The organism is Algoriphagus sp. oki45, from assembly GCF_036245605.1.
Classification (GTDB): domain Bacteria; phylum Bacteroidota; class Bacteroidia; order Cytophagales; family Cyclobacteriaceae; genus Algoriphagus.
Map to the genome: position 1 here is coordinate 864,342 of NZ_BTPC01000001.1, position 57,671 is coordinate 922,012.

Below are 57,671 nucleotides of genomic sequence, written 5' to 3' on the forward strand. Positions count from 1 at the left end.
CTGAATTTAAGAAACTGCTCTTTCTCCATCCCCTTCCACATCATTGCAAAGGAGCTGATCAAATGATCAAAATACATCAAAATCCGCTCTAGTCGCGTCTTGAAAAACTCCTCCGTATCCGACTCTTCTTCAGCTATTTGCTCCATTTCAGATATGATCAGCTTGAAATACAGCTCAGTAATCTGATGATAGATGATAAAGATTTTCTCGTCTTTAAAACTGGTCTTAGGCTGCTGCAGGGAGAGTAAGACATCCAGATTGATGTATTCCCAGTAGGTAAGGTAATCAGCATAAAGAAGGCCCTCAAGATATGAAAGCATATCCTGCCCGGAGGCACGGAATTTCTCCTGGAGCTGCTCGATTTTTTCCAGGATTTTAGGATCAAATTGGGAATAGTGCATGGGGATTTTTTTAGTCAAAAAGGTAAAGAATCAGGGGCTTTCTCCTTAATTTCGAAACAGAATTGGGGTTAGGCCCGGTAAAATTGACAGATTCTGATTAATTAACCAAAATAACATGGAAGCAGTAGCGCAAAGGAAATCACTGAAGCAGGATACCTTCGAAGGGGTGGATTTTTTGGACTTGGATGATTTGCTCACCGAAGAGCAGAAATTGATCCGCTCCTCAATCAGGGATTTTGTGAAAAAAGAAATTTCCCCATACATCGAAGATTGGGCACAAAACGCTCATTTCCCTTATGAAATCGTGAGAAAATTCGGGGAAGTCGGTGCCTTTGGTCCTCAGCTTCCGGAGGAATACGGCGGAGGCGGTTTGGATTACATTTCCTATGGGCTGATCATGCAGGAAATCGAGCGAGGTGATTCCGGTATGAGATCCACCGCTTCTGTTCAAGGTTCGCTGGTGATGTATCCGATATACAAATTTGGATCGGAAGAGCAGAGAAGAAAATACCTTCCCAAACTGGCTTCTGGTGAGTACTTGGGCTGCTTTGGTTTGACAGAACCTGACCATGGTTCAAACCCCAGCGGAATGGTCACCAACTTCAAAGATATGGGTGACCACTACTTGCTCAATGGAGCCAAAATGTGGATTTCCAACTCTCCAAAAGCCGATATCGCAGTCGTTTGGGCTAAAAATGAAGAAGGCCGTATTCACGGATTGATCGTAGAGCGGGGAATGGAAGGCTTTTCTACACCGGAAACCCACAGCAAATGGTCCCTTCGTGCTTCCTGCACAGGCGAGTTGGTTTTTGACAATGTGAAAGTACCAAAAGAGAACCTTCTTCCCGGCAAGTCCGGTTTGGGTGCACCGATGATGTGCCTGGATTCTGCCCGATTTGGGATTGCATGGGGTGCCATTGGAGCGGCTATGGATTGCTACGAGTCGGCCAGAAAATATGCAGCTGAGCGGATTCAGTTTGGCAAGCCTATCGGAGGTTTTCAGCTGACGCAAAAGAAACTGGCTGAGATGCTCACTGAGATCACCAAGGCCCAGCTATTAGCTTGGAAAGTAGGCAAAATGATGAATGAAGGCACAGCGAAGACCGTTCATATCTCCATGGCTAAACGAAACAATGTAGAAATGGCCCTGAACATTGCCCGGGAAGCGAGACAAATCCACGGAGGCATGGGAATCACCGGAGAATATCCCATCATGCGCCATATGATGAATCTGGAATCCGTCATCACTTACGAAGGCACCCACGATATCCACCTGTTGATTTTGGGTAACGAGATTACAGGAATACCGGCTTTTAAGGGGTAAAGATTGGAAGATTTAAAATTTCAATGATTTCTTTCTTCAAATCACAATCTAAACGTAGCAATAAGACTAAAACCCAACCGAAGGTGAGATAGCCTATTTCTACTTCGGTTGGAAATTTCAAAGAAGCTGAAAAGGCTTCCGATTCGGGCAAATCCTCAATTTTTAAAAATCCGAATGATGAAAAAATGGATTTTTATCTTAATTACCCTCACTTTTTTGGGCTGTTTTTCGGAGGAAGAACCAAAGCCAACAATTCCTCTGGAAATAGAACAAAGAAATACGGTTGCTCAATTTGAAGGTTTAGCGGCATATTTGGATGTTGAAGTAATGGAAAAAGAGGGCGAGTTCCTATACTTTTTCTCTTTTGAACCCCAGAAAAATCCAAATGATGAAAGACTTGTCCCTGGCAAAGATGAACTCATTTGCAGCTTTTTGAATGAGCAGTTGAAGTTTGGAATGGACATTCCGAATGATTGCGAATGGAAGGGCTATTATTCTCGGTATTTACGTTCTGGAACTGTTCCGAGCAACTTTAGACTCCATGTAATTCTAAGTGGTGAGGAAAAAGAAAGGCATCCGGATGACTTATTCTTTGGAAAACGAATCCAGTTGAATTCCATTCAAAAAATCGAAAGCTGTCCAATAGATTTCGAAGAAATTTCCACTCCTATTCCTTTGGAAAGCAAATTTTGGAGATTGGTCGGATTCACAGATACCTCGGGCAATATCATCTCCTCCCCCACCTGCGAGGACCCGGAGATTGGGGTAGTATTTCATGATCAACTCCTACTGGGTTCTCCAATTGAGGACCCGGATGCCAAATCCTTTACCATAGAACGTGCAGTATGGAGTAGACCCGGTCCACTTGTTTTGGTTTATCGGATTTCAGGAGAAAACACCCTTTCCATCACCCGGGCTGTGGATCCATCCTATACTCCGCCACGACCAGCTACCGCGGTTACCGATAATTTTCCAAACCTGACCAATGCAATTTTCAACAAATACGACAGCCTTTCTTCCATTTTCAGGTTCAACGAATCGGTTGAATTTAGCCTTTCAGGAAATACCCTAAGGTTGAAAAATTCATCGAATGAAATCGGTGCTTTGCTAGTGTATGAAGGAAACTAAGCAAATTGGAAAAACACCAACTATTGAACATTTTTTGAAAATCCAAATTCATTCATTCTGGAATAGGATTTTCAAATTTTCCAACTAACAACCCCTGCAACAATACCCCTTAGGCAGTATTTAATTTCCCTTTTTTTCTAAAGAGCTTTCATGAAAAACAAAAATCCATGAAAAAACTTAACATTATTTCGACAATGCTCTTGATCCTGATCAGCATGGGCATTCAAGCACAGGGGAATTTTAAAGTAAACCCAAATGGGGAAAAAGACCTAGCCGTAGTGAAAGAATACGAGCAAGCTATTTACTCCAGAGATTCCAAAAAGATAGAAAACATCCACGCCTCTGATGTGGTGGGATATGGTCCTCGTTGGGATTCTCCTCGCAATCGCGATCAAATAGTTCAGGCATTTAAGAATATCTGGGAATTCGCAAGTGATTTGAGATACGATCGTCCTCGTATGTTAGCCGTTACGGTTTCAGGAGACGAAATCCCAGAGTATAACGGAAATTGGGTTATGGTATGGGCAGTTTATGTAGTGAAAGAAAGAACTTCAGGGAAGGAAATACAACTCGATGTCCACGAGGCCTTAAAAATCGACAACGGAAAAATTATCGGGAAACTCACCTATTACAACGAATTAGATCAAATGATCCAAATGGGGCTGTATCCGGGGGATTGAAATTAAGAATGATCCAAGAAAGCCGCAGAAATTGCGGCTTTTTTTATGGATGAACTTCTACCCCCACCGGCACCCAAACACTCACCCTCGTGCCCAAGCCACTACTTTGGATATCCAGTCGTCCATTCAAAAAATTCACCCGGCTTTTCAGGTTGGAAAGTCACATCCCGGTTACTTTACCATCTAAGATTTCTTTGGGGATTCCTTTTCCATTATCCTCGACCACCAATTTCAACTCTTTGGATGATTCATCTAATTCAATCTTGATTTTGGCTTGGGTGGCTTGAGAATGCTTCAGGATATTGTTGGTCAGTTCCTTGATGATTCGGAAAAGGTTGATCTTGACATCCATGTCCAAGGAAGGAAAATCCCCTGTCACATAGCTGAACCGCAGTTTTTTCTGCGCATTAATTTTTTCCACCAACTCCTCGATCATTGTCCGCAATACTTTCGAGGAAAAGTCCGAAGGCATCAATTCGTAGGAGATGTATCGCAAATCCTTGCAGGAGTCCTCCATCATACTGACCAGGTCACCGAACTCGGCCTTATCCGCATTTCCTAGATGCTTATCCGCAAAGAGTTCCATTTTCAGTTTGATCAGGGCGAGGTTTCCACCCAAATCATCGTGCAGGTCCTTGGCAATCCTGTGCCGCTCAGTCTCTTGGGCTTGGATAGAATGCTTCAAAATCTCCCGCTCGGTATTGATTTGCTCTTGGGCTATCTTATCTTTTTCCTTTTGGGTTCGATGATATTGATGCACCATTCCTACGACAAGAATGGCTGCATTCAAAAGGCCCCCATAGCCCTGAAAAAAAATTTCTAATGGATGGACTTCAAACCAACCTAGAATGGAACAATAGTAAAATAACATACCAAATGATAGAAAAAAGTGCGCACCAAAGGCGAAAAGAGCTTCATTCTTTTTGCCATCATACTGGTCCAAACAAAGCCAAAGCACAATCAACTATGTAATCATCGTGGCAAGAACCGCAGCTTGAAATACAAAAATCTTCACACTATGCCATTCAGCGTATGCTAGCGTGGTCAAAACTAGGGTTAACAATCCGAAAATAAATTTTCTCCATACCCTAAATAACCCGTTGGCCCTGCTATTTTGAAGTTTTAACGAGAAAAAATCCAAATTAAAATCAATAAAAAATAAAGCCATCACAAGGCTAAAGAACGGTAGAATGATTGGACCCAATAGTAAATAAACATCTCCTTCGTATCGGAAAAAATATAATTGTCGATATCCAGAAGGATCACCAAATAAGCTGTCAGATACAAGGCAAAATTGAGATAAAGCTTTTTCTTGAAATAAAACAATAGAATAATACCCAAGAATATAATCAAGGAGGTTCGTCCAGCAATTTCTCCATAGGCAAAACCCCGATCTACTTCATTCCACCAATAGTCCCAATCCAAATCCAGGTAAAAAGTAGTGAAGGTTGGCCTGCCTCGAGTATCCACACGCAGGAGAAAATCCCGGCTTTCACCTTTTGGAACATACAATTCAAAATTGACCACCCAATATTTGATGGGCCTATCTTTTTGCAGAACCCGGTGACCTGATTTTGACGCCTCCAGTAATTCTCCTGATTCATCAAACACGAATAGGTCCGAAGAAGTGTGGCTGGAAGAATAAGGATTGAAAATAAATGTGATATCCGAGTCGAGTGGATTTTCCAATCGAAAAGCAAACCACCAAACGGATTCGGTAAAACCCTTATTAAAAACCCTTCCCTTCAGCAATTCAAATTCACCGGAATGGAACTTTGCTTTCGCTTCTTGCCAGTCCAGGGGCTTCTTTTCTTCTAAAAAATAGACCATATCCTCCATCCAAAAATTGAAATAGGGCCAGGATTTCAAAAAACCAGGCTGTTGTTCGGTGTCTGGCGTAAAAATCTTGTGACTTTTGATAGTCTGGCCAAAAGCCTTTCCTCCCAGACCGACTAGGCAAAAAGCAAACACCAAAAAAGAAACTAGCCAGATTTTCACATCAATTATTGTTTTATAAAAACCAATCCGTTTATCCTCTTTAAGTTAGTCAACCTTTTTGATAAAAAGGCCATCCCAAAACGGAATGGCCTTAGTTGCTAATCACCCTTTATCGTACTGAAAAAAATCAAGTTTTTGGAACTGAGTCCAAATACGGCCTGACATCCATTCCCATTTGCAACATCCCTTCTGCAAAGGTTTCGGTGTCCATTTTCCCGTTTTCAATCCATTGCTCATCGTTCATCGAGAATCTATAGGCCAAAAGCGGTTCGGCATCGGGTCCTACTACATTGGAAAAAGTGCTGGATTTACCAGAAATGATATCCAGTATTTTCTCCGCCACCACGATAGGATGCGCATTGGTCAGAGCCACGGATGCCTTGCCTAAGGCGTTCAATTGCTCCCGGTTGGGATAGATGGACTGGAAGATGTCATCGTATTTATATAGGATAGGCGTGTCTATAAATCCCGGTTCGACGATCGCCACCCGGATTCCAAACCGTCCGATTTCACCCGCCAAACTCATGCTGATCGTATTAAGGGCGGACTTGGTAGCGGCATAGGCTGCCATACTTGGAGATTGGGTTTTTCCCGCGATGGAGGAAACATTGATGATCAATCCCTCTCCACTCTTCCGCATCGGGGTGATGACCTCCTTCATGCAACGAACTGCTCCAAATACATTGGTCTGAAAAACCTGCTGAAATACCTCCATGGAAGTTTCTTCCAAGGGTAAGTCGGAGGCAATCCCGGCATTATTGACCAAAACATCGATGGGACCAAAACGATCCACTGCTTCTTCAAAAGCATTTCGGACAGAATAATCGATATCCACATCCATGGTGAGGATGGTAATGGGCAGGCCTTCTTTCTTGGCCAGTTCGCCGAGTTCGGGACTTCGGGCGGGATTTCTCATAGTGGCAATGACCTGATAGCCTTTTCTAGCCAAGTGGGCAGCCGTCTCAAATCCAATTCCGGTACTACAGCCGGTAATCAATACATTTTTCATAATCGGTTGTGTTAAGTAATATCAAACAAGGACTTTATTTTTCTTACCATACTTCTCCAAAAGCTCATGAATCGCCTGGTCCACCAAAGCGACCGAATCGTAGGACTCGATTTCCTTTTTGAGACGAAGGGTGTTTTGCTTGTATTTGGGATTGGTGAAGACTTCATGGATAGCGGCTTTTAGCTTCTCCGGCTTGGGCTTCATGGTTTTCATATCGATACCTGTTCCCGAGACCGTCACCCGTTGGGCAACTTCCATCTTATCCTCCGTCGCGCCGCCAATCACCACTGGAATACCAAAACCCAAAGCCATATTGGTTCCACCATAGCCTCCATTGGTGACGAGTAGGTCCACATGCGGCAAGAGATGGGCAAAGGGGATAAAAGGTGCTACACGGGCATTGGCCGGGAGGTTGGGGATTTCCTCTTTGACAGGAACTGCCACGACCAAGGTATCCGGTTCGTCTTTCAAGGCGATCAAAGTGGGCATGATCAGGTCTTGGATATCATTGGCAATCGTTCCCTGATTCACGAGTACCACTTTTTTGGCCTTTTTCAAATCCCCCCACCAATCCGGCACTTCCCAATTGGGGTCAGGCTTCGGCAAGGGTGGGCCGATAAAGTGATGGTTGTCCGGCATATCGGACCGCTCATAGTCAAATCCAGGAACCGAAAAGATCAGTACACGATCGACGTACTTGTTGAAATCACCAAAAAAGCCTTGATAAAGAGGAAGCCCGCGTTTTTCCCTAAGCTTATTTCCATAAGCTGTTATATCCTTGAATAGTACCCGATCGATGAGATAGTTTAAAAATCGATTTCTTATCCGCATCAGTGGGGTCCTGCCCGGTAATAGACCCGAACCAAAAGGTGCGGTATCCTGACTGAGTATCAACGGAGGAATTACATGGAGATTGATCGTGGGTATTCCCAATTTTTCTCCCAAAAACAAGGGACTGAAGCTCACAGGATCACCTATGAAAATATCGGGCTGAACATCATTTGTTAAAGATCGGAAGCTATCATGTGCCCCTTCCTCTTCATCAAAAAACCATCTCAAATACTCTTTGATTTGATCCAATCCTTTCTTTTTGACCAATGCGGGACGCTGCTGGTACGTAGTCAATCCTTTGGATGGATAATCCAGACTCTCGGGATAAGGATGGAATAGCGCACCTGTTTTTTCGATTTTCTCCTTAAAAACCTTTGTCCCTACCCAATGAACTTCGTGCCCTAATTGGACCAATCCTTTGGCCAGGGGAAGTACGGGAAAAGTATGCCCTTCGACAATACCCACTGAGAGAAGAATTTTTGCCATATCAGAAAGTGGAAAAATTGACTTTGATTTAGAAAAGTAAGTTTGCCCAAATACCAAGATTCTGAAATACTCCTCAGGGGGTATTATGAACTAAAATTAATTGCAGACTTTAACCATCGAGCTTTTGGTATTCTCCAAATATCATAGCACAAAAAAGCCCCCAAGAAAATGATTCCTTGGGGCCAATCCATGTCATTCAGCTTACAATTCCTTCACCAACTTGCCGGTAAATACTTTATTATCCACTTGCACGACGACATGGTACAATCCTGAGCTCCATAGCCTTACATCAAGATTTCTGACAAACGTCTCAGCATACTCCCCTTCCTCTTGATATACGGTTCTTCCGGCTGCATCAAAGACTCGGATTTTCACCTGCGCTTGACCTGCTAGCTCGACCAGAATATTGGATTCGTTCTGGGCAGGATTAGGATATACCAAAATTCCACTTGGATCTACTTCTCTGAACAGCGTAATCTCTCTGCTTATCGTCTGTCCGGCTCGGTCAGTGCTGTAAACGTTCACCGTTATTTTGGAATCTGGAGGATTATTTCCTTTCCACAAGAGGCTGTTATTCTCCAAATACACATCAGGATGCGGATCCATGGTGTAAGTGTGTATGTGGTCAGTAGGATCTATTGTGATTAAACTTGACAAAGAATCACCAAACTTTAATTTATTCGGGAATCTATTTTCAATAACAAGAATATCCTGGGGGTAAGGCTTATCACCTATTATTATTGGAAGTTCAAACAGAGAGTTCGATATTCCTTTATTACCACCTTCAATCGAAAGTGTCCCTTGAATTTGATAGAAACCTGGCTGAAGTGGATCGTAGCTGTTTTTAATCCAATCAATAGATTCAAAAAATTCTTTATCACTTTCATTTTCAAGCATAAAGTATTCTGATATTATAGAATTTAATGGAGTATTCCACGGCACCTCAATTATGTCATTATTTGAAGTTTCACTTGTTCTATTGAGGAAATTACTCACTCGACCAAATATTCTCAAAGTGAAAGTGGATTTTGTCGAATTTCCACTTAAATCCTTAGCAACTAGAGTGATATTATAATTTCCGGGTTTCTCAATTATTGTTCCTGGCATTGGATCCTGAGTATAACTCTCCAAAATGCAATTTTCAACTACCCGAATACTATTGGTAAAGTCTGGCACAACATATGGCCTATTTGTGATTCTGGTAAAAATTGGTGTTCTGGGAATTAAAATTCTTGGTTTTATTTCATCTATAACGGTAACAGAAAAGATTGTTTGACCCTCTGCACCATCAAGACCTCGAACTTTAAGAGACACTTGATTTAGGCCTAAGTCATCACAGGAAAACACGGACTTTGTCAATTGAAATTGGAGACGGTCGTCCAAACAATCTGAAGTTGAACCGTCATCCACATCTGACGGGTTCAGAACCCCTAAACCGTTTTCATCAAGTTTCACAACGACATTCTTAGCCCTTGCAATAACATTACATTGAATTATACCACAAGTGTCATTATATAATCTTGCTATCCCTCTCTTAAATGTACCCGATGAAGAAAATGAGCTACCTGAAACCAAAATCTTTCCGTCTGATTGAACTGCCAAAGACTGAGCTCCAAAAGCAAAAGGCGGGGAAAACCTTTCATCCAAAGAACCATCTACATTTAATCTGGCAATCCCAAAAACTCTGGTGTTATTTATTCTACTAAACTCACCAGCAATAATAATTTTGCCATCTTTTTGAACTGTGACAGCATTTACACCAGCGCTACCCTGAATTCTTCCTGAATTAAAGCTTGGATCCTTTATGCCAAATTGGGTATCTATTCTGATAGCAAAACCAGATGATTGATTTATTCCAAAATTCCTTGGATTTACGCCAACCACTATGAGTTTCCCATCTTGTTGTAAAATCATACTTCTTATTTCCGACCCTAATTCTCCTGTTATGCTTGACAAATCGATGCTTAGATCAGGCCTTCCCTCTTCATTCAATCGAATCAAGGTTCTCCCTCCCGCGAATACCTTATTATCCATAGTTTTTATCAAGGAAGTGAAATCACCCAAATTGGGAGGAAATATGAATGAATTATCAAGAGAACCATCTTGATTTAATCTAGCAAGTCCAGAAGTTGTTCTTCCATTCAGTCGACGGAATCTACCTGCAATTAAAATTTGCCCATTAGGTAGAGGTTGAATAGCCCTTACCGATAGTCCTTCAAAATTTAATCGATTAACTCCGAAATTAAAGGACTCATCAAGACTTCCATCGGAATTAAGTCTAACTATATTTTCAACTGGAGCACCTTGGAAAGAAGAGAAATTTCCCCCAACGAGTATTTTACCATCCCCAAGAATAGCGATTGAAAAAATTCTTCCATTTGAACCACTTCCAATATTAAAACCTTCATCCAATGTGCCATCAGAATTTAGCCTAGCCAAATTCCCTCTAAGAATAGTCCTGCTATTCAAAATGGCAAAAGTACCCCCAATTAGAATTTTTCCGTCTGACTGAATTTTAGTTGTGAAAACATTTCCTGTTGACCCAAAATTCAATCCTATTTCTACCTTAGGAAAATCAAAATCCAAACTACCCGAGATAACATTTTCAGTCAAATCTTCTACTATTTCAATTTGTTGCACAAGAGATGAAGAAACATTACCTGTTTCATCTGTTGCCTCCCAAATTATTGAAGTCAATCCAACCGGGTAAGGATCATTGAGTGCCAAACCATCACTTCTTATCCCATTCACAATAGCAGACGAACAATTGTCTGTGGCTGAAGGTGTTATAATATCAACAACTGAGCTACAAACACCTCTTGGAGTTATTAGCGAAATATTTTCTATAAATTCAACTACAGGCGCATCGCTATCCACCACATTCACCTCAAAAGAGCAAGTCGCCGAATTGCCTGAAGGATCGGAAGCCGTATAAGTCACCACCGTAGTCCCCACAGGGAAAGAACTTCCGGGTTCGAAGTTGCTCGTGAGCGTCACCGATCCGCTGTTGTCGGTTCCTGTTGGAGGAGTCCAGTTGACCACGGCTCCGCAACTTCCTGAATCATTGGATACAGTAATGTTAGTCGGGCAGTCGTTGATTACCGGGGCTTCGGTGTCCCCTTCCGCAGTTACAGTCACCGTAAAGCTGCAGTTTTGGGTGTTTCCTGCTGCATCAGCAGCTTGATAGGTCACGGTTGTCGTGCCGATTGGGAAAAGAGAACCGCTTGCCAGCCCATCGGTAAGCTGAAGGACCGGAACTCCGCAGTTGTCTGTAGCTGTAGGCAAGTCAAAAGTCACCACTGCACCAGTTTGCCCAAAAGCAACCGAAGTAGCGATGTTTTCAGGGCAGCTGATTACCGGCGCTTCACTATCCACCACATTCACTTCAAAACTGCAAGTCGCCGAATTGTCCGAAAGATCTGTGGCGGTATAAGTCACCAACGTGGTCCCCACAGGGAAAGAGCTTCCGGGTTCGAAGTTGCTCGTGAGCGTCACCGATCCGCTGTTGTCGGTTCCTGTTGGAGGAGTCCAGTTGACCACGGCTCCGCAACTTCCTGAATCATTGGATACAGTAATGTTAGTCGGGCAGTCGTTGATTACCGGAGCTTCGGTATCACCTTCTGCTGTGACAGTCACCGAAAAGCTGCAATTTTGCGTGTTTCCTGCTGCATCAGCAGCTTGATAGCTCACGGTGGTAATGCCGATTGGGAAAAGAGAACCGCTTGCCAGCCCATCGATAAGCTGAAGGACCGGAACTCCACAATTGTCTGTGGCTGTAGGCAAGTCAAAAGTCACCACTGCTCGGGTTTCCCCAAAAGCAACAGTCGTAATTATATCGGCTGGACAGGTGATAGCGGGCGCTTCAGTATCCACCACATTCACTTCAAAAGAGCAAGTTGCCGAATTGCCCGAAAGATCGGTAGCGGTGTAAGTCACCACCGTAGTACCCACAGGGAAAGAACTTCCGGGTTCGAAGTTGCTTGTAAGCGTCACCGAACCGCTGTTGTCGGTTCCTGTTGGAGGAGTCCAGTTGACAATCGCCACACAACTTCCGGAATCATTGGATACGGTAATGTTAGTCGGGCAGTCGTTGATTACCGGGGCTTCGGTATCACCTTCTGCTGTGACAGTCACGGTAAAGCTGCAACTTGCTGAATTTCCAGCCGCCTCAATGGCGGAGTAGATCACCGAGGTGGTTCCTATTGGGAATACTGACCCGCTTTCCAAGCCTGAGAAAAAGACCACATTAGCCGTTCCACAATTGTCTGTGGCAGTCGGCAAGTCAAAAGTCACCACAGCTCCGGTTTCCCCGAAAGCAACAGTCGTGGTAATATCGGCTGGACAGGTGATAGCGGGCGCTTCACTATCCACCACATTGACCTCAAAACTGCAAGTCGCCGAATTGCCCGAAGGATCGGTAGCGGTATAAGTCACCACGGTGGTCCCCACAGGGAAAGAACTTCCGGGTTCGAAGTTGCTCGTGAGCGTCACCGAACCGCTGTTGTCGGTTCCTGTTGGAGGAGTCCAGTTGACTATCGCCCCGCAACTTCCGGAATCATTGGATACAGTAATGTTGGTCGGGCAGTCGTTGATTACCGGAGCTTCGGTGTCAATTGCAACCCCTACAGTATTCAATACCCGGTTGACCCTTTCTCGATTGACTCCATCGTAGGTTGTGAAATCGCCCCCAATAAGAACTTTTCCATCCGGTTGTATTACTAAGGCTAGAACTGTATTATTAATTCCCTCTCCTGTATCAAACCCAGTATCTGTACTCCCATCTGGATTTAAACGAGCTAGAAGGCCATTTCCGCCACAGATCAAGATCTTTCCGTCGGGCTGAAGGACGAGTTTTAAAAGAATACTCGCAATTAATGGACCACGATCGAAAGAGGCATCCAAACTTCCATCTGAGTTCAACCGAGCGACCTCGATCCTTTGTACCTCGTTATAGGCAGAAAAAAAGCCACCGATAAGAATTTTATTATCAGGTTGAATTACCAGTGTCGTAACACCAGCGTCTGGACCAATACCAGGATCAAATGAAGCGTCAAGGCTTCCGTCAGAATTTATTCGGGCTATATGATTTCTGGATACACCATTATATTCAGTGAATTGCCCCCCTATCATAATCTTACCATCAGATTGCAAGGCAATTGTCCGGAGGCCACCAAGTACTCCTGTACCAGTATTAAAGGAATCGTCTATGCTACCGTCAAGGTTCAACCTGGCAATTCCGTTAGTTTGAAACCCATTAAATTCAACAAAGTCCCCTCCGATCAATATTTTACCATCAGATTGTATAGCTAAAGCAAAAATGAAACTGCTTGCCCCTGTGCCAGGATTAAAGGATGTATCCAAACTTCCATCCGCATTCAATCGAGCAATATAGTTTCTACCCACCCCATTGAAGGAAGTGAAAACTCCTCCTACGAGTATCTTACCGTCTGGTTGAAGAATAATAGTCCTGATACTAGCGGCAAACCCTTCTGCCCCTGTGCCAGGATCAAAAGATGGATCCAAACTTCCATCCGGATTTAGTCTAGCGATTCGGTTGACTTCAGCCCCATTATAAGAAGTGAAGTCTCCTGCGATCAATATTTTTCCATCGGGTTGGATGGCAATAGTGTAAACAGAGCTGTTTGCTCCTTCGCCAAAATTGACGCTACCGAAATTGAAACTCAAGTCATTGGTGCCATCCTGAGCTCGTAACAAAGGAATATGGAAGGCCAATAATACCAGGAGCAGTAAAAGTTTTTTCATGAGGTTGAGGGTCCTTGATTTGTAAAAGAATTATGGATTACCCATAGAATTCCGACTTTAACTTTAATCACCTAAAGTTCCTCAACTCAACCACCAAAAAAAATACTCCTTAGGAGGTATTATCAACTAGGAGCTTGCAGTCCAAATACCCCCTTGGGGGTATTTCCCTACCGACATCAGATGAGTATTTTCCCAAGTACCTAAAACCTAGCCTATGAATATCTTAATCGTTGGATCCACAGGCCAGTTGGGATATACCATTGTCCGCAAGCTTTCAGAAAGTAAAAACAGCCATTCCATTTTTGCCGGACATCGCGAGAAATCCAATACCAATCCCTTGGAAAAGCTTCCCAATGTGGATTTTCGCCTGCTTGACCTACTGGACCACAATACATTTCGGGCTGCCCTCAAAGGGATGGATATTCTTATCTGTACAGCCACAACCGCTACTCCCACCCAAAAAGGAGATGATTTAAAAAGAACCGATGAGGAAGGAATAAAGGCCTTGATTGATGCCTCCAAGGAAGCAGGAGTGAAACAATTTATTTACGTTTCGGCCCTTCCCTTTTCCCAATTGGAAGAAACCGTACCCCTGAGCCGGGCAAAAAGACAGGTGGAAAACCATCTCAAAGCTTCCGGCCTGACCTACACGATCCTTCAGCCGACGGCCTTTATGGAAGTTTATTTTGCCTTCTTTGGGACCACCCTCCCACTCCGGGGTACTGAGGTGAATACCGTTTCCAGACCCTTCAAATTCTCTAACGACTTTTTTGCAGGAATAAAAAACGACATCGAACAAAAAGGAACCTTCAACATCATCGGAAAAGGTGATCGGAAAAATGCATTTATCAGTGTGGAGAATGTGGCTGACTTTTGCATTGCTTCCATTGGTAATCCCAAAGCTTTTGACCGAACTCTGGAAATCGGAGGACCGGAAGGTCTTTCACCTTTGGAGGTAAAAGGAATTTTTGAAAAGCTTTACAACAAGCCAATCAAGGTAAAATCAACACCTCCTTTTGTGATTCGAATGATGTCAAAAATCCTCCCATTGTTCAATCCTGCGGCAGGAAATATCATGGCCTTAAACTATGCTGTCGCAAACAATGATGCTCTTCCCAAAGCCATGCAACAGACCGCAGAAGAGTTTGGAGTCAGCCTGATCCATCCTGAGGAATTTTTGAGGAAAAAATTCGAAATTAGATCATGAAGTCCATTTACACTTTTTCGATGTCCATCCTTTCACTTAGCCTTTGGTAAAACTGCATTTGAACGAAATTCAACAAATCGAGCAAGCGATTCAATCCCTTGAAGCTCAGCGAAAAATCTTGGGGGATGCTGTGGTGGATATTGCCCTCGAGCCATTGAAGCAAAAGTTAGCCTCCCTCAAAGATCAACCTCAGGAATCAAAAAATCTGGACGAACGAAAGCTCGTCACAGTCATGTTTGCTGACCTTTCCGGCTTCACAGCGCTTTCTGAGAAATTGGATCCAGAACGAGTCCGGGAGATAATGAACGGCTGCTTCAATGTATTGGTACCTATTGTTGAACGATATGGAGGAACGATCGACAAATTTATAGGAGATGAAATCATGGCTCTTTTTGGGGCACCCATCGCCCGGGAAAATGACGCTGAGATGGCCCTGCGAGCAGCTTTGGAGATGATGGATGCCTTAATGCTGTTTAACGAAGAGCATGGCCTTCGCCTAGGAATGCATTTTGGCATCAATTCGGGCATAGTAGTCGCCGGTGGATTGGGTTCTGAGGCTAGGCAGCAATATTCGGTCATGGGTGATGCAGTAAATCTTGCCGCAAGATTGGAAGATGCGTCTGAAGCAGGGCAGATTTTTGTCGGTCCCAGCACCTTCAAACTGACTGAGCCTTATTTTGAATTTGATGCTTTGCCCCCGATATCCTTGAAAGGAAAATCAAAACCAGTCCCAATCTATTTGCTCAAAGGACTCAAAAAGCAAGTCACGCAGGAAAGGGGAATCGAAGGCTTATTTTCTCCCTTAATTGGACGCGACAACGAGATAAATACTATAGCAAAAAACCTAAAGAGCCTGGAAAATGGAAATGGAGGGGCGCTTTTGCTCATTGGAGAAGCAGGGATGGGAAAAAGCAGGCTTATTGCGGAATTGAGAAATAAATATTCCGATCAGGTGCAATGGCACGAAGGAAGAGCCTTCTCCCATACTTCCTCAGTTAGCTATTCCCTGATCAATTCTCTTTTGGATCAAATTCTCAAAACAGAAAAGGACTCCTCTCCTGAAATCTATGCAACGGCCTTGGATGAATTTCTTGTAAAAACATTCCCGGAAAATTCTTCTTCACTGAAAGCTTATCTATCCAGACTTCGCGGACTTCCGGCAAAATCGGAATTTGAAGAGATTTTCAAAGATGTTTTGCCCTCAGCTATCCAAGCAAGAATGCACCAGGCATTTACCGAGGTGATTGCCCAACTTGCGCATTTACAACCTCTTGTCTTGGTATTCGAAGATTTGCATTGGGCTGATGAGACTTCTTTTCTCCTACTCAACCAACTCCTATCCCTCACGAAGAAGCTCCCTATCTTCTTTTTGCTGATTAGTAGAAATCAGGAAAATGTAGAGGCATGGTTTGAAGGTCTGACTCTTCAGTCCACCAATTTGGAAAAGTTGGAGCTAAGTCCTTTGACCTCAGACCAAAGCACCGAGCTTTTGGAAAACCTCCTCAAAACAGACCATCTTCCTCGGCAAACATTATCCATGATTCTCTCCAAATCGGAAGGAAACCCCTTCTTTTTGGAAGAATTGCTTCGATCGCTGATAGAAACAGAGATGGTCATTTTAGAAGCCAATAAAATAAGGGTGAGTGAGCATATAAAAGATCTCCAAGTACCTGACACCTTGCAGGGAGTAATCGCCGCACGTATAGATCGGCTTCCCTCCTCAAGCAAGCAAACCTTACAGAATGCATCGGTCATTGGGCGGATTTTTCAGGATATTGTGTTGAAACATATCGCTATTCAAGAAGAGCGGAAATTGGATATAGATCAATCACTTAATGAATTGGAAAGGAAAACCCTCATCAGAAACAGGGACAGTGCTGAGTATATTTTCAAACATGCGATCACACACGATGTCACTTATCAAAGCCTTTTGATTTCAAAAAGGAAAGCCCTACATCTTCTTACCGCCAGATCTTTGGAAGAAATATTCCCCAAACGCTTAGATGAGCTATCACCTGAATTGGCATTTCACTATTCCCTTGCCGGAGAACCTTCCAAATCAACGAATTACTTCAAAAAGGCTGCTGAGCGGGCCGAGCAAAACTATGCAAATCAGGAGGCCTTAAATCTTTACCTGAAAGCAGTCGAAGAAATCGAAAAAACCGCAAATGGTACCTACTCCAAGGAGTGGTGTGGCTTTCTTCAAAAAGCAGGATCAATCTACAGCCTGCTGGGAAAAACCGATGATGCCCTCCTGGCTTTGGAAAAAGCTCTTTCCAACCTGAACTCAAAAGATTCAATCCAGAAGGCGCAAATCATGAGGCAAAAAGGTCTTGCCTACAATGCCGCAAGAAATTTCCCCAAAATGATAGAAAACTATCAACAGGCGGCACAGGAACTCGGGAAATGGGTTGAGTCAAAAGACCAAAATTGGATAGATGAATGGATCAATCTTCAACTGGATTTGGCTTGGGCTTTTTACTTTGGAAACAGGGTAAGCGAATTGGATGAAACCATCCAACTGATTCAACCCATCATAGAAATGTCAGGAAGTCTGGAACAAAAAAACCGACTTTATGGAACGATTTGCCTCTCTGATTTCCGAAAATTCAGGTATTTCAAACTGCCTGATTTCACGATGGATCGATTGAGTCTCCAACTGGAAACTGCCCTACAGACAGGAAACCAAGCCCTGATAGGAAGGGCATTGGCCAAAACCGGATTTGCCCGAATGTGGAGAAATGAACATGATTTGGCAGAAAAGGCCTTTCAGGAAAGCTTCCCGTATATCGAACATGTAGGAGATATGGATTCCTTGCTGATCAGCAAATCCTATATCGCGCTTGCGATGCGGAAAAAAGGAGATTTGACAAAAACCATGGCTTATGCTGAAAGCGCATTGGAATTGGCCAAATTCCTCCAAAGTCATTACTACATCGGTGTTTCTTACAGCATTTTGGGTTGGGCACATTGGAAGTTGGGAGATCAGGAAAAAGCCAAGCAGCTCCTGAACTACGCAATCGAGGCCTATGAACAATTTCCAGGAACCAACCCTATTGAGTTTCTCTATAAGGGCCCCCTTTTAGGAATGGCTGTTGAGGAGGAAAATTGGAAAAAGGCAGTGGAACTGAGCCAAAGTCTTTTGGACCCAATTCAGCAGAGAATGCCTGACCAAGCGTATGAGCTCATCAGAAAAGGTATGGAAATGTGGAAAGAAAGTGATCTAAACTCCACCAAAGCCACATTTTCTGAGCTTATTCTACTTTTGAGAAAAGAGCAAACGGGATACGTATAGGGTAGAATATAAATTCTGTTTTTTGCAAACGGGAGAGCAAAATTTACTTCAGGAATAAATCATTTATTGCTATTGGCTTTTGGCTGTTTGGACCTTTGGCAGACTTTCAGATTGCGAAATGGCTTCAGAAGGTTGAGGATTCATCGGAACAGTCACCAAAATCCGAGTTCCCAATCGGTTGCTTTTGATACTCAGCTTCCCTTTCAGATACTCCACCCGTTTTTCGAGATTTTTCAATCCCATGCCTTTGGAGTTTCCTTCCAAAACCTCCTTGGGTATTCCTTTGCCATTGTCACTGATCTCCAAGGTGATATGGTTTCCATCTGAAGATTGAGCCAGGCGAATCGTGGCCTGGGTTGCCTGAGCATGCTTGAGAATGTTGTTCATCAGCTCTTTGATGATCCGGAAGAGATTGACCTTGGTATCCACCGAGAGAATGGGAATATCCTCGACTTGGGCATGGATAGCCACTTTTCGCTGTACGGAGAGCTTTTCGACCAGCTCTTCTACCATGGTGCGCATGACCTTGGTGGAGAGGTCGGCAGGCATGAGTTCGTGAGAGATGTAGCGCAGGTCCTTGCAGGCCCCATCCAGCATTTGATGGATTTCTTTCAAGGATTGGTTGTTTCCGTTGAGAAGCTGCTTATGCTCCATCATCAGCTCCATACGGAGTTTGATCATGGCCAAGTTAGAACCCAAGTCATCGTGCAGGTCCTTGGCGATGCGCTGCCTTTCCTCCTCTTGAGCTTGGATAGAAAGCCTCAAAATCTTCTTCTCTGTTTCTGTTTGCTCAATAAGCAATTGGTTCTTTTCCTCCTGCGAACTGAAATAGTTGTAGAGCATGCCACTCGTGATCAGCAAAAGGTCAAGGAGCAATCCAAACTGGAGAAAATACAACTCAATAGGCAAAATCAATGTGCTCCCTAAATGGATAAAAAACACCAGCCCAATATCAATGACGAGAATGACCTTAGAAAAAAAGACAAAGGCGGTAAGGCCGGGATTTACTTTTACCTGAAGTACACAAAAGACCAAAAACAAGGCGATATCCAAAAAGCCCAAATAGTGACAAAGACTATAGAAAAAGACCAGTTGTTTTGATTCAAAAAAGAAATGGGAGCCAATCAGGAGGATAAGAAATCCAAACTGCACATAGATAATCGGATAGAGTCCGGGAATTAGCCTCACCCTTTTTCCAAAAACCTTAAAAATCTCAATAGAAAATAGAATGATAAATAGCATCCACAAAAGAAAAATAACAGGAAACAACCAAGGCCCGATCGGTGTGTAGGTTTCGCTATCAAATATCATAAACAAAATACGGTCATTATCCATGGAATTGACCAAGCCACAAAAGGAATAGGCGGAGAGGTACAGAAAGACTTTTTTCCTGAAAAACAGAAAACCCAAAAAGGCAATGGCAACAACGGCCGTATAAATACCGATAAAATATCCCCCATAATACCCTCTCCAAACGTCATCCATAAAACTAAAATGGGTATGGGGCAAGAAGAAAACAGTACCGGACCTCCCACCGTTATAATCGATTTTCATCAAAAATATTTTCTTCGTCTTAGGAGGAAGAAGAACAGAACTAGCATCGTTTCTGGCATTAAACTTTCCCAATAAAAGTGGAATAGAGTACCCAGCCGAATCCGTATCTACAAAATTCCCCTGCTCATCAAATTCAAAGAAATCCACTTTGTAAATCGCTGCATTGAAGGGCCCTAAGGCATAAATCTGCTCACTGTCGGTTGCGTTTTCAATAGTAATCCCAAACCACCAATCTGCCGTTTGGTATCCTTTATTGAACTTCGCTCTTCCCTTTATCTGAGTAAACTCACCTTGGATATACTTAGCGAAAGCTTCCTCGGGAGAAAATCCGGAATCCTCCAAAAAATAGACCGAGCTATGAATGGTGGCATGATGAATATTCCAAGGCTCTTGCAATTCATGCTCCAAAATCACATGCGGAACGGGCCGGAAATCTCCGGTTTGGAAAAGCGTCCCCAAACAAAAAAGAACCTGGAAAATCATAAGTTAGTGATGCTTACAAACCATTTGAATCAAAATAAGGTAAATCCTCTTAATACCAATAACTTATGCTACTGAAAACACCAATTTTTAGACTTTCAAAAGCCCCATCAATCCGGCCAAATTATGCACTTTGAGTTTGGAAAAGATATTCTTCCGATGGGTTTTCACAGTAAGGGGACTGAGCTGAAGTTGATCGGCGATTTGTTTGGTCTCCAGCTGTTGCATAATCAGCCGGGTGATTTCCGCCTCTCGCTCAGAAAGTCCAAATTCCGATTTGAGTTTTTGAAAAGGACAATTCCCCAGTCCACCTATGCTTCCGCCCTGTCCGCCGACCGGCTGAAAATATTCTCCTCCCCGGGCTACCGTGTCAAGAGCTTCCCGAAAACTGTCAAAACAGGAATCTTTGCCGATAAAGCCATTTGCGCCCAAGATTTTGCAGGCTTCAAGGGTAGTAGGCGTATGCTCGCTGCTGAGAACCAGTTTTTTCAATCCGGGATAGTTCGTGTTGAGATGGGATAAAACCTCCATTCCGCACATCAGAGGCATATTCAGGTCAAGTACCAAAACATCTACCTGTTGATTTTTCTCAAGAAATAAGAGTACTTCTTTCCCATTTTCGACCGTACCTATCCATTGAAATTCAGGATGCTTTTCGAGCACTCTTTCGATTCCCAAAGTGAAAAGCCGGTGATCATCTGCCAATAAAATCGAAACCCCCATACCGAATAATATTTGCCTAAAAAAGAATAATTATCAAAATCATTCAATCTTAGGGAGTAACTCCATAGAAAAATTGTAAAAAAGCGAATTAGAGATTTTTTATGAGGCAATTCTGAAAGAAAATTCAAAAAACAGAAGCATTCAGCCCCATCAGGCTAGGATGGTCTGAGCTTAGGAGGATTCCTTTTGAGTTCCAATTCAACCCCTGAATTGATATTCAAAATCAATCGCAGATATTGCCTGGGAGTCATGCCGACAAACTGTTTGAAATCCTTGTACAAATGAGGATTGTCCGAGTAGCCAAAATCAAGGGCAAGCTCCAACAGATCTGCTTTTGGGTTTTGATCCAAAGCCACAAGAAGTGAATTAAACCGCGTAATCCGACAAAACAATTTGGGAGATAAGCCTACCTGGTTTTTGAATTGAATCTGGAAAGTACGGGGATTGCTTTTCAGTCGATCGATAAGTGCATCCAAACTAACCAACCCATTGCTCAAAAGGATCTCATTGGCAACAGGAGCCATATCAAAAGCAGGATTTTTCAATGTTTTGGAATTAAAATAATCACTCAAAATCCGGTTTAATTCCGGAATGCAATTCTCAACATGAGAAGCGGTTGCAAAAAGATGTTTAAGCTTATTTGCCAGCTCAGGATAACCCAGATCTTCCAGTTTATGTGCTTTGTCCGTCATTTGATTGGATGGTTCATCCAGAAAATGATATAAACCAGTCGGGGTAAATACAATCACAAACGGAGCAAATTGCCCATCGAGATGGGATTTACCCAATCTGCTCATCTGCCCAAAAAGATACGGGGCATACTTCTCAAAATAGAATTTGACATCAGGTTTGGGATATTCCAAATAAGAGCTTTCGCTGATCTCTATATTGATTACCAGTGCTGCTGTTCCTTTTGGGGTAAAAAAGGGCTTTTCGGTTCCATCCAAGGTATAACTGGAAAATAAATAGCCGTTGACATAGGGGGTTAAGGAATCATCAGGAGGAAAAAATCGGATTTCGTTCATAGGTGATTGGATAAATCATCAAAGCCGCTTTTTAGTCAACTTATTGGAATAAAATCAAGGGCCACTTGAAAATTTCATTCTCGCTTAAACCCTGATCCAAACAGAAACTCGACCTCCTTCAGCGTGTAAGTACTACTAACTTTGGACTAAAGTCAAAATAGAACTAAACAGCGATAAAGACAAGAACCAAAACAGAACTTCTTTTTGAAAAATCAGGAAAAAACAGATTTATCTCAACCTTTTTTCATTTGTTTTTCCATACCCCAAACGGGGTATTTCGACAATATACTTTAAGTTCAGAATACACCCTAAGTGGTATTTTTTTGATTTGGACTTTGCCGGAATTTTGAAAAGTAGTTTTCAGACCATTTTTAATCCATTCATTCTTATCCATTCCTTTTATGAAAAAGTCAAATCTAGATCAGCTTTTCCCTGAGACATACTCGGCACCAACCCACCTTGCAAAATCCTTTTCAAAGATATCCAGCCTGAAAAAAGGTGGAAGAATACTAGTTCTTTTGGGTGTCTTATTCGTGATATCCTGCGACAATGAAGACCAAAACCCAGCTCCGCCAGTAAATGAGCCCGATCCTACAGGCACGATCGTAGTCAAAATCAACACGGTAGGGAAAGATGATGATCCCAACGGCTACAATCTGATCGTAGAGGGCAGTGCCAATCGGCAGGTTGGACCAAGAGAAGAAGTCACGATCAGCAATAAAAAAGTGGGGAGGTATTCCATCGAACTTTCTGGTATTTCCAATCACTGTACCGGAACCGGAAATATGGTACGGGAAGTAAACGTCACTACCAATGGTACAGCTACCGTAGAGTTTGAGGTAGACTGCAAAGCCATCTTAAGAGATCGAATAGCTTACAGTAAAGGGACAGTCAACTTTACCGATTTTAAATTTTACTCATCCAAGCTGGATGGTACAGATGAAAAAGTGATTTTGGATAAGGTGATTTTACCTTTTCGAATGGCCATCTCTCCTGATGGAACAAAAATCGCATTTTCTGATCGATTGGAAGGCACTACGATCCAGCAGATTTACATAATGGATGTCGATGGAGAAAACTTGGAAATGATTCCATTCGAACCCAATGAAAACCCGGCTTTTACATCGCAATTTCTCCCAGTATGGCATCCTGACGGCAAAAAACTGACCTTTAGAAATGCAGCCAGAACGGTCACCTACGATATGGAAACCGGCCAAAGAACTGTAATTGAATTCGATCCGGGTGAAATTTTTGTGGCGAGTCAAGTAATTGAAAATGGAAGTAAATTCTTGGGCACTTTTCTGATTTCCAGACCGGGAGAGCCTGTAGAACAAAAAATAGCCTCGATCAATCTCGATGGGTCAGGCCTGAAGTATCTAAAAGAAGGGTCCAATCTGTCCTTTACCACTCCCCTACTCCAAGGAAATAAGCTGACTTATATCCAAAGGGAAAATGTCCCTGGTGTTGGTACTGAAGTTTGGCAAATGAACAGCGATGGGACCGAAGATCAAAAAATTAACAACAGCTTGGGATTCTCGGTATCGGAAGTAATAACCTCTTTCAGTGTCTCCCCAGATGGCTCAGAATACATCTTCGCTGTATCCATTGACCTTAATAACTACTTAGCTAAAAGCAAACTCAACGGAACTCCTCAAGCGATCACTTTTAACTCAACGGGAGTACGAAGCAATCCGGTTTGGTCGCCGATCACCAGAGATTAGTGCCAGAAAAAAAAGGGGTCAAACGTCAGAGATCTCTAAGCAATCCATGCAAACCGGCTACATTATGCACTTTGAGTTTGGCAAAAATATTCTTCCGGTGAGTTTTGACAGTAAGAGGGCTAAGGTGGAGTTTTTCGGCAATTTCTTTCGTTTCGAGTTGATGGAGAATCAGTTGAATGATTTCCATCTCCCTTGGGGAAAGCTGATAAGTATCCCGGAGTTTGGTCAGTGCCCCATAGTCACGAACCGGCCTCTGCTGGTCTTTGCTGATTTCCTGAAAATAGGTTTTTCCGGTGGCTACAGCCTGAAGCGCATCCCGGAATACCGATAGATTGGAATCTTTGCCTACAAAACCCAAGGCTCCCAAATTCTTGCAGAGCTCCATATTTGCCGAGGTATGATTGCCGGATACGACCAAAATACCGATCTGAGGATGATTTCGCCGCATGTAGGGCAAGACCTGCATGCCATTCATCAGGGGCATCTGCAGATCCAGAACCAATAAATCCACATTGAGATTTGCTTCCAGATAATCAATCCATTCTTTTCCATTTCTAAAGTGTCTGATAAAATGAAAACCCGGCTGCGAATCCAAGATCAATTTCAGCCCTCCGGCAAACAGCTCATGATCGTCCACTATGGCCACTGACAGATTCATAAAAATTATTTTTAAAAGATATAATGATTGGGAATTAATCAATCAGGTCAACACAATATATAGAGAAATTAAAGACAATTAAAACTCTGCGCCCTTTCAGAGCTCTCTTAAGTTCAAGTCTCCGGATGGTTTATTGAAAAATTGAAAAATTTGAAGATTGGAAGATTCAAGGTTGCAAAGTGGGAAAGTGGTAAGGTTGAAAGGTGGGAAAGTTGAAAAGTGCTCCTTACTGGTTCAAGTCTCCTGACCTGCCCATCGCAGGCGGGCCTGCCCGACGCAGGCGGGCTTGGACCTCCATGCAACTCCTACCAAGCCACACCAGAGGGACCCAGGCTGAAGGCCTGGTTTATGATAGCCCGGAGCGGATAAGCTCCGGGGTAATTAGGAAATGCATAAGGACTATGAGGTCTGTAAGACCGAATTTGTAAATCATTTTTGATTTTTATGTCCGGCCCTTCAGGCCTAACTGAGATCATGAGGATCGCAAAATCCAGCCCTGGCGGACTGGGTTGGTATAAATCGGCCTTTCAGGCCTGACCAATTGCCTCTACTTTTCCCCAATCAAAACCTCCACCCCAGTCTCAAATCCATATACTCAGCCACATGTCCGTGGGCTTTGAGGCCGGCACCCACGCGGAAATGCCTCCCTAAATGGTAATTGAGCGTGTAGCGCTGGTAAAAGGATTTGTCCTCCTGATATCCTTCAGGCTTGCTCAGATAGGCGGCATACCTCATCGCAAAATCAAAGCGACCAAATAGCAGATGAGGCTCGGCAAAGGCCGCCGGAATCAGCCTTTCCCTACTCCTATCGGCTAGCAGTGAAAAATCCTTTGCCAGCTCCAACCCTCCACCCAAAGCCAAAATGCCGGCAAGCCTCCGATAAGTCCCTCCCGCCAAGACAAAATTGGGTTTGCGGGTATCCTCCCCGGCATCCTGAGTATTGAAACCCAAATCCAGATAAAACTCCCAATCCTTGACAGTTTTCGTTTTCTCAAACTCATTCAGTGCCCCCCTTCTTGTGTAATGCACCATCCCCAAACCCAGCATCGGAAAGTTCATCCCCCGATTGGGTTGACGCTGACCGCCGTTAGAGATATGGCTGTAGTTCAGAGAGGCTTGGAATTCCCATTTTTCGGAAAGCTGATAGGAGATTTTTGGAGCTAAAAAGATCAAAAAGCTAACCGGAGCACTGAAAAAGGTGTTTCTGGGATTCTCGATCGGGTCATAGACCCGGGTGAGATAGCTTACGCCCAAACCTGTGGACAAACTCCCTGACCACTTTGCTGACCGGAAAAGAATAGGTTCGAAGGTACCTGCCACATTCCATGCTTGTCCCAGTTCTTTTGAATTTTGAAAATCGACCACAGAAAGCGAAAGTCCCAGGTAATGAAAGCAATTGCAGGCCTCCCAGTTTTTACGGGTATTTTTCATCCATTGGGAGGAGAAACCCACCGCTATCGGGCTGCTTTGAGCTACCTGTTCCAGTTCGGGATTATGGGCAATGATCCATCCGTATTGCCCTTCCAGTCCCAATCGATGAGTTCCACTCTGACTTTTGGCCAGTATGGACCAGGCAAAAAGAAAAATACCGATCAAAAAACTCCTTTTCATCTTCCGCATTTTTTTATCCCTACGAAAAACAAAAAAAGGAGATTGCTCTCCTTACTTGTATTTTTTGGGATTTTCCATCATTTCCCGCACATCCTCCGGGTCTGTCTTTTCCTTTCCGGTCAGCAGATAAATAATCATCCCTGCATCTGAGGGATCAAACTCCTCCCCTTTTTGAGCGGCTTCGAGTCGACCATACAGCCAATCCCAAGACCCTTTGGAGTAGGGAGATTTATCCCTTGCCGGAGAATTTTTCATCCAGTCGTACTTGGATTTGTGCGCTTTGAGTCCTTCGTAATCCTCCCCACCGTTTTGATCGGCGATATGGTCCAGTTGCAAGCCATGCTTTTCAAATTCCGTTTTGATCTTCTCCCAGGTCCAGCCGGAATGACTCTCCCACTCGTAGGGCTTATCCGCGTGTTCATCGTTCCAGGTCGAATGGGAAATCAATCGAACGTATTTCAACTTGGTAGAATCGGCCTCTTTGATAGCTGTACCCACAATCTCCATAGGACCGGCGGCGATGATGGTCAGCGGGTTCTTGGCTGAACTTTTATTGATTTGCGTGGCCAATTCGATGATGGCAAAGTTTTGGGCGGTCACTGCCTCGATAAATTTGGTCTTTTTAAAGCCAAAGGTTTTCGCTCCGATAAATGCACTTTCTCTCATCTGCTCAGCAGCTCCGGGCTTTTCCTTGTTGGAGCCCCAAATGTGATCGCTGAAGGTATAGACGACCAAAGCATCCTCTAGTCCATTGGCAGCCAAAAGCGCCAGAGTCAAAGGAGTGGCTGCCCAATCGTCCTCATCGTGCTCGTTTCCATCTGAGCTGATCGCAATCCTTCCGCTTTTGAAAGGAATAGATTGCGCGAGGATTTGTTGTGAAAAGGTGAGAAAAAGAAATGCCAAAGAGGCAAAGAGATTTTTGTACATGATGATCAGTTATTGGATGACAAGTTTACCAAAAAAGGATTGTTGACGGGAACCCAAAACCCAAACTAAGTACGTGCCCGGTGCCAAATCGTTGAGAAATAGCTCGATGGTTTGACTGCCGAGGAGATGGAAATCGACCATTCGGCTTACATCTTTTCCATTTCCGTCCACCAGCTTCAGTTCGAATTCCTGATTCTCAGCAAATTCTCCATCAAACTCCAGGCTGACCCTTTCCCGAGCCGGATTGGGGTAAATTTTCAATGCTTGGGCTTTTCTGACCAATGGAGTTCCTATCCCAGAAATGGTCAGGGTCACCGGCTCCAATCGTGCAGAACAGCCCTGAGGAGAGGTCAATTCCACTTCATATTCTCCCATTTGATCCACGGTCAAGGTCCGGGAAGTGGCAGAGGAAATGGCTTGACCATTTCTGAACCATTGATAGGTAAAATTCCCCTCAGGGGCTCGGAGAATATTTCCATCCACATCAATTTCCCCTTCAGGCAAAGGATTGACTTTGACTTCGAATGTGTTTGATTCTGACAGACAGCCTCCAGAATATCTTATTACGGCATGATAAACTCCAGGCTCCTTGGTGGTCAGGGTTTTTGCCTTTTGATCCGGAATTTCCACTCCGTTTCGTCTCCAGCGGATTACTTCAAAAGCAGCATTGGAAGACAATTCCAGAAGAGCTTCTTCTCCTGAACATATTTGATTTACTCCCTCCAGCAAAACAGGAGAAGGCTCAATTCTCTGAATAATCACTTCGCAATTCGCCTCAGCGACATTTCCGGACGGATCCACAGCCCGGATTTTAACTACAATCGTTTTGCCCAGGTCCTCACAACCAAAGGCCTGACGATCCAAGGTGATTTCTTTGATCCCACAATTATCCGTGGCCGAGTCCAAAATCAAATCCGGATTCAGACTTACTGATCCCTTGGTCACGTCCAGTCCCAAATTCAGATTTTTGGGTTTCAGAATTGGTGCAGTGGTATCTTTGACCTTGACTTGGATAGTTCTCTCCCATGTTTGTCCGGAGGGGCTCTTGATCACTACTCCGATGATTTTTTCTCCCAAATCCGCACAGGTGAAGCTGGATTGCTGCAGGGTGATCGTAAGATTGGGATCGGAAAGAGGCCAGGTGGCAAAGATATCCGAAGGCTTCAGATCGGCTTTTCCTTCAGGTCCTAAAATCAACTCTACAGATTCCTTCAGTTCTCCAAAAGGAAGTGACGTAAACCGAATCTCCGTTTTCTTGGACTCAACCAAACATCCTCCGCCTTCAGGAAACAACTCCGCCCAATACATACCCGGCTGCTCGACTGCAATGGCCTTTCCTTTAAGTTCGGGTAGGAGTTCTCCATTGCGATACCAGCCGCTGACCACAAAACCAAACTCTTCCCCAAGTCTGATTTCCACTGTTTCTCCTTCAAAGAAAGTAGAACCGGATTCAGGGGAAATGGATATTTTTTTAGACTCAAAGGGATTGACCGAGAAAGTCACTGTCTTGGTGACCGTATTGCCTGATTGATCTTTGGCTGTCAATACCACCTCTTGTGGCAATTCATAATCATCACAGGTGATTTTGGACTTGCTCAGCTGCAGGGATTGAATGGAACAGTTATCGGTCAGGGACTCCACAAAGTCCTCTGGATTTAAGGTCAATTCACCTTTGACCAAGTCAAAATCGAGGACAGGCAGTCTAGTGCTTAGTGTAGGAGGAAGCAAATCTTTTACTTCTACCAAAACCACCTTTTTCCAAGAATTACCCTTTGAATCGGTAATCAAAAGCTCATTTTCGCTCCCCTGTAAATCTGAACAGTCATACTTGGGACTTCGGGAAAATTCGACTTTCCAATCAGCAGAAACCTCTCCTTCCAGATAATCGGCAAGAGTTGTTGAAACCTCTCCGGATTGATTCAACTCCACAATTATTTTCTCTTTGAAAATTGGCTCAGGAACTTCTTCAGCCAATTCTACCAGAATTTTTACCCGGTCATCATACACTCTCCGCTCTGTCCTTATCAATTCATAACTGGAATTCAGGACCGGAAAAACATAAACCGGATCAAATTCGATTTGAGCAAAGGTTTTAGTCCCATCTTTTATTTTGGAAATATTGATTTCCAAGTGACCGTAGTGTTTGCCTCCATCTGTCAAGATCGGAACCGGTCCGGAGGTATTCCATTGCTCGGCCGATTTTTGATCAGCAGTCCATTTGGAAAAGGAATTGTAATCCAATGGAAGCAAAGGATTGCCTAGCCAGTCTCTTTTCACTCCCCGTAATCCATCCCCTGCCACACCTACGTCGTAGTAGAGTACCCCTTTGCCATCACCATTGGTATCCACAAAGCTTCTTTCAAAAATCTCATCATGGCCTGACAAAACGGCTATTACACCATACTCTTCGAATACCGGATGCAATACCCGCATAGGCGTACCTCCCTGCCCGGTGCTGAGTTCGTGATTCATGGGCACTCCATGTTCTCCTGAGCTATAAGGAATATGGTGAAACTGCACAAAAACCAACTGACCCAATTCTTTGGCTTCTTTAAGATTGGCGACTAACCATTCGTATTGGGCAGTACCCGGACCAAAACCGGACAAGTCTTTTCCTCCTGCGGCATCATATTGGGATTGGGTGAAGTTTTCCTGCGTATCGGTACCTGGACCTGAAAATTCCTTCCCTTTCAGCTTTTGTCCATCAGGATAATCAGATCTTTTTTCATCGGGAGTTCCATTGGTAGAGTCTAGAGTTAGGATCGTCACCGGGCCATAATCGGTTCGATAATAGCTTTGGCGGTGTTTTTGGAGTTGATCTCCAAAGTCCAATTCAAAAAAGGAATGAAATCTGGATCTGCCTACAATAGGATTAAACTGTCCTTTTTCATTGACCCCATATCCCACATTGAGTGCGCCAAAAGTTTCCCAATTGCCCAAAGCAGGGATAATCGGAATCTTGGTTACTATTTGGTCAAATTCCCCGGCATTATGTCTCCAAAACTCATCCCAGCCTGGCATATAACCTCCCCCTTGCACCAAATCGCCGGGCATGAGGATCAAATCAGGCTCTCGGGTTTTTAAAATCTTAAGATTCTCTGCATACCCTGCTTTTTCGGTCAGGAAGTAGTTTGGGATTTCAAAACCCTGCTCCAACGTGGTACCAAATTTCTCCTTCCAAAGAGCAGGAGTTGAAAAAGGGCGAAAAAGGGGTTGTCCGGGATACCAGGCCCTGTTGGTCACTCTTCCCCTAGGCTCAGTTTCAGAATCAGAAAGAGCGACTATTCTTACTTTTTCCCAACTTTTGGGATCGGGGGCAGATCTAAAGCTGCCTGTAAACTTCTCTCCATTTAAAGTCACTTCATATCCAATCTGTGTATCGAAAGGAACTCTAAACTTTGAGTCAAATCTGAAATACTCCTCCCCGCCTATCCAATTTTGCCCCTCCAGTCCAGGAATAGTTTCATTTCTTTCCAGGGCGGTATAATATAAATCGGACTGTTTGATTCCGGTGACATTTCCAGAAAAAAGAATATTTCCCGTATCGTCTTTTACTAAAACAGAGGAGGAATGACTACCTGCAGAAAACCATCTGATTTGAACCAGATTACCATCTGCCACTTGCAAGTATGGGAATATTCTAAAAGAAGACTGTGCAGAAACAGAGAAAGGGATCAAAAAAAGAACCAGACTAAAACATATAATTACCTGCTTAAAATAGTTCATGAGTAAAAGTGGATTTGTCCTATCTCTAAAATCATTTAATCACTCAATCCTACTCTTCAAAACGACCAATTGCACAGGATTTATCGGATCATTAGTAAAGATATAGATATTCCTTTGATCAATTCCCTTTCGGCCCTTAGGATCAAAAGCCAAGCTCAACTCCAAGCTTTCACCCGGATTCAATTGGTCCTTAGGGGATTCTATTATGAGACATTCACAATTGCCCTGAATTTTTCTTATTTCGAGCACTTTTCTGCCTCGATTTGATAGAGTCACCGTGCGCCTAACAATGCTTTTGGAACTGATTTCCTTAAGGTCGATCTCCTTCTGCTGAATATAAAGCTGAGGCAAATCATCTATCTCATTTTTTGAAACAGGCGGAAAATATTCAAAGAGGTCTGCAATGATTTCCAAATTGATTCGGCTGCCCTCGATATTTTCCCAAAACACAGGAACCTGATCTTCAAAAAAGCCCAAATCCCCATTTCTATTCGCACTTTCGTAGCGAATCATCAAAAGTCCCCTTTCCTGAGACCTGACCAGGTCCTGAACCTGCTCTACCCAGATATACGAGGGAGTTTCGGATCGAAAAGCCCCTTTCTCCAAGTCCTGAGTACCAAAGTTGAAAAACTCGACGTACTTGATCTTGGGTTCATTGTCAAAAACCTCACCCATGTTGATTTTTTTCAAGCGAAAACCCAGGTCCCCGTTTTTGACAGGATAAGCCCTTACAGGATCAGATGGATATGGAATGGAAGTACCTTCCAAGAAAAGGGAATCCTGCACTCCTGAGAGATTCCCTTTGACTACGATCAATTTGGAGAAAAAACCATAGGCAGATGTTGGGTCAAAGCTTACCCGTACCGTTCCGGATTCTCCTTGAACCAAGGTGTCTTTCGAAAATTCCACTGTGGTGCATCCGCACTCCAACCAAATATCTTCGATAAAAAAGAGAGAGTCCTGGGAATTGGTGAATTCAAAGGTTACTTCCTGATTGCCTTGCTCTTCCAATATGGTCCCCAATTCAACCCGGTTAACTTTCCAGATGATTTTTGGCGGGTCTAAACTTTGAGCCACTAAAGAGGACTTAATGAGGATAAAAAAAAGTGCGGTGAGAATAGCTTGGGTGAGAAGTTTCATAGTGACAAATTACAGGTATTTTACCCTTCAATTCTAGTATCAAATCCTTAATTTGCGCCAAAATCTAAGAAATGGCAAGAGTACTCACGGGAATTCAAAGCTCCGGCCGCCCGCATTTGGGCAATATTTTGGGAGCCATCGTTCCGGCTATCCAACTCATCAGACAAAACCAACAAGACGAGTCATTCATCTTCATCGCTGATTTCCATTCGCTTACCACCGGAAAGGATGCAGCCCTGAGGAAGCAAAACACTTTGGCAGTAGCTGCTGCTTGGCTATCCTTTGGATTGGATATAGAAAAGACGGTATTCTACCGGCAATCCCGAATTCCTGAAGTCACCGAGCTTACTTGGTACCTCAATTGCTTCACGCCATTCCCCATGCTGGCCAATGCGCATAGCTTCAAGGACAAGTCTTCCAGGCTGGCTGATGTAAATGCGGGACTATTTACCTATCCGGTTCTGATGGCATCGGATATTTTGCTGTATTCCGCAGACTTGGTGCCTGTAGGCAAGGATCAACTTCAGCACCTCGAAATGACAAGGGACATTGCAAGTGCATTTAACCGAATCATGGAAGAAGATATCCTTATCCTTCCCGAAGCCAGGATATCAGAGGAGGTCATGATCATCCCCGGTACCGACGGGCAGAAAATGAGCAAGTCCTACAACAACATTATTGATATTTTCCTTCCGGAAAAAGAGCTGAAGAAAAATATCAACCTAATCGTCACGGATAGTACTCCTTTGGAAGAACCAAAAGACCCGGATACCTGCACGGTTTTCAAGCTCTATTCTTTGTTGGCCTCCTCTGAGCAAACAGAAGCTATGAGAGGAAAATACTTAGGTGGAAATTATGGCTATGGACATGCCAAAAAAGAGCTGCTGGAGTTGGTGCTGACGCTTTTCAAGAAAGAACGGGAGACTTTCGATTATTTCATGAATCATCCGGATGAAATCGAAAAAAGACTGGAAGCAGGTGAGGCCAAAGCAAAAAGCATTGCTCTGAACCTATTGAATCAAGTCAGGGAAAAGCTAGGCTTCAAATAAATCAAGGCCTTTAAAAAAGTAAATGCCCCCAATAACTAACGGCTTATTGGGGGCATTTTTTTTGTAGTGTTCCAGATCAAAAGATCAAAAACCAGCTCTTATCTTATCTGCTATCTCAGCCAACTCCTCGGGAGTAAGCTTAAGTTTGGGTCTAGTAAAGTTGATATCATCCATGGTCCTTAGCGGCACCAGATGAACGTGTACATGAGGAACTTCCAAGCCGATCACGGCAACCCCGATACGGGTGCATGTGATGGTCTTGTCCATTGCTTTGGCTACTTTCTGTGCAAACACATGCAATCCGGCCAGTTCCTCAGGCTCCATATTGAAAATGTAGTCCACCTCTCTTTTTGGTACCACTAGGACGTGGCCTTTGACCAAAGGCATGATGTCCAAAAAAGCGATGTAGTTTTCATCCTCTGCTACGATTTGAGCAGGGATTTCCCGATTGATGATTTTAGTGAAGATGCTTGCCATAGGGGTTAAAATTAAAAAATCCCGGTAAAAACCAGGATTTAAAAAGATGGATTAATAGGTGATATCCAGAATTTCAAATTGAAGCTTTCCGGCAGGTGCATTGATTTCCGCAATCTCACCTACTGATTTGCCGACTAATCCTTTTCCGAAGGGTGAAGCTAAAGAAATCTTACCCGCTTTCAGGTCTGCTTCTTCCTCGGAAACCAAGGTATAGCTCACGGTCATTCCGTTTTTTACATTTTTGATTTTCACCGTGCTCAAAATACCCGCTTTTGAGGTATCCATTTTGGAATTGTCCAGAATTCGGGCATTTCCCACGACTTCTTCCAGCTTGGCAATTTTCAATTCCAAAAGACCTTGGGCGTCTTTCGCCGCATCATATTCTGCATTCTCGCTGAGGTCTCCTTTGTCCCTAGCTTCGGCGATCTGACGAGCGATATCCGCTCTTCCCTTGGTCTTCAATTCATGAAGTTCGTCTTTCAGCTTTTTCAGCCCTTCCTCGGTGTAGTATTGTACTTTTGACATAATCTTACAGCTTTTCAAAAGGCACAAAAAACAAAGTAACGGTCACGTGATGGAGACCGTTACTTTGTTTTTGCCTTTATTTTACCCTGCAAAGATAGTAAAGCTTTTGGTCAAAGCAAGTAGGAAAAAAGGCATATAAACCACTCAAACTAGTTAAACTCCTTTCGGATTTGCTTCACCAATACCCGGTTGATTTTTTCATAAGATTCAAAAGTCCAACCGGCCACATGGGGCGAAAAAATCACATTCTCTCGCTGTGCCAATCGACTGAATTCTTCCTTTTGCTCAGGACTGAATTTTTTGAATTTTTCATTTTCCAACACATCTAAAACTGCCCCCTTCAAGATCCCCTGATCCAAGGCCTGATTCAAAGTCGAAAAAGTAATCACCTCTCCTCGAGCCGTATTGACCAGCCAAAAAGGCTTGGAAAACCCCTTCAGCTCATCCAGGGTGAAAAATCCTTTGGTCTCAGGAGTAAGAGGTACATGGATACTGAGGACATCCGCTTCTTTTTTGAGCACATCCCAGGTGACTTCTTCTACTTGATCAGTTCCAAAGCCCTTCTTGTACTTGTCAAAAGCATGCACTCGGACTCCAAAACCTTGCAATCGTTTCGCGAAGGATTTACCCATATTTCCAAAACCCATGAGGCCTACAGTCTTTCCTTTAAGCTCATGGCCACGGTTCCCTTCCCGATCCCAGATCCCTTTTCTGACTTCCTGGTCTGATTTGACCAAGTGATTAAACAGTGCCAACAATCCTCCTATGGCATGCTCGGCCACGGCGTCCCGGTTGCCTTTGGCTGCATGAAAAAGCCGGATGCCTCTGGCTTCCAGATACTCCAAATCAATCTTGTCCAACCCTGCCCCAGCCCGGCCGATAAATTTCAGCTTTGGCGCTTTTTCCAACAGGGGTCGATCCATGGGAGTCTTGGAGCGGATGATCAATCCTTCCACATCATGAATTTTCTCCAAAATTTCATCCCGGGTAATCTCTGGGGCATATTCTACCTCATGTCCATCTTCCTTCAGCATCTCCAGAATACTGAGATGCATTTCGTCGATAATAAGAATCTTCATTGTCAAAGCTTAAGTAACAGCATGGCCACGCCGAAATATACTGCCAGACCCAAAAGGTCATTGGTTGTGGTGATAAATGGGCCGGAGGCAATGGCAGGATTGATCCCAAATCGGTTCAATACTATCGGTGTGACTGTCCCCATAAAAGAAGCCAGCAAGACGACACAGAAAAGCGCAAAACCTACGGTAACACCGAAAATCGGCTCAAACCCATACAAAAACACTACCACGCAGAAAACAAAAGCGCCCAAAACCACTCCGTTGAGTAGGGCTACAAAAAGACCTTTTACAAAGCGCTGCAAAGGAGTATCATCAAAGGCAGACTTGCTGGCCAAGGATTGCACGATCAAGGAAGAAGCCTGAATTCCCACATTCCCTCCAGTTGCCGCTACCAAGGGGATAAAGGAGGCTAAGGCTAGGTATTTGCTCAGTCCATCCTCAAAAAACCCAATGATTTTGGCCCCCATTAATCCACCCATTACGCCGATCAGCAGCCAAGGTAGACGGGCTTTGGAAATGGTAAACACGGAATCGGATTCTTCAATATCCGCGGACACCCCGGCCATCGCCTGAATATCTTCATCTGCCTCTTCCTGGACTACATCGAGGATATCATCGACGGTGATTCGGCCTACGAGCTTATTTTTGACATTTACCACTGGGACCGATTCCAAGTCATATTTTCTCATGATGGCAGCTACCTCTTCCTGGTCCATAGTCACAGGCACTGAAATCACATCCTCCTCATAGATGTCTTCAATCTTGGTATCAGAGGCAGCAAGAATGATTTTTTTCAAAGAAACCCTTCCCAATAGTTGCTGACGGTTATTGACTACGTAGATCGAAAAAATCTTTTCCACGTTTTCGGCTTGGCGTCTGATTTCATTGATGGTCTGGAGGATGTTCCAGTTTTTATTGGCCCGGATAAATTCCTTGGCCATAATCCCCCCTGCGGTATCTTCTTCATATCGGAGGAGTTCGAGAATCTGTTCCAGCTTGACCCGATCTTGGATTTCGGCGATGACTTCTTCCCTTTCTCTCTCCTGAAAAAGACTTAAAATATCAGCCCCGTCATCCGAATCCATCAATTCTATCCAAGAGGCAATTTCAGCAGTTTCCAGTTCCCTCAAGACCCGACCCAAAGAATCTTCATCCAGCTCGATCAGGATATCCGCAGACAATTGCTTTTCCAAAAGACGAAGCACATAAATCGCCTCATTCATGCTGAGCTCATCCAAAATCGCGGCAATATCCGCTACATTGACTCCTTCCAGGGATTCCTGAATGAAATCATTGTCGCCCTGTTCTATCCCCAGTTGGAGACTTTCCAGGTATTCTTTGGATAGCTCAAATTGCTTAATGGGTTCCACGACTAGCTTCTATTTTTTGGGTTAAAAACACAAAATCACTCACATCCAGCTGCTCTGCTCTCAGGTCAAGCATGGGATGAGTTTTGAATTCTTCCGGCAACTGGAAGGGTTTAAGGCAATTCCTAAGTGTCTTTCTCCTAGTACCAAATCCGGCTTTGACTACCTTGAAGAAAAGCTTCTCATCGCAATCCAGTTTTTTCACGGCGTTTCTTGTGAGGCGAATTACTCCGGAATTCACCTTGGGAGGAGGATTGAATACATGAGGAGGAACAGAAAACAGGTATTCAATATCGTACCAAGCCTGGAGCAAAACCGATAGGATTCCGTAATCTTTGTTCCCTTTGGGAGAGGCGATACGCTGAGCTACTTCCTTTTGGAGCATGCAGACCACTTCGGTGATTTTCTCTCGCTCTTCTAGGACCTTGAAGAAAATCTGAGAGGAAATATTGTAGGGAAAATTCCCCGCCAAGGCGTACTTTTCAGGAAGAAGTTGGGAAAAATCGTAATTCAGGTAATCCCCCTCCAATATTCGATTTCCCAGTTGAGGATATTTTTTATTCAGGTAAGCTATACTTTCCTGGTCGATATCGATCAGAAAAACCTCCAGATTCCCCTCCAAAAGAAAATCTGTCAGCACTCCCATGCCAGGTCCAATCTCCAAAACTGCTGAAACCCCACCATGCCCTTTGACTGCTTGAGCAATTCGCTCAGCAATACTCAGGTCGGTCAGAAAATGCTGTCCCAAATGCTTTTTTGCTCTGACCTTTTCCATCCTAGGGCTGTGATTATTTTTTATAAATTGCAGCCTTAAAATTAAGGGAATATTCCAAAAGGCTTGGGAATTTTCTTCTTTATAGCTTTTCCAAAAGAAATATGAACGCGAAAAAAAATCGGCCAATTTTAGGCATCAGCATAGGGGACATCAATGGAATTGGACTGGAAGTCACGCTAAAGGCACTCTCCGACAACCGGGTTTTTAAGTCCTTTACCCCGGTGATATATGGTCATGGAAAGGCAGTAGTGTACTATCGAAAGCAACTCAGCCTCGAAAGCTTTAATTTTTCTCAAATCAGGTCCATCGACGAAGTTCAATACCATAAAGTCAATGTCATCAATGTGACAGAAGACTGCCCCGAGATCCTACCCGGAGTCGAAACCCAAGAGGCAGGGAAGTTTGCTTTAGCTTCTCTTCAAGCTGCTGTTGAAGATTTGAAAAATGGAAAAATCCATGGACTAGTCACTGCCCCACTCAACAAAAACAATATCAACAGTGAGGAACTTCGCTTCATTGGCCATACCGAATTCATTACGGATGCTTTTGGGGCCAAAGAAAGTCTGATGACCATGATTTCCGATGATTTGAGAGTAGGATTGATTACCGGACATCTGCCCTTAGCCCAAGTTCCAACTGCGATTACCAAAGAAAAAATCATCCAAAAGACGAATATTTTTCTCCAAAGCTTAAGTCAGGATTTTGGCATCAATAAACCGAAAATTGCGATTTTGGGTCTAAATCCTCATGCTGGTGAAGATGGACTTCTGGGAGATGAAGAAGAAAACGTGATCAAACCGGCGATAAGAGAACTTAAGGACAAAAACAACTTGGTATTTGGGCCTTATCCTGCAGATGGATTTTTTGGCATGATGCATCAAACCAAATTCGATGGAGTTTTGGCTATGTACCACGATCAAGGCCTTATTCCTTTCAAGTCTCTGGCGTTTAGCACTGGGGTGAATTTTACCGCAGGACTTCCTATGGTCCGAACTTCGCCCGACCATGGCACTGCCTATAATATTGCAGGTAAAAATCTGGCGGATGAGGGCTCGATGAGAGCGGCTTTGCTTCTTGCATCAGATGTAATCTCCCAGCATCAGCAAGAGGAAGTAGAAATTTGATTAGAATTTTGGCACGTAGACCAAATAATATTTTAAAATCTGCTTCTTGATTCCTGAATTAATCCCTACATTTGCGGTCTTAAATCAGGTGGAGAAATCGTGAAATTCTTGAAAACCTTTGATATTGAAGTCATTAAGTTCAAAGAAGGGCATCACGAATTTGACTTCGAAATCAATGAAACCTTTTTCAGACATTTCGAAGACAATGAAATCCTGGATAAAGGCAACTTGACCGTACGGGTCTTGATGGACAAAGGGCCGAATTTGATCGAACTGGAATTCCAAATCCAGGGTACGGTCGAATTGACTTGTGATAGAAGTTTGGAAGTTTTTGATTATGAATTAGAAACCTCCGAAGTGATGATCTATAAGTATGGCCCAATCGAGCAAGAGATTGACGAAAATGTGAGCATGATCACCAGGGATACCCCTTCGATCAATGTAGCTCAGTTGATCTACGAATTTATCTTGCTCTCCCTTCCTGTAAAAAAAATTCATCCTGATTACAAAAATGAGCTCGATGACGAGGACTATGATGTAGAAGGAGGATTTGTCTACATTCAATCTGAAGAAGAGGAAAATCTGGAAGAGAGCAGTGAAACTGAAGAAAATGAATCAAAGCCGGTTGACCCGCGGTGGGAGCAACTGTTGAAATTAAAAAACAAAGAACAATCATAAACCACGCATAAAATGGCACATCCTAAACGCAAAATTTCGAAAACCAGAAGAGATAAAAGAAGAACTCATTACAAGCTGGAAGCACCTGGATTGGCAAAATGCCCAACAACAGGAGAAATGCACTTGCCTCACAGAGCCTTCTGGCTTGATGGTAAATTGTACTACAAAGGACAAGTAATCATCGAAAAAGAGATTCAGGCTTAATTAGAAATCTTCATCTTATATAATCCATCTCCTCAAAGGGATGGATTTTTTATTTTTAATCAATCAGAAATTCCTGAAAATGAAGGAATTCAAAAAGCTTACTCCTTTGGGCTTTGGTGGTCAGGTGCCATTGTACTATTTTTGACGCCTATCATTAATTCTGGATCAAACCAACCCAGCCAATGACACATTTTCTTTGATGTGTTCATTGAAACCCCAAGAAGAATGGATAAAATAAGAGCCAAGGTCACAGGGATTCAAGGATATGTTCCTGAGTACCGACTGACCAACAAAGAACTGGAAACCCTAGTCGAAACCAATGACGAATGGATCACCTCAAGGACCGGTATCAAAGAAAGGAGAATCCTCAAAGGTGAAAACCAGGGAACTTCAGTAATGGGAATAGAGGCAGTCAAAGGCCTGCTGGAAAAAACCGGAACCAATCCAAAGGAAATCGAGCTAATCATATGCGCGACCGTCACTCCGGATATGCCTTTCCCCGCTACTGCCAACATCATTGCGGACAAGGTGGGAGCAAAAAATTCATTCAGCTTTGACGTCGGGGCGGCTTGCTCCGGATTTTTATATGCACTCCAGCTTGGTGCCCAGTTTATCCAGGCCGGGACCCACAAAAAAGTAGTGGTAGTAGGAGCGGACAAGATGTCTTCTATTGTGGACTATCAGGACCGTACTACCTGTATTCTTTTTGGAGACGGAGCCGGAGCGGTACTGCTTGAAGCCACTACTGAAGAGTTTGGAATCATGGATGCCATCCTCAAGGCAGACGGTTCGGGAGAGCCTTACCTTCATATGAAGGCCGGAGGTAGCCGCAAACCAGCTTCACCGGAAACCATCGCCCAGCGTGAACATTTTGCTTATCAGGAAGGGGCGACCGTATTCAAATTTGCCGTGACCAATATGGCTGATGTAAGTGCAGAAGTCATGGAAAGAAACGGACTAAAAGGCGAAGACATCGCTTGGCTTGTACCTCATCAGGCCAATAAGCGGATCATTGATGCCACTGCTAACAGAATGGGAGTAGGCCCTGAAAAAGTGATGATGAATATCGAAAGATACGGCAACACTACGGCTGCTACCATCCCACTTTGCCTTTGGGAATATGAGAAACAACTGAAAAAAGGCGACAATCTAATCCTAGCCGCATTTGGTGGTGGTTTCACTTGGGGAGCCATCTATCTCAAGTGGGCTTATGACCCGAAATAAAACAACAGATAAAGTAAAATATGGCAAGTACCGCAGATTTTAAAAACGGACTCTGTCTGGAAATGAACAATGACATTTACTCCATTGTCGAATTCCAGCATGTCAAACCTGGAAAAGGAGCTGCTTTCGTAAGAACCAAGCTAAAAAGCCTCAGAAGTGGAAAGGTATTGGACAAAACCTTTTCCGCAGGTGAAAAAGTGACTACCGCGAGAGTAGAAAAAAGACCCCACCAATTTCTATATAAAGACGATCTTGGCCATCACTTCATGGATACCGAGACCTTTGAGCAAATGTCTTTGGAAGAGCATCTGATCGAAAGAGCCAACCTTCTAAAAGACGGGCAACTAGTGGATATCCTTGTTCACGCAGAGACGGAAACTCCACTTTCTGTAGAGCTTCCTCCTTTTGTGGAATTGATGGTGACATACACCGAGCCAGGAATCAAAGGTGATACTGCTACCAATACGCTAAAACCTGCAACTGTAGAAACTGGTGCTACTGTTATGGTTCCCCTTTTCGTGGATCAAGACACCATGATCAAGGTCGACACTCGGGATGGGTCCTATTCCGAAAGAGTAAAATAATTTGTTATTGGCTGTGTCATTTCTGTAAATTACACAGCCTTTTTGTTTTTAAACCCCAACCAATGTCTAGGACATTGAACAAACCAAAACCCTATGAAAGCTAAAGAGATTCAGGAACTGATCGATTACATTTCCAACTCTGGCTTGGCGGAAGTCAAGATAAAAACAGAGGAATTCGAACTTTCCATCAAGAAATACGCAGAATCAAGTGCAGCTCCTGTACAGCAAGTGGTAGCAGCTCCTGCACCAGCTCCAGTAGCATCAGCTCCGGCTCCTGCACCAGCACCTGCACCGGCTCCTGCCCCTTCAGCAGCACCATCCAATCTCCTTGAAATCAAATCCCCGATGATTGGAACATTCTATCTTACTCCTAATCCTGACGCCGCTCCTTTTGTGACCGAAGGTGCTACAATCAAAGCTGGCCAAACTGTTTGCATCATTGAGGCAATGAAGCTTTTCAACGAAATCGAATCAGAGATTTCCGGAAAAATTGTGAAAATCTTGGTCAGCAATGCCACTCCGGTAGAATACGATCAGCCTTTGTTCTTGGTAGATCCAGCCGGTTGATTTTTTCACTAAATCCCAAAAAGCGTGTTTAAAAAAATCTTAATAGCAAACCGGGGAGAAATAGCCCTCCGAATCATCCGTACCTGCAAGGAGATGGGGATCAAAACTGTGGCTGTTTATTCCACCGCTGACAAGGACAGTCTCCATGTCCGTTTTGCAGATGAGGCTGTATGTATCGGTCCTGCACCCAGCAGAGAATCTTACCTCAATATCCCCAGAATTATTGCAGCTGCCGAAATTACCAACGCTGATGCAATTCACCCCGGCTATGGATTCCTTTCCGAAAACGCCGAATTCTCCAGAATCTGTGAAGAATACGGAATCAAATTTATCGGAGCCTCTCCGGACATGATCGGAAAGATGGGAGACAAAGCTACCGCAAAAGCTACCATGAAAGCGGCAGGAGTTCCCACCATTCCTGGTTCGGACGGCTTATTGGATAGCGTCGCTCAAGGCAAAAAAATAGCCGCAGAAATGGGCTATCCTGTAATCCTGAAAGCCACCGCCGGAGGCGGAGGTAGAGGTATGCGGATCGTCAAGGAAGAAAAAGACTTCCAAAAAGCTTGGGATGATGCAAGAATGGAGTCGGGAGCTGCTTTCGGAAATGATGGGCTCTACCTTGAGAAATTCGTGGAAGAACCCCGCCACATCGAAATCCAGATCGTCGGAGACAGAACCGGAAAAGCCTGCCATCTTTCTGAAAGAGACTGCTCTATTCAGAGAAGACATCAAAAACTGGTTGAAGAAACCCCTTCTCCATTTATCACAGAAGAACTCCGTGAAGAAATGGGAAAAGCTGCCATCAAAGGTGCTGAAGCCATCAAATACGAAGGTGCAGGTACCATTGAATTCTTGGTAGACAAGCATCGCAACTTCTACTTTATGGAGATGAACACCCGAATTCAGGTGGAACATCCGATTACAGAGGAAGTGACTGATTTTGATTTGATCAAGGAACAAATCAAAGTGGCAGCAGGTGAAACCATTTCCGGAAGAAACTACTACCCAAAGCTATATGCCATGGAGTGTAGAATCAATGCAGAAGATCCAGCTAACGGCTTTCGCCCTAGTCCAGGAAAGATTCACAATCTACACCTTCCTGGAGGTAGAGGCGTGCGTGTCGACTCCCATGTCTATGCAGGATATGTGATTCCACCGAATTACGATTCCATGATTGCCAAGCTGATTGTAAGCGGTCAGTCACGGGAAGAGGTGATCGTGAGGATGAAGCGGGCATTGGAAGAATTTGTCATCGACGGGATCAAGACCACCATTCCTTTCCACATTGCTCTGCTGGAAAACGAGCAATTCAAGGAAGGGGATTTCACCACGAAGTTTTTGGAAACATTTGACTTCTCGGTGATCAAAGGGTAATGCTGTTCTAATACTTATTGGAAGAGGCTGTCTCAAAAGTGAAGTTTGTCACATTGAGCGAAGTCGAAATGTCGTCCGGAAAGCTGGAAATGGCCTTCGACTCCGCTCAGGCTGACAACAAAGCGATTTTTGAGACAACCTCTTTTTTTATTTCTGTCTTCCAATATCCCCCACCCGAAGAAACCGCTAATGCATAAATCCCAAAAAGTATCCCCAGAGCACTTAACAAACCAAAAGCAACTGTTGCTTCAGCACTCACTCTTCTAGTATAAAGCCGGTCGATCTCCCCGATTGGAAATTCAATATTCTGGCTGGGATTTACCCTTCTTCCATTTTTTCCCCTAAGCTCCGCTACAACCTTATCCTCCTTCACCTGAATGAAAGTCATATTGTAAGTTTCTCCCGATAGAGTAATGAGTTGAATCTTATCTCCTTCTATCAGTTTGAGTAGAGATTCATTGACAAAAGGACCATCTTGAAGCTCTTTTGATACTTTTGGCGGTAGATTTTCCACGTTTCTATAGGTTTTGCAGGAAAAAATAATCCCAAGAATTGCCAAACCTAAAGCGAAATGAAGTACAGATTTTTTCATAGGTTCAATATTTCCAGCAAGGTAAATTCACTCGAAATCAAATCCTTATGCGTTTGCTCTTAACTTTATTGATTATCCAAAATGACGGATTTTTATTTTGCATATAGTACTAAAGGAGATCATTAATTCGGAATTTTATGTTTTGACTTAATCAATATTTTTATAAAAAAGTCAGGATGCCTTTTTTAAAATTTTTCCATAACTTTTGGGCTAAACAATTTTCCCAAATGCCCAAATTGTCGAAAATTCTTGCTGCTTCTCTTGCCCTGACCTTAGGATTAGCTTCCTGCAAAACTTCCTCCACAGATCAGGCGGACCTTTTGGCTACAGATCAGGTCAGCTATAATTTTCACATTCGTCCCATTCTATCTGACAAATGCTTTGCTTGTCACGGTCCGGATGCCAATAAAAGAGAAGCCGATCTCAGACTGGACACAGAGGAAGGGGCCTTTGCCGCACTGAAAGAAAACCCGGGAAAGTATGCTTTAGTGGCAGGCCGTGCGATGGATTCCGAAGTTTACCACCGAATCACCTCGCAAGACCCCGGAGAGGTAATGCCTCCCCCCGAATCCAATCTTTTCCTCACTGAATCAGAAATTGACTTGATCAAAAAATGGATTGATCAAGGAGCAAAATATGAACCTCATTGGGCCTTTATTCCTGTTAAAAAACCGAAAGTTCCTAATTTAGACTGGGGAGCAAATGAGATTGATTCCTTTGTCTTGAAAAAAATGAAGGAAAAAGGTCTGAATCCCAATCCCGAGGCTAACTCTTACGCCTTGATCAAAAGAGCAAGTTTGGATCTCACAGGATTACCTCCTACTCCCGAGCTCCTGGCTAAATACACGGGATTTGAAAATGGAAATACTTACGAAAAGCTATTGGATGAACTCCTCTTCCAACCTGCATTTGGAGAAAAATTGGCCATTCTTTGGCTGGATATTTCCAGATACTCAGACAGCTACGGATATCAGGACGATGAGTATCGGTCACAATGGCCCTACAGAGATTGGCTGATACATGCTTTCAACAAAAACCTGCCTTACGATGAGTTTTTAACATGGCAACTCGCCGGCGATCTTTTACCTAATCCCACCAAAGAACAAATCCTGGCTACCGCCTTCAACAGAAACCATAAGTACACTGAGGAAGGGGGCGTGATTCCTGAGGAATACCGCATCGAATATGTATTGGATAAAACCAACACCTTCAGCAAGGGAATCTTGGGAATCACGATGGAATGTGCACAATGCCACGACCACAAGTATGACCCCTTTTCTCAGCAAGAATATTATGAGCTTTTTGCCTTCTTCAACAATTCCAAAGAGAAAGGATTTGAAGGGGATATCAGCCAAACCAAACCAGCCAAAACTCCCATTCTCTGGGTAGAACGGGAGGACTTGGACGGAATTCTCAGCTTCATAAATCACCCAGACACTACCCAACTCCTCATCTCGGTGATGGGGGAATTGGACGAATCAGAGAAAAGAACCACCTACATTCTGGACCGAGGAGTTTATGATGCTCCCACAGTCCCTGTGACTGCCTCTACTCCCTCCTCCATTTTGGAATTTGATGAGGGGTATGAGAAAAACCGCCTCGGACTGGCCAAATGGGCTACATCAAGAGAAAATCCACTTACCTCCCGAGTATTTGTCAATCTGATCTGGCAGGAAATCTTCGGCAAAGGTATTGTCAAATCAGCTGGGGATTTTGGTATGCAGGGCGATTTGCCCACGCACCCCGAACTGCTTGATTGGTTAGCAGCCGACTTCATGGAGAATGACTGGGATATCAAGAGGCTTCTAAAGCAAATCCTGCTGTCGTCCACCTATCGGCAATCTGCAGAAGTCAGCGCAAAGCATTTGGAAGTAGATCCGGACAACCTATATCTAGCCCGTTCCTCAAGACTGAGATTGCCTGCTGAAAATATCCAAGACTTAATCTTGGCAAGCAGTGGGCTACTAGTCACGGAATTGGGAGGTCCAAGCGTCAAGCCCTATCAGCCTTCCGGTCTATGGGAAGCGGCTACTTCAGGCCGTGGCACATTAGCTACCTACGTTCAAGACGAAGGAGAAAAACTTTACAGAAGAGGCATCTACAACTTCATCAAACTGACAGTGCCTCCACCCAAAGCGATTATTTTCGATTCGAGTAATCGGGATCGCTGCGAAATCTCCCGAAACCGCACCAATACCCCGCTACAGGCTTTGGTGATGATGAATGACCCCATGGTCCTGGAAGCAGCGAGGGTATTGTCTACCAAGCTTTCAGAAAAGCATACCAACCCAGAAAAAGCAATAAATGAAGCCTTTCTGCGAATTCTTTGTCGTGAAATGAAGCCCCAAGAAAAGAACCTTCTGAAAGAGTATTATGATGAAGAGTTGGAGTATTTCAATACCCATCCAGAAGAGGTTGAAAAGACCGTAAACATAGGAGAATATCCGATGAGCAAAAGCGCTATCACTGCAGATAATGCAGCTTTGATGCAAGTCATTATGAGTCTTTATAATTTGGAAGAAACTATTACCAAGAGCTAAAATGGAAAAGGAAATATTAGAGCAGGGATTGAATCACAACCGGAGAAAGTTTCTTTCCAGACTAAGCTTAGGCATAGGAAGCGTTGCATTGGGTTCCTTGATGATTCCGGATTTGTTCTCAGGTAAAAGTGCAAGTGAAGAGGCCATCATGCAGGCCCTTCCTCATTTTGCACCGAAGGCCAAGCGAATCATTTATTTGTTTCAAAACGGAGCTCCCTCCCAGTTGGAAACCTTTGATTACAAGCCCTTATTGACCAAAAACTTTGGACAGGAACTCCCTGAATCCATTCGAATGGGGCAGCGATTGACCGGAATGACCGCAGGTCAAAGCTCTTTCCCATTGGTAGGTTCCTACTTCGAATTCAATCAATATGGACAAAGTAGAGCCTGGATTTCCTCTCTCTTCCCTCATTTGTCCTCAGTCGTGGACGACTTGTGTATTGTCAAATCCATGCATACTGAAGCGATCAATCACGATCCTGCATTGACCTTCTTCCAGACTGGAGCCCAAGTGGGCAATCGCCCCAGCATGGGTTCCTGGCTTAGCTATGGCCTGGGAAGTGAAAATGAAAATCTTCCTGCCTTCTGCGTTCTGCTCAGCCGCGGCAAAGGGAATGGGCAAGGTGTATATTCCAAGCTTTGGTCCAATGGGTTTTTAGATGCAAGGCATCAGGGAGTCCAGTTTTCCAACTCGGAAGACCCCGTGCTCTACCTCTCTGACCCAGATGGAATGACTAGGGATCAGCGCAGAAAAATGCTGGACCACATAGCGGCAATGAACGATCTAAACTATAGGGAATTCAACGATCCGCAGATCACCACCAAAGTGCAGCAATACGAAATGGCCTTTCGCATGCAGACAGCTGTACCGGAAATCACGGACGTAAGTAAAGAACCCGATAGCATTGTAAAGCTCTATGGACCGGAATGTTTGGTACCCGGCACGTATGCCGCCAATTGCTTATTGGCTAGAAAACTCTCCGAAAATGGCGTTCGATTTGTTCAGCTTTATCATCAGGGATGGGATGCCCATGATAATCTCCCAAATCAAATGATCGGTCAGGCAAAAGATGTGGACCAGGCCTCCGCCGCCTTGATTACCGACCTCAAGCAAAGAGGCTTATTGGACGAAACATTGGTGATTTGGGGAGGAGAATTTGGGCGAACGAATTATTGTCAGGGCAAAATCGCACCTGCCAACTATGGTAGGGATCATCATCCTAGAGCCTTCTCCATTTTTATGGCAGGAGGAGGCGTCAAGTCAGGAATAGTTTATGGAGAAACGGATGACTTTGGATACAATATCACCGAAAACCCCGTGCATGTGCATGATTTCCAAGCCACAGTGCTTCATCTGATGGGAATAGATCATGAAAAACTGATCTACAAGCATTTGGGAAGACGGTATCGACTGACCGATGTCCATGGCCATGTAGTCAAAGACCTGATTGCCTGATTTATGAGGCAGTATTCGAACGCAATTTATTGGCTGGAAAATCTCCTGTTTTTTTGGGGAGGTTTGACCCTGATTTTGATTTTTGGGGGAGATTCGCTCCAAGTGCCAGCATGGGTACAGGTATTAGGAAGGCTTCATCCTGTTATTCTGCATTTTCCCTTAGTCATACTCTTGATGGCTGTTGGAGTCTTTTGGGTGGGGGAAAAAAGCTGGAAAGACCAAGGCAGAAAGCTACTTCTTTTGGGAGCAAACCTAGCCGGAGTCACTGTGGTAGCAGGTTTGATTCTGGCTACTGAAGACTACGAGGGAGATTCACTGAATTGGCATAAATGGCTGGGAATCATTTCCTTGTTTATATCTATCGGAATCTACTTTTCAAGTAAAAAATCTAGCAAAGCCCTCAAGTTTTCTACTTCAGCTTTGGCCCTTGTTTTGGTCTTGACCGGGCACTTTGGAGCCAACCTTACCCATGGGGAGGATTTCCTTTTTGAACCGCTTTTGGCAAAAGAAACCAAAACCGTCAATCTCCAAGAAGCAGAGGTCTTTGCCCATTTGGTACAACCTATTCTGGAGACCAAATGCGTTGCTTGTCACAAAGAAGGGAAAATCAAGGGAGAACTGAGATTGGATCAGATTTCGGGAATTCAGAAGGGAGGAAAAAGCGGTCCGTTTGTAGTGGCAGGCGATCCATCTGCTTCTCTCTTTTTCCAACGGATTCATTTGCCCCTCGAGGACGAAGAGCACATGCCTCCCAAAAACAAAGCACAGCTAACCGATGAGGAGATGGAAATCCTGGAGCAGTGGGTAGCTCAGGGAGCTACTTTTGATCAGAAAGTGAGCGATTTACCGAGTGATACTCCCTTGTTCCAGCTGGCATCGAATCGGTTTTCTGCAGAATCTTCCTATGACTTCGCCTCAGCAAGTGCTGATAAGGTGGAAAAACTCAATAATTTTTTCAGAAAAGTAAAGCCTATTTATCCGGGTTCGCCGGCTTTGGAGGTGGCTTATTTTGGAAGTTCTGCATTTGATCCCAATTCCCTGAATGATCTGAAATCAGTCAAGGATCAGATCGTAAAAGTCAATCTCAACCGAATGCCACTTAAAGGCGTGAATTTGGATGTTTTAAGTGGTCTTCCCCACTTGGAAGAGCTTCAGCTTAACTTTTCAGAAGTGAGTTCGAACCAATTAAAAACTCTTGAGGGAAATCCTTCCTTGCGTAGGCTGGCGATTTCAGGAAATAGCTTGGGCCCCGAAATCATACCCATTTTGGAGTCTTTTCCCAATTTAACTCACCTTTATTTTTGGCAAAGCACCCTATCTGATGAAGAGAAGAAAAAGCTCACTTCTTTGCTTTCTGGAGTTGAAATTGACTTTGGGTTTGACGCCAGTGAGGTAGTCTACCAACTGAATCCTCCCAAGATTGAATACAAGCAACTGATGTTTGAGAATGCTACGGAAGTCAGCATCAAGCACCCTATTTCTACTGTTCAAATCAGATATACTTTGGATGAAACTGAGCCTGACAGCCTTAATTCCCCGCTTTATTCTGGCCCTTTTCCAATAGATAAAACTTCTACCATAAGAACCAAGGCATTTGCCGCTGAGTGGATAAGCAGTGCGGAAGATAAAGTGGTCCTTTTCAAAAAAGGGAATTCACCAAAATCCTGGAATCTCCTTACCCTACCCAATCCCAAATACAAGGCGAATGGAGCACCAACCTTGTTTGACGGAATCAAGGGAAAAGCCAATCATACTTCCGGAGAATGGCTTGGCTATTCTGAACAAGCCATGGAGCTAGAAATTTTTCTAGAAGAAGGCCAATCTCCTAAAAATCTAAAGATCGGACTTCTCCTCCACGAAGGAGCCTATATTTTCCCTCCCGAAAAGGCGGAATATTGGATAGGAAATGGAAATGGGTGGAAAAAGTTGGATTCTGATCCACCTATGATTTCTGAAAAAATTCAGGAGGCCCGATTCGACTTACTCAGTCAAAATCTGCCCCAAGAGGACTTTGATCGAATCAAAATCAAACTCAGTCCAATTCAACGTCTGCCTGCATGGCATCCCGGTGCAGGAGCAAAAGGGTGGGTATTTGTAGATGAGATTTACCTGTATTAATCTGCTCAACCGATGAAAGAGGAGCCTTTCAAAAAATATTTTCGAGCCGTTGAAGAAAAGTTAACCTTAGCCTTTCATCAGGAGAGCGAAATCCAAAAAGCAGCCCAGTGGGTTGCTGACTGCATTCAATCCGAAGGATGGATTTATACCTCAGGTACTGGACACTCACACATGATGGCAGAGGAGATCTTTTATCGGGCGGGAGGTTTTGCTCGGGTAAGGCCCATCTTGGACCCTCCGTTAATGCTTCATGAAGATGCTTCAGGTAGCACGGAGATCGAGCGAAAGGAAGGCTACGCCGAAAAACTATTTGAAGGTTATAGCCTGTGCGGAAAAGATGTATTTATCATTTCTTCCAATTCCGGAAGAAATCCTGTCAGTATTGAGATGGCTCAATTGGCTCAAAAAGCTGGTGCAAAAGTCATTACGATCACCAATCTTGCCCATAGCCGATCCGTGGATTCCCGGCACTCCTCCGGCTTGAAGCTTTTTCAGGTTTCGGATGTCTTCTTGGACAATTTTGGAGAAATCGGAGACGCATCCATTGATTTTGAGGGCCTTCCTACCAAAGTTGGGGCAACCTCCACGGTAGTAGGAGCCGCACTTCTTCAGGCCATTATGGTCCAGGCAGCAGGGATTCTCTTGAGAAATGGGATTCGGCCAGAAATATTCAACAGCTCCAACTCAGATGAAGGAGAAGTCCAAAATGACCTTTTGATCGCCAAATACAAGTCCGTGGTCCGAGGTCTTTAAAACGCTCCACCTGAATTTCTGAACCTAGTCAGCAGGCTTTCGATAATTAAATCCGCCAAACTGATAGGTAAGCCGAGGAAGCTCTTTTTTCCTCAAAAGAAAGACAAACCTATCCCACTCCTCAGCTCGGAATCTTTTCATTTCATCCTCTTTTGCCAAAGAGGCCCATTTGGGATCTCCTGCCCAAGCTCTTTCTACATAGCCAAGCATTTTTGGCAAAAGATAATACTCCATCATTTCGGGACTTTTTACCGTTTCAGTCCAAAGCTGTCCTGAAACCCCTAGAATATTGGATTTCCCTTTTTCCGTAAGGCGAGTAAACCTTTCTTCAGCCTCATCCCAGTTCCACTCATTGCCATCAATCGTCTGATCATGTGAAAGGTAAAGCTTGCCCGGCACGGTTTTCCAAGCCTGATAAGTATCCACTACCCCACTCCAAGTATGCCCTCGCTCATCCGGGTCCCAATTGTAAGCTAGATCAAAGTAGAAATTTGCACTGGAGCATATCACTACTGGATAGCCTGCATTAGCCAATTTGTAGGCCATGTCCTCCCCTCCCCAGCCGGCTACTGCATTCCAGGCATACAATCTCCAATTTTGGTCAGAAAACTTTTCATTGGGAACAATCTGCTTTCCTTCATGGCTTTGCCCAATTTCTTCCCAACCTCCATGACCAATTCCTTCCTTCTTAAGCAATTGGGCTACTCGATACCGGAAATAATCATTCAAGTCTTCCCGCTTTATTTCAGGATTTTTGGCCAAAAAATCATCACAAATCGGCGAAGCTTTCCATGCGCCCCTAGGTACTTCATCCCCTCCCGTATGCCAAGTCTGCAAAGGAACTTGAGCTTCCTGATAAATGGTTTTGATCTCCTGAATCAGTTTTTCATAGAAAGTGTAAGTAGATTCCTGACAGACACAAACTGTATTTCCTTTAAAATTCTGGGCAGATAGGTAAACAGATCGATCATCAGGATCTGCCAAGCGATAGCGAAGTGCCTCATCTGGCTTCCCTGCTTTCATCAAATCCCGATATCGCTTCTCCATCGCCAGAATCGCTGCCCGGGAGTGCGCAGGAACTCCCAACTCAGGGATCACTTCGATGTGAAGGGAATGGGCGTAGGCTAAAATCTCTTTAAAGTCTTCGCGGGAGTAAAACCCAGTTCCGCTTGGACTTTGTTCAGGATAGGCCCCAGAACCATAATAAGGCCATAGAAAGTCCTTTTCTTCTTTGGAAAACCCACGTCTACTTCCAAACTCGGTCAATTCCGGTAAACCGGGAATTTCAATTCTCCATCCCTCATCATTTGCCAAATTGAAATGAAAGACATTCAACTTATAAAAAGACATCAAATCCAACACTTTGAATATCTGTTCTTTGGGCTGAAAATTACGAGCGACATCCAAAAACAAGCCTCGGTATCCATAAGAAGGTTCGTCTTCAATTTCCACCTGAGGAAGAAGCAATTCATCTGTTCCCTCTCCCCAAAAATCGGCCGGCATCATGGCCAAAAAGGATTGAACTCCATATAGTGCTCCTTGTGGAAATGAGGCAGAAATGGCAACCTTTCGATCCTCAATCCGAATTCGGTAAGCCTCCTTGGCCAATCCCTCCACTCGATTAACCTGAATAGTAATTGGTCTTTCTTCTCGATTTACTTTGGGTTTATAGCCCTTTTTGATTCCCTGCAAAAGAAATGAGGCAACCTGTGCAAACTCTGGATCGCCTACTACTCCCAAACCGGTATTTTTCACCCGAATACTAGGACCCGTATATTTCCATTGCTTTGGTGATGGCAAAAACGGAGGAAGCTGATTTTCTTCCCATTCCTTTTTCGGAAGGAGTGTTTGATTTTGACCTATTGGAATGGAAGAACCTTCTGCCATTTGAATTAACTCTTCTCTACTTATCGAGGCAGTTTGGTATTCTTTGACTTCGAAAAATGACCCATTGGCTTGTTCAAAAATCAGGGCTTCAGGCGCATAGGAATTTTTCAAAAATGAACCTTGACTTCTGTAAGGGATGACCAAAGTTTCTCCGGGTGCAATTGCCGGTGACTTGGATTTTCCCTCAATTACAAAAAAATCTCCCTGCAAATGTCGAAATCGTAAGTCCTCATGGCGGGACTGAGTGGCCACAGAAATGAAAATCGTATTGAAATAAAGATTCCATCCTCCCTCGATTGTTTGGTCAGAAGTATTGGTAAGGGAAAGTTTGGCTTCATGATATCCTTGATCTCCAAAATGATTTTCAATCAAGTCCCAGCGGGCAGATACTTGTCCGAAAGATCGCAAGGAACAGAGCACTAGAAACATAATGAGTAATATTTTAGCGGATTGCTTCATGGCTTAATCAAATGATGGAACGAACAAGATTAATAAGATTCACTGAAATAAATTAAATGACATTTTTTAAGAGTTAATTGGATTTTTTTATGAGACCAAAATTACCTAGTTTAAGCATTGCAGATCGAGCTCCATTTTTAACCTGATTTTATGAATCAAAACTTAATCAGAAAACAGGCCGTAGTTTATTTTTCGGATATCGTGGGCTATACCCGATTAATGGGAAAGGATGAAGACGGGGCTTTTCAGCTAATGAAAGAAAACCTCGAAGCCCATCAAATGACTTTTTCCAAGTACGGAGGCCAAATAATCAAAGAATTGGGAGATGGAATTCTTGGTGTTTTCGAAAGCCCCGAGGGAGCTCTTCAGGCATCTTTGGAAATTCAGAAAGAGTGCATTTCAAAAGGGAAATTCCAGCTAAGAATAGGGCTACACTGTGGAGATATTATTTTTGACCATGGGGATGTTTTCGGTGATGCAGTCAATCAAAGTTCCCGGATTCAAAGCGTGGGAGTCCCCTCCAGCATCCTGCTTTCCGACCAACTCCTTCACCGCCTTGGGGAAAACACTATTTTCCAGACTGTACGATTGGGAGGATTCAATCTAAAAAATGTTGAGCATAAGGTAGAACTCCACGCACTCACCAATGAACCTCTGGAAATTCCCAAGAGAGCAGATGTTCTTCAAAACATTAAATATCAGGAGCGAAACCCTTGGAAATATTGGGTGGGCATCGGAGTAGTTTTTCTCTTGCTCACCATGGTCACCTATTCAGTTTTTTGGCAAGATTCTGTTTGGGAAAAGGACAAATCCGTAGCGGTTTTACCTTTTGTCAATCTAAATGGAGATCCAGAACTTGATTATTTCACTGATGGATTGACGGAAAACATAATCGGACAATTAACCAAAATCAACTCCATCAAAGCCATTGCTTATTCGACTATGGCGGAATACAAAGGATCCACCCTTCCTATGGATTCACTCGCCAAAACACTGGATGTGAGCACCATCCTTAAAGGCACCATAGAGCAATTAAACTCGGGGTTTAGGTTTAAACTGCAATTGGTCGATGCAGATGAAAATAAAAACATCTGGACAGATGAATATATCCGGCAAGGCAGAGATATCACCCAACTCCAAAATGATGTTGCACGAGATATAGCAAGAGTCTTGGATGCCCAGTTGACTGCTGAGGAATCCATCCAAATAGGCAAGGGAGAAACTTCCAATGCGGAAGCGTATGACTTGGTCTTTAAAGCAAAGCAGCTGTATTACGCCGGCTTTGGAGATCCGAGTTTGTTTTTCGAAGCAGCTGAATTACTCAAAAAAGCCATCGAATTAGATCCTAATTATGCTTTAGCCTATACTTGGTTGGCCAAAACTTATTTTCAAATTGCCTTCGATGAACCTAAAGGCCCATGGTATGACCTGAGTCTGGAAATGAGCTCAAAGGCATTGGAATTGGAACCTAAATTGGCGGAAGGCTATGGGGCAAGAGGTATGGTATATTATGATTTGGGAGAATATACCAAAGCAAAAAACTCGATGGAGACTGCCTTATCTTTTCAGCCTAATTTGAGCGATGCGATTGGAAATCTGGCGACAATCAATTTTGCCAGCGGCAATTTGCTTGAGGCAGTGAATCTTCAGAAAAAAGCTGCCGACTTGGGGCCAAGTTCTCATATACCCTATCAAAATATTGGCTGGGTTTATAAAATACTAGGCAGACTGGATGAGGCCATTCAATACTTCGACCGATCCTTGGCAATCAGCAAAAGTCAAACTACCTACGAGCTAAAAGCCAATTCCCTGATAGAGCTGGGGAAAAAGAATGAAGCCTTATCCATTTTAGAAAATATCCCTTTTCAGGACAGTTCTGAATATAATGTAAGGGCAGCAGGTGCCATTCTCTACTATTCCCAAGAATATGACTCTGCATTTAAGGTTTGGAAAATCTCTATTGAGCGAAATCTGAAATCCGGATTTGACAAATTCTACAGTACACCGATCAATTATGGATTTTTGTTGAAGCAAAGAGGTGAGGACAAGTTTGCAGATTCTCTGCTTAACGCCATCATTCAGGTTAAGATCGAAGCCATGAGTTTGGGCTCGGAAGAATATTACTTGCCCTTGGAAATATCCACTGCCTATGCAGCAAAAAACCAAGTTCCAGAGGCAATCAAATACCTTCAAATCGCTTACGAAAGAGGTTGGCGAGATTATTTTTTCACTGAGTTCAACCCTACTTTTGACAAACTAAAAGAGGACATTAGATACAAAAAGATCATCTCTCAAATAAGAGATGATCTTGATCGAATTAATCAGGAATTGGCTTCTAGCTCACTTGAAAGGGAAAAGTAATTTTAAGGTTTAAGGCGTTTTCATAAATACCAGAAAAGACAAACCCTGAACCAAAACATCTTTGTTGGTCATACAGTCATTATTTCAATAAAATCCAGCTATGAATACTTTTTAAGGAAAATCACCTTTCGGGAACAGGATAAGAGGTCCCAAGTGAATCTACTATTGAAGTTTTCGTATTCAGATTTCCCTGAGTTAAATGCAATAAGCCAGACATCAAACCAGCCGAAAGCGATGTTCCTTCCATAACAGCATATTTATTGTTCTCTGGATAAGTAGTAAAAATATAACTACCGGGCACCACCCAATCAATCGGAGGACTACCAAAATTCGAGAAATAAGAATACTCTGTACTACCAGTTGGGTAATCAATTTTAAATGATCCAATTGTGAAAATATTTTCTCCCTCAGCACAAGCAGGTAAATATTGACTAGCAGAAACAGGAGAGTTTCCATCAAAAGCATTACCTGCAGCTATTGAGAAAAGAAAACCCCCTCTTGCCATTCTCCTAATTATTGGGTAAAGACCGTATTGGTAACAATTTCTCACCTTATTTCCTAAACTGAGATTAATAATATCTCCAGGCTCGCCTCTTCTGCGAATGATGAGATTGAGCGCTTGAATAATATGAGAGTATCTAGCTTCTGCAAATTCCCCAAAAACTTTCAATGAAACCAGTTCAGCTCCAGGAGAAACGCCAGTCATTCCAATAAGTGTTGGGTCTTCTGGAAAATTAATATTAGCGGGAATGGCAGCAATTAAGCCAGCCATAGCCGTACCATGCCCCCATTTATCATTTCCCGGTGATCCGTCGACATAGGATTTACTTAGCCTCATGTTAACCAAACCAAGCAAATCCTGATGATTAGAATCGATCCCAGAATCAATTAACCATACTTTGGCATCCGATGCGTTAGAAGTATCTGAAAGCTGTCCACCACCTAAATATAAAACCGCATCACTGGTATAGCCCTTCACATTATAGCCCCATTGAGGGTTTTCCTGCATCCTAGCCCTAATTGTTTGGGGTAAAGCACCTCCCCCATTTTGCATTCTTGCCCTTGGGTTTTGCAGGTAGAAATAGAAGTCAGCTTGGACATCATCAATATTTCCTTGACCTTTTTCCGAAATGATCTTCTTGATTATGGTTTCTGAGGAATCTTCAAAAATAAAACCTGAGGCAGCCTCTACAAAGATTTGTTCTGCCTTGAGATCCAATCCATATTGTTTCCCAAAATCAACAATAGTATTGATTTTGGCCATAGCAGCTTTTTCAAATATATCAGGATTTTCTTTACTCGAATCAGAAGGAAATTCATCGATTATCGGCTTGAATTTTTCATGATTCAAGAAAACTAGATAGGAATTTTTGATCACTGAAGAGTCTGGAATTCCAAAAGGATTTAAACTTTCTAATTCAATGCTCGAGAGTTTGATTTCCTTTTCAGAACAACTAGAAAGGAAAATAGAAACAGCGATAAATAATACTAGATTTTTCATAGTGAAAAGCTTAATAGTTAAAAGTCAAAGGTTTATAAATATCTAAAAAATTACATAGAAATAATTCAAATTTTCTCAATGAATTCTAATTTCAGAAGTCAAAAATTACAAATCGAAGACCAAAATCAAATTTCGATTTGCAATTCGATAAATTTTTCAGAAGAAAAATTAACTTAAAATCACATTTCAATTAACCCAACCAATGACCATCGACCACCGATCCAAAATCCTTAGCAACCGATACCTCGCCCTGGATGTACTGCGAGGCATGACCATTGCTTTTATGATTATCGTCAATACGCCCGGAGACTGGGGAAATCTATATGGACCTCTAGCACATGCAGATTGGCATGGATTCACCCCCACCGACTTGGTGTTTCCGACTTTCTTATTTGTAGTTGGTAATGCGATGAGTTTCGCCTTAAAAAAGCTTAAGGACATGAGTCCCGGTCAGTTTTACAAAAAGGTCTTCAAGCGGGCTTTTCTTATCTTCCTGATAGGATGGTTGCTCAATGCCTTCCCTTTCTTTGATTACAATGAAGCAGAAGAAATTGTCTTTATCGATCTTTCAGAAGTTCGGTTGGTTGGAGTATTGCAGAGAATTGCGTTTTGTTATCTACTTGCCGCTTTAATCCTCTATTGGGGAGGAGAAAAATTAGGATGGATTTTTTCTGGCGCGGCTCTGATTCTTTATTGGCCGATCATGTATTTCTTTGGGGATGCAGGAGACCCTTACAGCCTTACAGGCAATGCACAAATTAAGCTGGACCTTGCACTGATCGGAGAAAAGAGAATGTATATGGGAGAAGGAATTCCTTTTGACCCGGAAGGAATTCTCAGTACGCTCACCTCATCGGTCAACGTGATTGCAGGCTTTTTGGTAGGTAAATTCATTCAGAAAAATGGAAATACACTGAAAACCGTGCGTTTCCTCGTCATTTTGGGTGTAGTCAGCATCGCGGTAAGCTACTTTTGGGACATCTTCTTTCCGATCAACAAGAAAATCTGGACTAGTCCATATGTCCTCTTAACCGTGGGTTGGGATCTGATTCTTTTGGGCTTCTTGGTTTTTGTTGTGGAAATCAGAAAATGGTCCGGTTGGACGTACTTCTTCCAGGCATTTGGAAGAAATCCGTTGATTCTCTATGTACTTTCCGGCGTGGTCATTTCTATCTTTTCCATGATTCCCGTGGGAGAAAGTTCACTTCAAGGATGGATTTACGAAAATTTTTATACTTCGTGGTTGAGTCCCAAAAATGCATCCTTCCTCTTTGCAATCTCCTATATGTT

At 43.5% G+C, this 57,671-nt stretch carries 42 protein-coding genes (2 of these 42 cut by a window edge); 20 read left to right on the forward strand and 22 right to left on the reverse strand.

Features of this window, described 5'->3' with window-relative positions:
- Nucleotides 1-401: the 5' portion of a tryptophan 2,3-dioxygenase family protein gene (locus tag AAA942_RS03805; RefSeq protein WP_338218904.1), read on the reverse strand. Its footprint begins 571 nt before the window's first position; the window shows 401 of its 972 coding nt (coding positions 1-401); it begins with the start codon at nucleotides 399-401; its stop codon lies off the left edge, out of view.
- A 115-nt stretch (nucleotides 402-516) separates the two neighbouring features.
- On the opposite strand from AAA942_RS03805, the gene AAA942_RS03810 reads away from it, so the two are divergent.
- The 3 genes from AAA942_RS03810 to AAA942_RS03820 all read left to right on the forward strand — a co-directional run bounded on the left by AAA942_RS03810 (nucleotide 517) and on the right by AAA942_RS03820 (nucleotide 3,533).
- Nucleotides 517-1,725 carry an acyl-CoA dehydrogenase family protein gene (locus AAA942_RS03810; protein WP_338218905.1) on the forward strand — a complete coding sequence of 403 codons (1,209 nt, stop codon included), beginning with the start codon at nucleotides 517-519 and terminating at the stop codon, nucleotides 1,723-1,725.
- A 177-nt stretch (nucleotides 1,726-1,902) separates the two neighbouring features.
- Nucleotides 1,903-2,853, forward strand: a complete 951-nt coding sequence (locus AAA942_RS03815) for a hypothetical protein (RefSeq protein ID WP_338218906.1) — start codon at nucleotides 1,903-1,905, stop codon at nucleotides 2,851-2,853.
- A 167-nt stretch (nucleotides 2,854-3,020) separates the two neighbouring features.
- Entirely contained in the window at nucleotides 3,021-3,533 is a 513-nt protein-coding gene (locus tag AAA942_RS03820; RefSeq protein WP_338218907.1) for a nuclear transport factor 2 family protein, read from the forward strand.
- A 160-nt stretch (nucleotides 3,534-3,693) separates the two neighbouring features.
- Here the strand turns inward: AAA942_RS03820 and AAA942_RS03825 are convergent, their stop codons facing one another.
- The 5 genes from AAA942_RS03825 to AAA942_RS03845 all read right to left on the reverse strand — a co-directional run bounded on the left by AAA942_RS03825 (nucleotide 3,694) and on the right by AAA942_RS03845 (nucleotide 13,620).
- Nucleotides 3,694-4,404, reverse strand: coding sequence for a sensor histidine kinase (locus AAA942_RS03825; RefSeq protein ID WP_338218908.1), 711 nt, complete (start codon nucleotides 4,402-4,404; stop codon nucleotides 3,694-3,696).
- Between the two features lie 296 nt (nucleotides 4,405-4,700).
- Nucleotides 4,701-5,531 (reverse strand): 7TMR-DISMED2 domain-containing protein, encoded by an 831-nt coding sequence (locus AAA942_RS03830; RefSeq protein ID WP_338218909.1) that lies wholly within the window; start codon nucleotides 5,529-5,531, stop codon nucleotides 4,701-4,703.
- A gap of 127 nt (nucleotides 5,532-5,658) precedes the next feature.
- Nucleotides 5,659-6,540, reverse strand: coding sequence for an SDR family oxidoreductase (locus AAA942_RS03835; protein ID WP_338218910.1), 882 nt, complete (start codon nucleotides 6,538-6,540; stop codon nucleotides 5,659-5,661).
- 21 nt (nucleotides 6,541-6,561) lie between these two features.
- Nucleotides 6,562-7,857: a nucleotide disphospho-sugar-binding domain-containing protein gene (locus AAA942_RS03840; protein WP_338218911.1), complete on the reverse strand. Its 1,296-nt coding sequence runs from the start codon at nucleotides 7,855-7,857 to the stop codon at nucleotides 6,562-6,564.
- Nucleotides 7,858-8,058: 201 nt separating this feature from the next.
- Nucleotides 8,059-13,620 carry an HYR domain-containing protein gene (locus AAA942_RS03845; RefSeq protein ID WP_338218912.1) on the reverse strand — a complete coding sequence of 1,854 codons (5,562 nt, stop codon included), beginning with the start codon at nucleotides 13,618-13,620 and terminating at the stop codon, nucleotides 8,059-8,061.
- Between the two features lie 214 nt (nucleotides 13,621-13,834).
- Between AAA942_RS03845 and AAA942_RS03850 the strand changes: the two genes are divergently transcribed.
- Together AAA942_RS03850 and AAA942_RS03855 are read left to right on the forward strand one after the other, a co-directional pair.
- Nucleotides 13,835-14,827, forward strand: a complete 993-nt coding sequence (locus tag AAA942_RS03850) for an SDR family oxidoreductase (RefSeq protein ID WP_338218913.1) — start codon at nucleotides 13,835-13,837, stop codon at nucleotides 14,825-14,827.
- 58 nt (nucleotides 14,828-14,885) lie between these two features.
- On the forward strand, nucleotides 14,886-18,122 hold the full coding sequence (locus tag AAA942_RS03855; protein WP_338218914.1) for an ATP-binding protein: 3,237 nt from the start codon (nucleotides 14,886-14,888) through the stop codon (nucleotides 18,120-18,122).
- Nucleotides 18,123-18,191: 69 nt separating this feature from the next.
- Here AAA942_RS03855 and AAA942_RS03860 read toward each other — a convergent pair whose 3' ends face one another.
- From AAA942_RS03860 to AAA942_RS03870, 3 genes are all read right to left on the reverse strand, one after another.
- The gene (locus AAA942_RS03860; RefSeq protein ID WP_338218915.1) at nucleotides 18,192-20,159 is read right to left on the reverse strand and encodes a sensor histidine kinase; all 1,968 of its coding nucleotides are present in this window, start codon (nucleotides 20,157-20,159) and stop codon (nucleotides 18,192-18,194) included.
- An 87-nt stretch (nucleotides 20,160-20,246) separates the two neighbouring features.
- Nucleotides 20,247-20,879, reverse strand: a complete 633-nt coding sequence (locus tag AAA942_RS03865; RefSeq protein WP_338218916.1) for a response regulator transcription factor — start codon at nucleotides 20,877-20,879, stop codon at nucleotides 20,247-20,249.
- 155 nt (nucleotides 20,880-21,034) lie between these two features.
- On the reverse strand, nucleotides 21,035-21,904 hold the full coding sequence (locus AAA942_RS03870) for a helix-turn-helix domain-containing protein (RefSeq protein WP_338218917.1): 870 nt from the start codon (nucleotides 21,902-21,904) through the stop codon (nucleotides 21,035-21,037).
- 401 nt (nucleotides 21,905-22,305) lie between these two features.
- On the opposite strand from AAA942_RS03870, the gene AAA942_RS03875 reads away from it, so the two are divergent.
- The gene (locus tag AAA942_RS03875) at nucleotides 22,306-23,625 is read left to right on the forward strand and encodes a TolB family protein (RefSeq protein WP_338218918.1); all 1,320 of its coding nucleotides are present in this window, start codon (nucleotides 22,306-22,308) and stop codon (nucleotides 23,623-23,625) included.
- 25 nt (nucleotides 23,626-23,650) lie between these two features.
- Here AAA942_RS03875 and AAA942_RS03880 read toward each other — a convergent pair whose 3' ends face one another.
- From AAA942_RS03880 to AAA942_RS03900, 5 genes are all read right to left on the reverse strand, one after another.
- On the reverse strand, nucleotides 23,651-24,283 hold the full coding sequence (locus tag AAA942_RS03880; RefSeq protein ID WP_338218919.1) for a response regulator transcription factor: 633 nt from the start codon (nucleotides 24,281-24,283) through the stop codon (nucleotides 23,651-23,653).
- A gap of 561 nt (nucleotides 24,284-24,844) precedes the next feature.
- Entirely contained in the window at nucleotides 24,845-25,894 is a 1,050-nt protein-coding gene (locus AAA942_RS03885) for an acyloxyacyl hydrolase (RefSeq protein WP_338218920.1), read from the reverse strand.
- Between the two features lie 51 nt (nucleotides 25,895-25,945).
- Nucleotides 25,946-26,821 carry a hypothetical protein gene (locus tag AAA942_RS03890; RefSeq protein ID WP_338218921.1) on the reverse strand — a complete coding sequence of 292 codons (876 nt, stop codon included), beginning with the start codon at nucleotides 26,819-26,821 and terminating at the stop codon, nucleotides 25,946-25,948.
- Between the two features lie 9 nt (nucleotides 26,822-26,830).
- Nucleotides 26,831-30,547: a T9SS type A sorting domain-containing protein gene (locus tag AAA942_RS03895; RefSeq protein WP_338218922.1), complete on the reverse strand. Its 3,717-nt coding sequence runs from the start codon at nucleotides 30,545-30,547 to the stop codon at nucleotides 26,831-26,833.
- Nucleotides 30,548-30,586: 39 nt separating this feature from the next.
- Nucleotides 30,587-31,687 (reverse strand): DUF1573 domain-containing protein, encoded by a 1,101-nt coding sequence (locus tag AAA942_RS03900; protein ID WP_338218923.1) that lies wholly within the window; start codon nucleotides 31,685-31,687, stop codon nucleotides 30,587-30,589.
- 71 nt (nucleotides 31,688-31,758) lie between these two features.
- Here AAA942_RS03900 and trpS point away from each other — a divergent pair, with 71 nt between their 5' ends.
- The gene (gene trpS / locus AAA942_RS03905; RefSeq protein WP_338218924.1) at nucleotides 31,759-32,736 is read left to right on the forward strand and encodes a tryptophan--tRNA ligase; all 978 of its coding nucleotides are present in this window, start codon (nucleotides 31,759-31,761) and stop codon (nucleotides 32,734-32,736) included.
- Nucleotides 32,737-32,820: 84 nt separating this feature from the next.
- Here the strand turns inward: trpS and AAA942_RS03910 are convergent, their stop codons facing one another.
- From AAA942_RS03910 to rsmA, 5 genes are all read right to left on the reverse strand, one after another.
- On the reverse strand, nucleotides 32,821-33,213 hold the full coding sequence (locus AAA942_RS03910) for an HIT family protein (protein ID WP_338218925.1): 393 nt from the start codon (nucleotides 33,211-33,213) through the stop codon (nucleotides 32,821-32,823).
- Between the two features lie 51 nt (nucleotides 33,214-33,264).
- Nucleotides 33,265-33,738 (reverse strand): transcription elongation factor GreA, encoded by a 474-nt coding sequence (greA, locus tag AAA942_RS03915; protein ID WP_338218926.1) that lies wholly within the window; start codon nucleotides 33,736-33,738, stop codon nucleotides 33,265-33,267.
- 149 nt (nucleotides 33,739-33,887) lie between these two features.
- Nucleotides 33,888-34,817 (reverse strand): NAD(P)-dependent oxidoreductase, encoded by a 930-nt coding sequence (locus AAA942_RS03920; protein ID WP_338218927.1) that lies wholly within the window; start codon nucleotides 34,815-34,817, stop codon nucleotides 33,888-33,890.
- Between the two features lie 2 nt (nucleotides 34,818-34,819).
- Nucleotides 34,820-36,187 (reverse strand): magnesium transporter, encoded by a 1,368-nt coding sequence (gene mgtE, locus AAA942_RS03925; protein ID WP_338218928.1) that lies wholly within the window; start codon nucleotides 36,185-36,187, stop codon nucleotides 34,820-34,822.
- Nucleotides 36,174-36,959, reverse strand: a complete 786-nt coding sequence (gene rsmA, locus AAA942_RS03930) for a 16S rRNA (adenine(1518)-N(6)/adenine(1519)-N(6))-dimethyltransferase RsmA (protein WP_338218929.1) — start codon at nucleotides 36,957-36,959, stop codon at nucleotides 36,174-36,176. Before rsmA ends, mgtE begins: the two co-directional genes overlap by 14 nt.
- Before the next feature lie 101 nt (nucleotides 36,960-37,060).
- Between rsmA and pdxA the strand changes: the two genes are divergently transcribed.
- From pdxA to accC, 7 genes are all read left to right on the forward strand, one after another.
- Complete coding sequence (gene pdxA / locus AAA942_RS03935; RefSeq protein ID WP_338218930.1) at nucleotides 37,061-38,083, forward strand: 4-hydroxythreonine-4-phosphate dehydrogenase PdxA; 1,023 nt, start codon at nucleotides 37,061-37,063, stop codon at nucleotides 38,081-38,083.
- Between the two features lie 99 nt (nucleotides 38,084-38,182).
- Complete coding sequence (locus AAA942_RS03940) at nucleotides 38,183-38,761, forward strand: YceD family protein (RefSeq protein ID WP_338218931.1); 579 nt, start codon at nucleotides 38,183-38,185, stop codon at nucleotides 38,759-38,761.
- Between the two features lie 12 nt (nucleotides 38,762-38,773).
- A complete protein-coding gene (gene rpmF / locus AAA942_RS03945; protein WP_338218932.1) occupies nucleotides 38,774-38,965 on the forward strand; it encodes a 50S ribosomal protein L32 in 192 nt (63 codons plus the stop codon).
- A 225-nt stretch (nucleotides 38,966-39,190) separates the two neighbouring features.
- On the forward strand, nucleotides 39,191-40,189 hold the full coding sequence (locus AAA942_RS03950) for a beta-ketoacyl-ACP synthase III (protein WP_338218933.1): 999 nt from the start codon (nucleotides 39,191-39,193) through the stop codon (nucleotides 40,187-40,189).
- 20 nt (nucleotides 40,190-40,209) lie between these two features.
- Entirely contained in the window at nucleotides 40,210-40,773 is a 564-nt protein-coding gene (gene efp, locus AAA942_RS03955) for an elongation factor P (RefSeq protein WP_338218934.1), read from the forward strand.
- 93 nt (nucleotides 40,774-40,866) lie between these two features.
- Nucleotides 40,867-41,340, forward strand: coding sequence for an acetyl-CoA carboxylase biotin carboxyl carrier protein (accB, locus tag AAA942_RS03960; protein WP_338218935.1), 474 nt, complete (start codon nucleotides 40,867-40,869; stop codon nucleotides 41,338-41,340).
- A gap of 24 nt (nucleotides 41,341-41,364) precedes the next feature.
- Entirely contained in the window at nucleotides 41,365-42,714 is a 1,350-nt protein-coding gene (gene accC / locus AAA942_RS03965) for an acetyl-CoA carboxylase biotin carboxylase subunit (protein WP_338218936.1), read from the forward strand.
- A 106-nt stretch (nucleotides 42,715-42,820) separates the two neighbouring features.
- On the opposite strand, the gene AAA942_RS03970 is transcribed toward accC, so the two are convergent.
- The gene (locus AAA942_RS03970; RefSeq protein ID WP_338218937.1) at nucleotides 42,821-43,306 is read right to left on the reverse strand and encodes a hypothetical protein; all 486 of its coding nucleotides are present in this window, start codon (nucleotides 43,304-43,306) and stop codon (nucleotides 42,821-42,823) included.
- 227 nt (nucleotides 43,307-43,533) lie between these two features.
- Here AAA942_RS03970 and AAA942_RS03975 point away from each other — a divergent pair, with 227 nt between their 5' ends.
- The 4 genes from AAA942_RS03975 to AAA942_RS03990 are packed head-to-tail and all read left to right on the forward strand — an operon-like array spanning nucleotide 43,534 to nucleotide 50,173.
- Entirely contained in the window at nucleotides 43,534-45,846 is a 2,313-nt protein-coding gene (locus AAA942_RS03975; RefSeq protein WP_338218938.1) for a PSD1 and planctomycete cytochrome C domain-containing protein, read from the forward strand.
- Nucleotide 45,847: 1 nt separating this feature from the next.
- Complete coding sequence (locus AAA942_RS03980; protein ID WP_338218939.1) at nucleotides 45,848-47,302, forward strand: DUF1501 domain-containing protein; 1,455 nt, start codon at nucleotides 45,848-45,850, stop codon at nucleotides 47,300-47,302.
- Nucleotides 47,303-47,305: 3 nt separating this feature from the next.
- Nucleotides 47,306-49,420 carry a c-type cytochrome domain-containing protein gene (locus AAA942_RS03985; RefSeq protein ID WP_338218940.1) on the forward strand — a complete coding sequence of 705 codons (2,115 nt, stop codon included), beginning with the start codon at nucleotides 47,306-47,308 and terminating at the stop codon, nucleotides 49,418-49,420.
- Between the two features lie 12 nt (nucleotides 49,421-49,432).
- Nucleotides 49,433-50,173 carry an SIS domain-containing protein gene (locus AAA942_RS03990; RefSeq protein ID WP_338218941.1) on the forward strand — a complete coding sequence of 247 codons (741 nt, stop codon included), beginning with the start codon at nucleotides 49,433-49,435 and terminating at the stop codon, nucleotides 50,171-50,173.
- A 24-nt stretch (nucleotides 50,174-50,197) separates the two neighbouring features.
- Here the strand turns inward: AAA942_RS03990 and AAA942_RS03995 are convergent, their stop codons facing one another.
- Entirely contained in the window at nucleotides 50,198-52,519 is a 2,322-nt protein-coding gene (locus AAA942_RS03995) for a family 20 glycosylhydrolase (RefSeq protein WP_338218942.1), read from the reverse strand.
- A gap of 150 nt (nucleotides 52,520-52,669) precedes the next feature.
- Between AAA942_RS03995 and AAA942_RS04000 the strand changes: the two genes are divergently transcribed.
- Nucleotides 52,670-54,880, forward strand: coding sequence for a tetratricopeptide repeat protein (locus AAA942_RS04000; protein ID WP_338218943.1), 2,211 nt, complete (start codon nucleotides 52,670-52,672; stop codon nucleotides 54,878-54,880).
- 121 nt (nucleotides 54,881-55,001) lie between these two features.
- Here AAA942_RS04000 and AAA942_RS04005 read toward each other — a convergent pair whose 3' ends face one another.
- On the reverse strand, nucleotides 55,002-56,381 hold the full coding sequence (locus tag AAA942_RS04005; protein WP_338218944.1) for a S8 family peptidase: 1,380 nt from the start codon (nucleotides 56,379-56,381) through the stop codon (nucleotides 55,002-55,004).
- Nucleotides 56,382-56,583: 202 nt separating this feature from the next.
- Between AAA942_RS04005 and AAA942_RS04010 the strand changes: the two genes are divergently transcribed.
- Nucleotides 56,584-57,671, forward strand: partial view of an acyltransferase family protein gene (locus AAA942_RS04010; RefSeq protein ID WP_338218945.1) — the 5' portion only. The gene runs 58 nt beyond the window's last position; the window shows 1,088 of its 1,146 coding nt (coding positions 1-1,088); the start codon lies at nucleotides 56,584-56,586; its stop codon lies beyond the right edge, outside the window.

Coding starts and splice junctions, on each gene's coding strand:
- AAA942_RS03810 (WP_338218905.1), top strand. CDS start 517: ATGGAAGCAGTAGCGCAAAGGAAATCACTGAAGCAGGATACCTTCGAA.
- AAA942_RS03885 (WP_338218920.1), bottom strand. CDS start 25,894: ATGAAAAGGAGTTTTTTGATCGGTATTTTTCTTTTTGCCTGGTCCATA.
- AAA942_RS03990 (WP_338218941.1), top strand. CDS start 49,433: ATGAAAGAGGAGCCTTTCAAAAAATATTTTCGAGCCGTTGAAGAAAAG.
- AAA942_RS03910 (WP_338218925.1), bottom strand. CDS start 33,213: ATGGCAAGCATCTTCACTAAAATCATCAATCGGGAAATCCCTGCTCAA.
- AAA942_RS03895 (WP_338218922.1), bottom strand. CDS start 30,547: ATGAACTATTTTAAGCAGGTAATTATATGTTTTAGTCTGGTTCTTTTT.
- AAA942_RS04005 (WP_338218944.1), bottom strand. CDS start 56,381: ATGAAAAATCTAGTATTATTTATCGCTGTTTCTATTTTCCTTTCTAGT.
- greA (WP_338218926.1), bottom strand. CDS start 33,738: ATGTCAAAAGTACAATACTACACCGAGGAAGGGCTGAAAAAGCTGAAA.
- AAA942_RS03815 (WP_338218906.1), top strand. CDS start 1,903: ATGAAAAAATGGATTTTTATCTTAATTACCCTCACTTTTTTGGGCTGT.
- AAA942_RS03820 (WP_338218907.1), top strand. CDS start 3,021: ATGAAAAAACTTAACATTATTTCGACAATGCTCTTGATCCTGATCAGC.
- rsmA (WP_338218929.1), bottom strand. CDS start 36,959: ATGGAAAAGGTCAGAGCAAAAAAGCATTTGGGACAGCATTTTCTGACC.
- AAA942_RS03840 (WP_338218911.1), bottom strand. CDS start 7,857: ATGGCAAAAATTCTTCTCTCAGTGGGTATTGTCGAAGGGCATACTTTT.
- AAA942_RS03875 (WP_338218918.1), top strand. CDS start 22,306: ATGAAAAAGTCAAATCTAGATCAGCTTTTCCCTGAGACATACTCGGCA.
- AAA942_RS03900 (WP_338218923.1), bottom strand. CDS start 31,687: ATGAAACTTCTCACCCAAGCTATTCTCACCGCACTTTTTTTTATCCTC.
- AAA942_RS04000 (WP_338218943.1), top strand. CDS start 52,670: ATGAATCAAAACTTAATCAGAAAACAGGCCGTAGTTTATTTTTCGGAT.
- pdxA (WP_338218930.1), top strand. CDS start 37,061: ATGAACGCGAAAAAAAATCGGCCAATTTTAGGCATCAGCATAGGGGAC.
- trpS (WP_338218924.1), top strand. CDS start 31,759: ATGGCAAGAGTACTCACGGGAATTCAAAGCTCCGGCCGCCCGCATTTG.
- AAA942_RS03835 (WP_338218910.1), bottom strand. CDS start 6,540: ATGAAAAATGTATTGATTACCGGCTGTAGTACCGGAATTGGATTTGAG.
- AAA942_RS03890 (WP_338218921.1), bottom strand. CDS start 26,821: ATGTACAAAAATCTCTTTGCCTCTTTGGCATTTCTTTTTCTCACCTTT.
- AAA942_RS03880 (WP_338218919.1), bottom strand. CDS start 24,283: ATGAATCTGTCAGTGGCCATAGTGGACGATCATGAGCTGTTTGCCGGA.
- rpmF (WP_338218932.1), top strand. CDS start 38,774: ATGGCACATCCTAAACGCAAAATTTCGAAAACCAGAAGAGATAAAAGA.
- AAA942_RS03970 (WP_338218937.1), bottom strand. CDS start 43,306: ATGAAAAAATCTGTACTTCATTTCGCTTTAGGTTTGGCAATTCTTGGG.
- AAA942_RS03975 (WP_338218938.1), top strand. CDS start 43,534: ATGCCCAAATTGTCGAAAATTCTTGCTGCTTCTCTTGCCCTGACCTTA.
- efp (WP_338218934.1), top strand. CDS start 40,210: ATGGCAAGTACCGCAGATTTTAAAAACGGACTCTGTCTGGAAATGAAC.
- AAA942_RS03870 (WP_338218917.1), bottom strand. CDS start 21,904: ATGAACGAAATCCGATTTTTTCCTCCTGATGATTCCTTAACCCCCTAT.
- AAA942_RS03920 (WP_338218927.1), bottom strand. CDS start 34,817: ATGAAGATTCTTATTATCGACGAAATGCATCTCAGTATTCTGGAGATG.
- accB (WP_338218935.1), top strand. CDS start 40,867: ATGAAAGCTAAAGAGATTCAGGAACTGATCGATTACATTTCCAACTCT.
- AAA942_RS03865 (WP_338218916.1), bottom strand. CDS start 20,879: ATGGGGGTTTCGATTTTATTGGCAGATGATCACCGGCTTTTCACTTTG.
- AAA942_RS03980 (WP_338218939.1), top strand. CDS start 45,848: ATGGAAAAGGAAATATTAGAGCAGGGATTGAATCACAACCGGAGAAAG.
- AAA942_RS03850 (WP_338218913.1), top strand. CDS start 13,835: ATGAATATCTTAATCGTTGGATCCACAGGCCAGTTGGGATATACCATT.
- AAA942_RS03845 (WP_338218912.1), bottom strand. CDS start 13,620: ATGAAAAAACTTTTACTGCTCCTGGTATTATTGGCCTTCCATATTCCT.
- AAA942_RS03985 (WP_338218940.1), top strand. CDS start 47,306: ATGAGGCAGTATTCGAACGCAATTTATTGGCTGGAAAATCTCCTGTTT.
- AAA942_RS03825 (WP_338218908.1), bottom strand. CDS start 4,404: ATGTTATTTTACTATTGTTCCATTCTAGGTTGGTTTGAAGTCCATCCA.
- AAA942_RS03995 (WP_338218942.1), bottom strand. CDS start 52,519: ATGAAGCAATCCGCTAAAATATTACTCATTATGTTTCTAGTGCTCTGT.
- AAA942_RS03950 (WP_338218933.1), top strand. CDS start 39,191: ATGGATAAAATAAGAGCCAAGGTCACAGGGATTCAAGGATATGTTCCT.
- AAA942_RS03860 (WP_338218915.1), bottom strand. CDS start 20,159: ATGATTTTCCAGGTTCTTTTTTGTTTGGGGACGCTTTTCCAAACCGGA.